The following is a 55,186-nucleotide window of genomic DNA, read 5'->3' as shown; positions in this document are numbered from 1 at the left end:
ACAGGGAACATGGTTTTCCTGTCATCAGCGCTGGCATTCTGGATGGCGGTCGCAACGGCGATCCTCGCAATCCTGTTCGCGCTCAAGCTGGCGCGGCAGCGCGACCGCGTCGTGCGCCAGGCCACCGAACTCGCCCATGACATCGAGACACTGAACGACCGGCTCTGGGCACTGGCCGATAGCGAGGAGCGCTATCGCAGCCTGATCGAGGCGCAGGGCGACCTGATCGTGCGCCGCGACGGCGAGCGGATCGTCTACGCCAATGCCGGCTATGCCTCCCTGCTCGGCTTGAGCGAGGCCGAGGTCATCGGCAGCCAGGCGCAGCCGCAGCGCATCGCCTGCCGGCCGGCGCTGGCGCTGGGCGACGGCGCCCGTGTCTTCGATGAGAGCCTGGCGACGCTCGAAGGCGAGCGCTGGATCTCCTGGGTCGAGACCGTCGTGCCGGTCGCGCTCGGCAAGACCGTGCTGCAGCGCGTCGGCCGCGACATCACCGCCCGCATCGCCGGAGAGCAGGAACTGGTCGAGGCCCGCGCCCGGGCCGAGAGCGCCAGCGAGGCGAAATCGCGCTTCCTCGCCACCGTCAGCCACGAATTCCGCACGCCGCTCAACGGCATTCTCGGCATGGCCGATCTGCTCGGCGACACGCGCCTCGACCCTGAGCAGTCCACCTATGTCGGTGCGTTGCGGACCTCGGGCGAGGCGCTGCTCTCGCTCGTCGACGACATCCTCGACGTCGCCAAGGTCGAGGCCGGCAAGCTCGAATTATCCGTGGCGCCCTTCGATCTCGGCCCGCTGGTCGAGACCGTCGGCGAATTGATGGCGCCGCGCGCCCAGGCGAAAGGCCTCGACATCGCGACCTATCTCGCACCCGATCTGCCCAGCTGCCTGGTCGGCGACCGCGATCGGCTGCGCCAGATCCTGCTCAACCTCGTCGGCAACGCAATCAAGTTCACCGAATGCGGCGGCGTCGGCATCCGCCTCGAGCGCGCCGGGGAGATGATCGAGATCACCGTCTCCGACACCGGGCCGGGTATTCCGGAAGACCGGCTGCAGGCGATTTTCGACGAGTTCGAGCAGGCGGACAACACCTCCACGCGCAGCCATGAAGGCACGGGGCTGGGTCTTGCGATCGTGCGCCGTCTGGTCGCTTTGATGGGCGGCGAGGTCGGCGTCGAGAGCCGGCCTGGCCAAGGCGCGCTCTTCCGCGTCCGCCTGCCGCTCGGGATAGCCGAGGCCGGCACGATCATGGCCCCGCCGGACTGGCAAGGACGGCGCGTGCTCGTCGTTTCGGCCGCCCCCTTCGCCGGGCGCTTCCTGGCGGACACGATCGCGACCACGGGCGCCACGGCCATGCTGGCAACCGGGCCAGACGGAGCGCTCGCCCTGCTGCGGCAAGACCTGGCTTACGACGCCATTCTTATCGATCAGTCGATCGGTCCGGACGCAGCGCGCGCATTGGCGGAAGCAGCGCGCGAGGCCGGGCCGGGCGAACGGCTGATCATGCTCTCCCCGACCGAGCGGCGGCAATTCGGCGTGCCGCGCGAGCAGGGGTTCACCGGTTTCCTGATGAAGCCTGTGCGGGCGCGCTCGCTCTATGAACGCCTCTCGCCGCGGCCGGAAGCCACCCTGCCCCTGCCCGATTCGCGTCAGGACGCGCCTGCTCCCATGCTCCCGGCCGCGCCGCGGCTTACCGTGCTCGTCGCCGAGGACAACGAGATCAACGCCTTGCTGGCGACACGGACGCTGGAGCGGCTCGGCTGCGCCGCGATCTGGGCCCGCAACGGGCGCGAGGCCGTCGGCCATGTCGCGGCCAGCCTGAAGGGCGAGGCGGCAGCGCTCGACCTCGTCCTGCTGGATATCCGTATGCCGGAGCTCGACGGGCTCTCGGCCGCGCGCATCATCCGCACCATGGAGGCGGAGGCAAAAACCGATGCAAGACTGCCGCTGATCGCCGTCTCCGCCAATGTCTCCGCCGCAGATCGCAGCGCAGCGCTAGCCGCCGGGATGGATGATTGCCTGGCTAAGCCTCTTGACCGCGCCGCACTCAAACGCTGGCTCGACCATGTCGAAGGCCGCCCGATGTTGACTTTGAGCGCTTGAGACGGCGTCATAACGCTGACGCAGTTCTGTCGCGATCCTGTTAAATCGCCAGCGCTAGCGTTCCCATCGCCAGCATCGGCGGCGCAGGGGCAAGACAAGCCATGGCATTTGAGGTCTTTCGCGGCCACGTTCAGCCGGCAAATCAATTGCCGGCCGGACATCCGTTCCTGGCCCGGCTGCGCAAGCTCAGCGGCCGCCCCGGCGAGTTCGACCCGCTTTCAGGCACGCTCGGCCGCTCCGGCTCGCTCGAGGTCAGGCTGGCGCGAGGCCCGCGCGAGATCTGGCTGGCACAACGGCTGCGCTACCGCGTGTTCTATCAGGAAATGTCGGCCAAGCCCGATGTCGTATCACGGATGTTCCGCCGCGACGCCGACCGTTTCGATGGAGCTTGCGACCATCTCCTGGTCATCGACCATGCCGCGCGCGGGCGCTTCGGTGGCACCAAGCCCAAGGTCGTCGGTACCTATCGCTTGATGCGGCAAGGCACGGCGACGCGCTTCGGCGGCTTCTACACGCAAGGGGAGTTCGACCTGCAGCCGCTGCTTGCGCGCCACCCATCCGCGCGCTTCCTCGAACTCGGCCGCTCCTGTGTGCTCAAGCCCTATCGCACCAAGAAGACGGTCGAACTGCTCTGGCACGGCATCTGGGCCTATGTCCGCCACCACCGGATCGATGCGATGTTCGGTTGCGCCAGCTTCGACAGCACCGATCCCGACGCATTGGCGCTGCCGCTGAGCTTCTTGCACCACCATGCCCGCTCCGAAGGCGAATGGGGCGCCGCTGCCCGGCCCGACCGCAGCGTGGCGATGAACCGGCTCCCGCTAGAGGTACTCGACGCCAAGCAGGCGCTGAAACAGATGCCGCCACTGATCAAGGCCTATCTCCGGCTGGGCGCCCGTTTCGGCACGGGCGCGGTGGTCGACCGGCAATTCGGCACCACCGACGTGCTGGTGATCCTGCCCGTGGCCGCGATCGACCAGCGCTATCTCGATTATTACGGCGACGAGGGCCAGCGCTACGCGGCTTGAGGGCTTCAGGATCGCGAATTAACCGCTGCGTCATTCCGGGCCGGCCACGGGCCCTGGAATGACGGCGGAGGTTTGCGGGGTTATTCCCCTGCCTCCGCCAGCGCCCGCAGGGCCTCGCGATAGGTGGGATAGCGCAGCGCGTAGCCGAGCTCCCGCTTCATCAATGCGTTCGAGACGCGCTTGTTCTCGCCATAGAAGCTCGCCGCCATGGGCGTCAGCCGCGCCGGATCGAACGGGGTCTCGGGCGGCGGCTCGATGCCGATCAGCTCGGCGGCGAAGCTCACCACAACCTGCGGCGGGGCGGGCTCGTCATCGGTGACGTTGTAGACTGCCCCGTTGCGCGGTTTTTCGAGCGAGGCCAGCAGCACGCCGGCGATATCCTGCACATGGATGCGGTTGAAGACCTGGCCGGGCTTGACCAGGCGCCGCGCCGTGCCCGCGCGCAGATTGACGATGCCGTTGCGGCCGGGGCCGTAAATGCCGGCGAGGCGGAAAATCTGCACGGGCTTTCCGGTCTTCTCCCCGAAGGCGAGCCAGGCCTCGTCGATCGTCAGCCGCAGCGTCGAGCGCGCATTGGTCGGCCGGCATTCGGCTGCTTCGTCGATCCAGGCGCCGTCATGATTGCCGTAGACGCCGATGGTCGAGAGATAGCCGATCCAGCGCAGATCGGGCGCGGCCGCAAGCTGGCTGGAGAGGCAGGCGAGCGCCGGATCGCCATCCTCGCCGGGCTGCGCCGAGACCAGCACGGCATCGGCCTCCACCACGGCTTTGGCCAGCCGCGACGACACTGCGAAACCGTCGAAGACCAGGGTCGGAATGCCGGCGCGGCTGAGCGCTCCCGCCTTGTCGGCCGAGCGCACCGTGCCGGTGACCTCGAAGCCTTTGGCCAGAGCAGCGCGCGCGAAAAAACCGGCGGTATAGCCGAGGCCGATGATGACGAGCTTCATGCGATGCATTCCGGCTGGGATGGGAGGGCGAGCCATTCCTTGCGGACATCCGCATCGGCTTCGCCTGCGAGGGCCTGAGCGGCGAGGTGGCCGGCCCGCACTGGCGCGAGCCTGATCAGCGCCCAGGCGGCCATGGCGCGCACCAAAGGCGAGGCATCCGCGACCAGGGCCTCGGCGCTGGCGGCAAGCTCGGGCCGGTTGCTGTTGCCGATCGCGATCAGAACGTTGCGGATGAAGCGGTCGCGGCCGGTGCGCTTCACAGGCGTGCCGGCGAAGAGCGCGCGGAAGGCGGCATCGTCCAACGCCGCGAGATCGGCCAAGGACGGCGCGTCGAGGCCATCCTTGAGCGCGAGCCGGGTTTCCTGCGCGGCGGCGGCGAATTTGTTCCAGGGGCAGACGGCCAGGCAATCATCGCAGCCGAAGACGCGGTTGCCGATGCCGGGGCGCAGCGCCGCATCGATATGGCCTTGATGCTCAATGGTGAGATAGGCGATGCAGCGGCGCGCATCGAGCTGATAAGGCGCGGGAAAGGCGTCGGTCGGGCAGATGTCGAGGCAGCGCCGGCAGGAGCCGCAATGGTCGCTCTCGGGCGCGTCCACCGGCAATTCGGCCGTGGTGTAGATCGCCCCGAGAAAGAGCCAGGAGCCGTGCTCGCGCGAGACCAGCACGGTGTGCTTGCCCTGCCAGCCGAGGCCGGCGGCCTCGGCAAGCGGCTTTTCCATCACAGGGGCGGTGTCGACGAAGACCTTGACGTCCGCCCCGCCCTTCGCCGCGAGCAGGCTGGCGACGCTTTTCAGCTTGCCCTTGATGACGTCGTGATAGTCGCGCCGCCGCGCATAGAGCGAGATTGCCGCCTTGTCGGGTTGGCCGAGGATGGCGAGCGGGTCGCTATCGGGCGCGTAGCTCATGCCGAGCATGACGACGCGACGCGCCTCGCTCCAGAGCTTTCGCGGTGCGGCGCGCTCAGCCACTCGCTCCGCCATCCAGCTCATCTCGCCATGATGGCCGGCATCGAGCCAGGCCTGGAGGCGCGCGGGAACCTGCGGGACGGCCTCCGTCGAGGCGATGCGGATGACGGCGAAGCCCTCGGCCCGGGCGCGCTCGACGACCGCACGCTTCAGGCGCTCGCCCTTCAAAAATCCAGATTGTCGTAATGCGCGCTCGGAGCCATGCCCGGAATCCGGTCGGCCAGCAGCGGCCGGAAGCTCGGGCGGGACTTGATCCTCGCATACCATGCGCGCGCGGCCTCATCCTCGTCCCAGGGCACGTCGCCGAGATAGTCGACGCAGGAGAGATGCGCCGCCGCGGCAAGATCGGCATAGCTCAGTTCGGCCCCGGCAAGCCAGTTCCGCTTGGCGGTGAGCCAGGCGATGTAGCGCAGATGATAGCGCACATTGGCGCGTGCCGCGCGGATCGCGCTCATCTCGGGCGGCCCGCCGCCCTCATCGCGGCTCATGAAACGCTTCATCACCTTTTCCAGCACGAGCGGGGCGGTGATCTCGGCATCGAACTTCAGATTGAACCAGTCGAGCAGCCGGCGCACCTCCACACGCCCGCCCGGCCCTTCCGGCAAGAGGCGGCGTTCGGCCAGCGCCAAACCGCGCGTCTCGTCGAGATATTCGGCAATGACGCCGGCGCCGGGAACGGCAAGCCCGTTCTCCTCGCGGAAGACCGGGGTGGTGCCGGCGGTGTTCAGTTCAAGGAATTCGCGCCGCCGCTCCCAGACGCGCTCCTCGACCAGGTCGGCTTCCATGCCGAACTCGCCGAGAACCAGCCGGATGAAGCGCGAATGCGGGCACAGCGGATAATGAAAAAGGGTCGCCATGGCACTCATGAAACAGCGAGATGCGGCCGAAGCAGGGCCAGCGGAAAGGCGGGACGCAGCCATGCGCCAGGCGCTTGCTATAGTCCCAGGCCACGAAGGTCACAACCCGGGGGCTGCGCAGTGCCTCGATTTGCGGCGGCCGCATTGGCGAATTGGTAACCGAATTGCAAAGAGCTTGGCCCATGGAAGGGTGCGGTTTACCAAGCGCCGCGGCGCGCGATTCGCTTCAAAGGACAGCCTCTCATGCAAAACCTGATCGAAGCGGTCGTGCTCGGCATCGTCGAGGGCCTGACCGAGTTCCTGCCGGTCTCGTCAACAGGCCACCTCCTGCTGCTCGGGCATTTCCTCGGCTTCGAATCCAACGGCAAGAGTTTCGAGGTGCTGGTCCAGCTCGGCGCGATCCTGGCGATCACGCTGGTCTATTTCCGGCGCCTGCTCGATATCGCGCTGCGCCTGGGCAGCGACCCCGCCGCCCGGCGCTTCGTCATCGGCGTGCTCATTGCCTTCCTGCCGGCAGCCCTGATCGGGGCCGTGCTGCACGGCTTCATCAAGAGCGTGCTGTTCAACCCGTTCCTGGTCTGCTGCGCGCTCATCGCAGGCGGGCTCGTGCTGCTGGTCGTCGACGAGCTCGAACTCGAGGTGAAGCACACCGACGCCACCACCTTCCCCCTGCCGATGTATCTCAAGATCGGCTTCATCCAGTGCCTGGCGATGATCCCCGGCGTCTCGCGCTCGGGCTCGACCATCGTCGGCGCGATGTTGCTGGGCGCCAGCAAGCGCGCGGCCGCCGAATTCTCCTTCTTCCTGGCCATGCCGACCATGGCGGGCGCCTTCGCCTACGACCTGCTCAAGAGCTACAAAACCCTGACCTTCGACGATTCCCTGCTGATCGTCATCGGCTTCGTGGCAGCCTTCTTCTCGGCCCTGATCGTGGTGCGCAGCTTACTCGACTACGTCTCCAAGCGCGGTTTCGCGATCTTCGCCTGGTGGCGGATCATCGTCGGGCTGTTCGGCCTGGCGGGCTTGTGGATCGTCGGCTGAGCCCGATCGCTCGCGAGAGCGTTTTCAAGCGAAGTGGACACCGGTTCGCGTGAAGAAAACGCGTTAAAACAAGGAACTAGAGCATTTCCGCGATTCGGAGAAACGCGGAAATGCTCTAAGAGCGCGGATCGCTCAGCGACTCCGTGATCATCTGAGCCTGCACCGCCGCCACGCGCGGCAGCGAGCCGGTCTGGCGCTCGATCATGCGGTGGACGACTGGCGGGTTCTCGCCCTTGTGCAAGGCGCGGACGCGATCGCCGATCTCGGCATCGGCCTGGGTGACGCGCTGGTTCTGGCGGATGTATTCGACCCAGGTCGGGCTGTCATAGCGCTCGACCCAGAGTTCCGCATTGGTCAGGTCGCGCAGCAAGGTCCAGTGGCGCGCACCGTCGCGGCGGCGAATGCGGCGGCGCTCGGCCATCGCGTTGAGGAAGACGACGACGTCCTCCTCGCGGATCAGGTATTCGATGGTGACGATGACCGGCCCGCTGCGCGGCTCGATATCGACTGCGACCTTGGGTTCGCGCCAGCGGCTCAGCGGATCGAGGTTGAGCGCCTCCAGCGGTGGCAGGGCGTAGCGCAGGCCGAGCGCCGCGCCGGCCAGGAGGATGACGGCCGCCATCAGCAACGCCTGCTCGGTGCCGTAATGCAGGACCGCCCGGCCCCAGGCCCAGCTGCCAATCGCCATGCCGCCGAAGGCGCCCATCTGATAGAGCGCCAATGACCGGCCGACGACCCAGCGCGGCGCCGAGAGCTGCACCGTGGCGTTGAAGGTCGAGAGCGTCAAAACCCAGCAGGCGCCGCCGACGCTGAGCGCCGGCATGGTCAGCCACAGGCTCGTGCTGACGGCGATCAGCGCAACGGAGACGGCAAAGGCGACGAAAGTCGCCCGCACCAGCGCCTCCGTGGTGAGCAACCGGCGCAGCCTTGCGCTCATGAAGGCGCCGCCGACCGCACCGACCCCGAAGGCCCCGAGCAGCACGCCGAAGATCAGCGGGCCGCCCTGGATGAGATCGCGCGCGATCAACGGCAACAGGGCGAGCGCGACGATGCCGCCGAAGCCGAAGGCGAAGGCGCGCAGGATGACGCTGCGGATGTTGGGCGACATCGCGACATAGCGCAGCCCCGCCCCCATTGCGATCCAGAGCGTCTCGCGCGGCAGCAGGCGCTCGACCTTGGGCGGCTGCCAACGCGCCAGCACCGTGATCAAAGCGATATAGCTCAGCGCATTGATGGCGAAGGCAGCGAAGGCTCCCGCCGCAGCGACGATGGCGCCGCCGATCGCGGGCCCGACGCTGCGGGCGATGTTGAAGGCGACGCTGTTCAGCGTCACCGCGGCGGGCACGTCCCGGCGCGGCACCATATCGCCGACCGAAGACTGCCAGGCCGGGTTGTTCAAGGCCGTGCCGCAGCCGATCAGGAAGGTGAAGGTCAGCAGCCACCACGGCGTGATCAGCCCGGACCAGGAGAAGACCGCGAGCGCGATCGAGACCACGAACATGAAGCCCTGCGCGGTCAACATGATCTTGCGGCGGTCGTAATTGTCGGAGATTGCCCCCGCGGCCAGCGAGAACAGCATCACCGGCAGCGTCGTCGAGGCCTGCACCAGCGCGACCATGTCGGGCGATGCCGCGATCGAGGTCATCATCCAGGAGGCGCCGACAGCCTGGATCAGCCCGCCGAAATTCGAGGCGAGGCTGGCGAACCAGACCTTGCGGAAGATCGGCTGCTGCAGCGGCACGAAGGGCGAGGTGCGCTGGGAGGACAGCTCGATGCCCTCCGAGGCGAGATCGGCGGCGGCGACATCTTCGACAGGCTGGGCGTGCGGATCGACAGGCATGCCACAGGGTTAGAGCCTGCGGCGCGGGCTGCCAACCATGAAAGCTCGGCTCCGCCTTCAAGCACCCGTCTGAGCCGGAACACCATCGCTGCGGCGCGCCCGGCGCGGCTTGGCCACTGGAGCCCGCCAGGCATGAACGGCCGCAACGGCAAGCCCGACCAGCGCCACCCAATGCCCCGGCCGCAGGAAGCCGAGATCCTGATAGACCACCACATCGGCATTGGCCTGGAAGACGTCCCAAGCCGAGACACCGCTCGTCAAGGCATACCAGGCCGTCTCGCAGAGCGCCGTGGCGAGCCCGGTCAGAAGCGCTGCCGCGATCAAGACCGGGGTGGTCATCGCGATCTTCAATCGATTCAGCCCGCGATAGAGCAAGAGCAGGGCGAAGAGCCCGTTCAGCAGCGCCGGCTGGGTGACGTCGATCTTCGACTGCAGGGCGAAATGCAGCAGCCCGAGGCCGGTGATCAGGTAGACGAGGTTGTGCAGGCGCTGCCAGTTCTTCGCCCCCATCCGGCGAATCATGCCGTCGGTCGAGGTGACGCCTAGCGCGGTCAGGCCCAGCAGCGCGGTGAAGCCGATCGTCAGATAGAAGCGCTTGACGATCTCGGAGACGATCAGGCCCCAGTCGAAGGCGAGGTCGATGCAATAGAGCGTCAGATGCCCTGCCGCGTAGGCCAGCACGGAGAGGCCGAGCATCCGGCGGATGCCGATCAGCTTGCCCCAGTCGAGAATCTTCCGGAGCGGCGAGACTGCGAGCGTGACCAGGAGCAATCGGATCGCCCAGGTGCCGGTATCGTGCACCGCCCGCGTCCAGGGTTTCGAGCCGAGCTGGCCGGTCCAGGCCTCATAGGCCAGGATCAAGGCCGGCACGAGCACCAGCGCGAAAGCAAGCGCACGCAAGGCCGAGAACCGCCCCTGCCGATCCAGCCATGGCAGCCATCCGTCCACGCCATTCTCCCGCTTGCCGTTCGCCCCTTGCAGATACGCGACTGCCCTTGCCTCTGTCTTGCACGTCTGCACACAAGGGCGTGAACGCTTCGCCCATTCCGCAATACCTGTCGATGGACCGAACCATGCCCGCCGAGAATCCGCCTGCCAAGAATCCGCCTGCCAAGAATCCCACCGTCGTCTTCGATGTCGGCAACGTCCTGCTCCGCTGGGATCCGCGGCTGCTCTATCGCGAGTTGATTCCCGATCCCGCCAAGCTCGACTGGTTCATGCAGAATGTCTGCACTGCCGCCTGGAACATCGAGCAGGATCGCGGCCGCTCCTGGGAAGAGGCCGTGGCGCTCCTGATCGCGGCCCATCCCGAATGGACGCGCGAGATCAAGGCCTTCGACGAACGCTGGCACGAGACCGTGCCCGGCGTGATCGAGGACAATGTCGCGTTGCTCGCCGAACTCAAGGCAAAGGGCGAAAAGGTCTACGCCATCACCAATTTCTCGCGCGAGAAATGGGCGGAATGCCTGATCCGCTTCCCCTTCCTGCAAAGCTTCGACGGCGCCATCGTCTCGGCGCATGAAGGCCTGATCAAGCCGGATATCGCGATCTACCGCACGCTGCTGGAACGCTATGCCCTGAGCGCGCCCGACTGCATCTTCATCGACGACAGCCGCAAGAATATCGAAGCGGCGCGTGCCGTCGGCATGAAGGCCGTGCACTTCGTCGAGCCGATGGACCTGCGCGCCGAGCTGCGGGGTTTGGGCGCCATACTCTAGATGCTCTTTGCCTCAACGCGTTTTCTTTACGCGAAAGTGCCCACTTCGCTCAAAAGGCTTCAGCAACGAAGTCGGTGAAGCCGAACTCGCCGCTTGACCGCGTGCGAGCTGCTCGCGATGTTAGATTTCCGTAACGGAACCGTCGGAATGAGGCCGTCATGCTGAGAAGCCGACTGTTCTCCGGCAATGCGCGGCTGAATGCATGCTCGACGAGCAACTCAAGCCATGTCACGGCAGGCCAGAAGGGCGAATTCGTCGCCCTGCTCCAATACGCGCTGCTCGTGCTGGAAAAGGCAGCAATCGCACAGGCCGAGATCGATGCCGAGGCCTACGGCAAAACAACCGCCGCGGCGGTGTTGAACTACAAGACGAAACGGCAGGTCATCAATCGCAGCTACCAGACAAAACCCGATGACATCGTCGGGATCATGACCATCACGGTGCTCGACGCCGAAATCTTCGCGTTGGAACGGGCCAATGGCATCGTGCCGTTCAGCCGCGCCAGCGCGGGCCGGCTGAAGCATTGGGCAGTTTGACGGTCACCTCTCTCGCCACACCCGCGGAAGATCCAGCCATGGTCGCTAGCAGTGTCGAGCTTTCCACGCTGAAGCACAACTTCACCACTAACCTTGCCAAACCAGCACTGGACTTCACGCCGAACTTCGCGGTGCTGCATCTCACGCAAGGCTGCAAACGGTCTGAACTTGCCGGGTTGGAGGCTGGGAGGAAAATCGAGGACATCATCACGGGCGCCGCCTGGAGTGGGGCAAGTAGTTTCAAGCTCAAGGCCGGCGCCAAGGCCGACGATTTCGAATACGGCTACTCGCAAACCGCGCTCTTCGGGACCTTTTTCGCGACCTATGCCGGTGAGAAGCCGGCGCTGGGTTCAATCAGCGTCGAGCTTGGCCTCGACGCCACCACCTTGCCAGACGGCAGCACGACCCATCGTCCCTGGAGCGCGCCCGATGCCTTGGCCCGGGAAAAACGCGCGGCGGATGGCACGATCACCTGTCCGCAGCAGGACCATCCCAACCTCGTCTTCCCACTGACGATGATCAACAAGAACCCCGACTTCAAGGGCAGCAACGCGATCAAGAACTACCTGCACTCGGTCAAATACGTGCTCTCGTTCCACGCGCTGCTTTGCGAGAGGAAGAAGACGGGGCACGACCTCGAACCGATCGCCGGCTTGCGCTGGGCGACGACCTGGAACTTCAGCCTCAAATACCGTCAGGGAAAACCAACGATCGTTCAGAATGCATCGAGCCGGTCCTTCGATACGATCGTGTCCGGACCAAGCCTCAATACGGACGAGGCGCTAGCGCTACCGAAGATTTCGGGCCCGCTCTTCAACCCGGAGGTCAATGCCCGCCTTAAGCAGGCGTTTCGCGACGACACATCGACGCTCAAGCGCTATGACAGCACTTGGTTCCTCAGCATCCCCAAGGACTTCTTCACTTGAGGGCAGATTGTCCCAGAGGCCGCATACGGTTGCCGTAGCGCCTCAGCTGTCCATCTTCAGCGCGGCGATGAAGGCTTCCTGCGGGATTTCGACCTTGCCGAATTGCCGCATCTTCTTCTTGCCTTCCTTCTGCTTCTCCAGAAGCTTGCGCTTGCGGGTGGCGTCGCCGCCATAGCATTTGGCGGTGACGTCCTTGCGCAGGGCGCGGATGGTCTCGCGGGCGATGATCTTGCCGCCGATCGCCGCCTGCACCGGGATCTGGAACATGTGCGGCGGGATCAGCTCCTTGAGCTTCTCGCACATGGCGCGGCCGCGCGCGTCGGCGCGCGAGCGATGCACCAGCATCGAGAGCGCATCGACCGGCTCGGCATTGACCAGGATCGACATGCGCACGAGGTCGCCCTCGCGATAGTCGGTGATGGCGTAGTCGAAGGAGGCGTAGCCCTTCGAGATCGACTTCAGCCGGTCGTAGAAATCGAACACGACCTCGTTCAGCGGCAGATCGTAGACCACCTTGGCGCGCGAGCCGACATAGCTGAGATCGGTCTGGACGCCGCGACGGTCCTGGCAGAGCTTCAAGACCGAGCCGAGATATTCGTCCGGCGTGAAGATCGTCGCCTTGATCCAGGGTTCCTCGATCGTCTCGATCTTCATCACATCGGGCATATCGGCCGGATTGTGCAGTTCCAGCACCGAGCCGTCGCGCAGATTGAGATGGTAGACCACAGACGGCGCGGTCGAGATCAGGTTGAGGTTGAACTCGCGCTCCAGCCGCTCCTGGATGATTTCCAGATGCAACAACCCCAGGAAGCCGCAGCGGAAGCCGAAGCCGAGCGCCGCCGAGGTCTCCATCTCATAGGAGAAGCTGGCATCGTTCAGGCGCAGCCGGCTCATGGCAGCGCGCAGCACCTCGAAATCGGCCGCATCGACGGGGAAGATGCCGCAGAACACCACCGGCTGCACCGGCTTGAAGCCGGGCAACGGGTTCGGCGTCTGGCGCTTGTCGTCGGTGATGGTGTCGCCGACCGCGGTGTCGGCGACCTCCTTGATCGAGGCGGTGAAGAAGCCGACCTCGCCGGGGCCGAGTTCCTTGACCTCCTGCATCTTGGGCTTGAACACGCCGACGCGGTCGACGCCATAGGCGGCATTGGCCCGGATCATGCGGATCGTCATGTTCTTCTTCAGCACGCCGTCGATGACGCGCACCAGCACGACGACGCCGAGATAGGCGTCGTACCATGAATCGACCAGCAGGCATTTCAGCGGCGCATCGATGTCACCCTTGGGCGCCGGCAGCCTGGTGACGATCGCCTCCAGAACACCCTCGATATTGATGCCGGTCTTGGCCGAGATCGGCACGGCCTCGGAGGCGTCGAGCCCGATCACGTCCTCGATCTGCTGCTTGATGCGCTCGGGCTCGGCGGCAGGCAGGTCGATCTTGTTCAAGACCGTGACGATCTCATGGCCCGCATCGAGCGCCTGATAGACATTGGCGAGCGTCTGCGCCTCGACGCCCTGCGAGGCGTCGACGACCAGGAGCGAACCTTCGCAGGCCGCCAGCGAGCGCGAGACCTCATAGGCGAAGTCGACATGGCCGGGCGTGTCCATCAGGTTCAGGATGTAATCCTTGCCATCCTGGGCGCGGTAGTCGAGCCGCACCGTCTGGGCCTTGATGGTGATGCCGCGCTCTTTCTCGATATCCATCGAGTCGAGCATCTGCTCGCTCATGTCGCGCGCCGCCACCGTGCCGGTGGTCTGGATCAGCCGGTCGGCCAGCGTCGATTTGCCGTGGTCGATATGCGCCACGATCGAGAAATTGCGGATGTTGTCGAAACTGCGGGTGCTCATGGGCGCGCAATAGCAGCGATGCCGCATTGCGCCAAGGGTTTGCCGCCAAGGGTTTGCGGCGTTTGCGACTATTCCGCCGCGGCAAGTTGCTGCTGGGCCGGGCAGGGCTCCCGCGCCCAGGTCAGGGCGCGATAGTCGAAGCCACTCTCCAGCGTCGGCTTCACGACTGCAAAATAGGGCGAGATGTCGAAATCGCGCGGCATGTAGAGCGAATGGTGCCGGATATGCAGGATCTCCTCGAAATCCTCCTCGTCCATCGCCTGCGCATATTCGACGGTCGGCAGCACGGGATAACGCGCCGCCTCAAAAGCCTGTGCGATCAGGGTGGAACAGATCGCCCGCGTCGGATCGCCCGAGCCCAGCGCGATCATGCGCCGGCGCCATGATGGCGGGGCCCAGGGGATCGGGATCAGCCAGCGCATCAGATCGAGGATGTTCTTGAGGTCGTACTGGGTGCCGAGCCGCTCCAGCACATAATCGACGACAATGGCGCGGCCCTCGCGGTCAAGCGCCTGGGGACGGCAGATGCGGGTGCCGAAAGCGCCATATTTCGACAGCGGCGAGAGCACGCAGCCGACATCCATCTCGACCTCGGCCAGCACCAGCGGCTCGCCCTGCTCGCTGAACTGCCCGGTCTCCCCGACGTAAAGAGCCGCATGCGACCAGGTCGATTGCGTCAGATACTTGATCGCGGCCGAGACCTTCATGCTGCCTTCGACCAACAGGACATCGCCCGGCCGCAACGCCGATTGCAACCGGGCCAGCGCCTTGGCGTCGACCGGGCGGGCTTCCGGCTTGCCGCGGGTGATGAACCCGACGACGGAACGCCCGAGAAGTTCAAGACCGCGATTCATGGCCGCTTCCCCCGTGTCGCTTCTTTCGCGACCCGCGCCCTTCAAGAGCGTCGTTTGAGGCTCATCAAAGCGCGGATTCCTGAATCTTTCCGAAAACGCGGCCTGTCGCGGCGACCAGACTTGGAAATGTGGTGAAAGCCGAGTTCACGCTGCGTCAGAAGCAAGCGACGACGAAGGCCCGTGTTTGGGCTTGACGTTCTCATATAGTAGAATAATTCTCCGTATCATGGAAATGATGGATGACCTCGAACTCGATCAGCGGCTCGGCGCGCGCATCAAGGCGCTGCGCCAGAGCCGCAGCCTGACGCTCGACATGCTGGCCGAACGCTCGGGCGTCAGCCGCGCGATGATCTCGCGGGTGGAGCGGGGCGAATCGAGCCCGACGGCCGCGCTGCTGGACCGGATCTGCGCCGGCCTCGGCATTGTTCTCTCGGTCCTGTTTCGCGACGAGGGCCATGCCGGCCCGCTCGCGCGGCGCGCCGATCAGCCGGTCTGGACCGATCCGGCCAGCGGCTATGTCCGGCGCAACGTCTCTCCCGCAGGAACAGGCTCGGGGATCGAGATCGTCGATGTCGAGATGCCGGCGGGCGGGCGCGTCCTGCTCGACGCACCGCGCAGCGCCCATCGGCTCGACCAGCAGGTCTGGGTTCTGGCCGGCGAGATGGTGGTCACGCTTGGTGGCGTCGAGCACCGGCTGGCGGCGGGAGATTGCCTGCAGATGCTGCTCGACGGGCCGATCGCCTACCACAACCCCGGCAGCGCGCCCGCCCGCTATGCCGTCGTGCTGACCACCTCCGGCTGAACGCCGCCCAAAGGATGAAACTGATGCCGGTTGATGCCATCGTGATCGAAACGCTCGCCCCGGAGGCCGCCAGCAACGCCATCCCGGCGCTGGTCGAGATCCTGCGCGACAGCGTCGCGAACGGGGCCTCTGTCGGCTTCATGGTGTGGAATACGCCGGAGGATTACCGCGGCTTCTGGACCGGGGTCATCGACGAGGTCGGCGCTGGCCGCACGGTGCTGCTGATCGCAAGGTTGGCCGGGGAGATCGTCGGCACGGCGCAGCTTCAGCTGATCGGCAAGCCCAACCAGCCGCACCGCGCCGAGATCGCCAAGGTGCTGGTGCATTCCTGCGCGCGGCGTCAGGGCCTGGGCGAGAAGCTGATGCTTGCGGCCGAGGAGGCCGCGCGGCAGGCGGGACGCACGCTTCTGGTGCTCGACACCGACGAGGCCGGCGCTGCCCGGCGGCTCTATGGCCGCCTCGGCTGGACCGAACTCGGCACGATTCCCCGCTTCGCCCTGATGCCGGACGGCCGCGATTGCGGCTCGACCTTCTTCTACAAGACGATCGGCTGAGCTTCTCAGGCCTCGGGCGCGGCCTGGCGGAAATAGGGCTCGACCTCGCCCTTGAGCTTCACCGTCATCGGATTGCCGAAGCGGTCCTTGGCGTTGCCGGCGGTGAGGCGCACCCAGCCCTCGCTGACGCAATACTCCTCGACATTGGTCTTATCGACGCCCTTGAAGCGCACGCCGATATCGCGGGCGAGCAGCTCCTCATTGTAATGCGGGCTGTTGGGGTTCGAGGAGAGACGGTCGGGGAGCGTGTCGGTCATCTGATAAAGCCTTGACGTGCAGATTTCGGGCGGCAGGAAGGCCGCGTTGGCGGCAGAGGTAGCGCGAACCGGCGACGATGCCAAATCGAGCGGGTTCAGCCGCCGCCGGCCTGCTCGATAAGCGCCGCCACGGCGCGCTGGCCCCTCTGGCGGGCATGGGCGAGCGGCGACACGCCATCCTTGTCGGCGAGGCTGGGATTGGCGCCGGCATCGAGCACGAGCTTTGCCACCTGCTGATGGCGCGGGCCGCCATCACCGAGGATCACGATTTCCAGCAGGCAGGTCCAGCCGAGATCATTGACGTGATCGAGGTCGATGCCGCTGGTCAGCAGCAGCTTCACGGCCTCGACATGAGCGCGCTCGCAGGCTGGAATCAAGGCGTTGCCGCCATAGCGGTTGCGGATGGTCAGGTCGGGCTTGCGCAGCAGCATCACTGCTATGATCTCGGCACGCCCCAACGCTCCGGCCAGGAGCCAGGGCGTGTCGCGATTTGCGGCCGGCGTATTCGGGCTCGCACCGGCATCAAGCAGGGCCTTGGCGGTCGCGACATGGTTTCCGGCGACGGCCAGCAGAAGGGCGGAACGGCCCTGCGAATCCTGTGCGTCGAGCGGAGCCCCGTCCGCGACGAGCCTGGCCACCTCGTCGGCGCGTCCTGCGGCTGCGGCATCGATCAATGCAGGCCCTGCAGCGGCAGCGCTCGTCATCAGCATCAAACCCAAAAGCGCTGCACGCAGGCAGCCGGCACGCATCACCGCCCGCCGTCGAGCAGCCGCCCGACCACCTTGGCGGTGTAGTCGACCATCGGCACGATGCGGGCGTAGTTCAGCCTTGTCGGGCCGATGATGCCGACGACGCCGACGATGCGCTGCTCAGCGTCGCGGAAGGGCGCGGCCACCATCGAAGAGCCCGACATCGAGAACAACTTGTTCTCGGAGCCGATGAAGATGCGCACGCCGTCGCCGGCCTCGGCCCGGGAGAGCAGATCGATGACATCGGTCTGCGTCTCGAGATCGCCGAAGAGCAGGCGGATGCGCTCGAGATCCTCCTGCGCCTTCAGATCCTCCAGCAGATTGGCCTGGCCGCGCACGATCAGATGGCGGTCGGTCGAGGGGCCCGACGAGGTCGCGATCCCGCTCTCGACGAGCTTGGCGGTCAGCGCATCGAGCTCGCCTTCCATCTCTGCGCGGTGCTCGGCGATCTCGCGGCGCAGATCGCCCAGCGTCTTGCCCATGATGCGGGCGTTGAGGAAATTCGCGGCCTCCGTCAGCGCCGAGGCCGGCAGGCCGGGCGGCAAGGCGAGCAGCCGATTCTCGACCGTGCCGTCATCGGCCACCAGCACGACGAGCGCACGAGCAGGATCGAGCCGGACGAATTCGATATGCTTGAGGCGGGCATTGGCCTTGGTGGTGACGACGACGCCGGCACCGCGCGAGAGGCCCGAGAGCAGGGCCGAGGCCTCTGTCAGCGTCGCATCCAGCGTACGGTTCGTGGCGGCGGCCCTCATCTGCGCCTCGATGCGGGTGCGCTCGTCGGAGGTGAGATTGCCGACCTCCATCATCGCATCGACGAAGAAGCGCAGGCCTCGTTCCGTCGGCAGGCGCCCCGCGGAGGTGTGCGGCGCGTAGATCAACCCGGCCAGTTCGAGATCGGTCATGACGTTACGCACGGTCGCGGGCGAAAGCGTCATCGGCAGCAGGCGGGCGATGTTGCGCGAGCCGACCGGCTCCCCGGTGGTGAGGTAGCCGTCGATGATCTGGCGGAAAATCTCGCGCGAGCGCTGATCGGTCTCGATCAGGCCGCCGGGGGATTCAGGGCGCGGCGTATGGGACGTCATGGAGGCAGCATACCTCTTTTTTGCTCAAGACGAGATTTCTCGATGAGACGCGCAGGATCAAGAGCACGCAGCGGGGGCAATGACGGAGCGGACAGCCCTACAAGTCCAAGGCGCAAGCGCTCTTGCCTTGCCGCCCCCGGCTCAACCGCTTACAAGCCGCCAACTTCGAACAATCAGGATGCTCCCATGCGACCCTCCAAACGCGCGGCCGACGAAATGCGCAAGGTCACGCTCGAACGCGGCGTGGTGCGCTATGCCGAGGGCTCCTGCATGGTCACCTTCGGCGAGACGCGGGTGCTCTGCGCCGCGACGGTGGAAGAAAAGGGTCCGCCCTGGCTGCGCGGCACCGGCAAGGGCTGGGTCACAGCCGAATATGCGATGCTGCCGCGCGCGACGCATGAGCGCAATCGCCGTGAGGTCACCTCCGGCAAGCCCTCCGGCCGCACACAGGAAATCCAGCGGCTGGTTGGGCGCTCACTTCGCGCCGTGGTCGACCTGACCGCGATCGGCGAGCGCCAGATCGTGGTCGATTGCGACGTGCTCCAGGCCGATGGCGGCACCCGCACGGCCTCGATCACCGGGGCGTGGGTCGCGCTGCATGACGCGCTGAAATGGATGGAAGGGCGCGGGATGCTGAAGGGCTCCAACCCGCTCAAGGACCATGTCGCGGCGATCTCCTGCGGCATCGTCGCCGGCAATCCGGTGCTCGATCTCGACTATATCGAGGATTCCGGCGCGCAGACCGACGCGAACTTCGTCATCACCGGCGGCGGTGGCCTTGTCGAAGTGCAGGGAACGGCCGAAGGCGCGCCCTTCTCGGAGGAGGAACTCCTGGCCCTGCTCAAGCTCGCCAAGGGCGGCGTGAGCAAGCTCGTGGCGTTGCAGAAGGCGGCGGTGGCTTAAGGGCAGGAGGCGACGATGGATTGGCTGACGACGCTTTCAGGAGTTGTGGTCGGCCTTGTCATCGTCGGAGCTGTCATTGTTCTGGCCTTTCGAGCTGAGATCAAACCACGCCGAAAGCCGTCCCGATTGGCTGCCCCATCCGGCACTACAGACCACGCCGCGAGTGTCGGAACACCACCGGACAGCGGCAGTCCCTAGAGATGAAGAGGCAAAGACCGTGACCAGCCACCGCCTCCTCACCGGCAAGGTCGTGATCGCGACCCATAACCAGGGCAAGCTGCGCGAGATGCGCGATTTGCTCGGGCCCTACGGCATCGAACTGGTCTCGGCCGGCGAGCTCGGCCTGCCCGAGCCGGTCGAGGACGGCATGATGTTTTCCGAGAACGCCGCGATCAAGGCCGTCGCCGCGACCAAGGCGTCGGGCCTGCCGGCGCTCTCCGACGATTCCGGCATCTGCATCGACGCGCTCGACGGCGCCCCAGGCCTGTTCTCGGCCAATTGGGCCGGTCCGGGCAAGGACTTCGCCCCGGCGCTCGCCCGCGTACAAGTCGAGCTGTCCAAGCGCGGCGCGACCACGCCCGACAAGCGCCGGGCGCATTTCGTCTCGGCGCTGGTGATCGCCTGGCCCGACGGGCATCAGGAACTGTTCGAGGGCCGGGTTTTCGGCGAGATCGTCGATGCACCGCGCGGGCTCGGCGGCTTCGGCTATGACCCGATCTTCCGACCGGACGGCCACGCCAAAACCTTCGGCGAGATGGCCACGCACGAAAAGCACGGCATTCCCGAGGATGGTTCGGCCGGGCTCTCGCATCGCGCGCGCGCCTTCCACGAGCTCGCCGCCGCCTGCCTGAGGAAGCCCTCATGACCAACGCGGCCGCCTTCACCGAGCGGCCAGGCGCGATCCTGCACCCCACCGCGGATGCCGGTTTCGCGGTCTATGTGCATTGGCCGTTCTGCCTGGCCAAATGCCCCTATTGCGACTTCAACTCCCATGTCCGGCATGCGCCGCCCGACCAGGCGCGCTATTTCGCGGCCTTCCGGCGCGAGATCGCCCATCGTGCAGAGCTCACGCCCGGCCGCACAGTCTCCTCGATCTTCTTTGGCGGCGGCACGCCGTCCCTGATGGAGGGCCGTACGGTCGGTGCGATCCTCGATGCGATCGGCGAGCATTGGGCCATCGATCCCCATTGCGAGGTCTCGCTGGAGGCAAACCCGACCAGCGTCGAGGCGGGGCGCTTCCAGGATTTCCGCGCAGCCGGCGTCAACCGCGTTTCGCTCGGCGTGCAGGCGCTGAACGACGCCGACCTCAAGGCGCTCGGCCGGATGCATTCGACGCAGGAAGCGTTGGATGCTGTCGCGATCGCGCGCAAATATTTCGAGCGCTATTCCTTCGACCTGATCTATGCCCGTTCGGTCGGGCAGACACCGGCCTTGTGGCGCGCCGAGCTCGAACTCGCGATCAGCCATGCAGCCGAGCATCTCTCGCTCTACCAGCTCACCATCGAGCCCGACACGGCGTTCGAACGGCTATTCAAGGCCGGCAAGCTCGCGATCCCCGATCACGAGGCGGGAGCAGCGCTCTACGAAGTCACGCAGGAGATCACGGCCAAGCACGGCATGCCGGTCTACGAAATCTCGAACCACGCCAAGCCCGGCGCCGAATGCCGGCACAATCTGGTCTATTGGCGCTATGGCGAATATGCCGGCATCGGGCCCGGCGCGCATGGCCGGCTGGTGACGGCGCAGGGCCGCATGGCGCATTCGACCGAAAAGAGCCCGGAGGCCTGGCTGACCCGCGTCGAGGCGGAAGGGCATGCGCTGGTCGAGGACGAGCTGCTGAACGCCGAGGCCCAGGGCGACGAGTACCTGCTGATGGGGCTGAGGCTGGTCGAGGGCATCGATCCGGCCGTGTTCAAGGCCCTGTCCGGGCGGAGTTTGCGCGAACCCCGCGTCACGAGCCTGATCCTGGATGGGCTGCTGACCCGAAAGCCCGGCGGCAAGCTTGCGTCGACACCCGACGGCGCATTGCTGCTCAACGCGCTGGTGGCTGATCTGGCGGCGTGAAGCGCCGTCATTCTCGGGCTTGACCCGAGAATCTCTGTCACGAGATGCTCGGGTCAAGCCCGAGCATGACGCGAAGGCTTACTGCGTCCTCGGCCCGAGATCGCGCGGGGCGGCGTTGACCGTGACGATCTGGCCATTGCGCAGCTCCAGCACCGCCAACCCGCGCTCGTTCTGGCCATCAGGGCGGAAGCGGAAGACGCCGTCGGCGCCCGCAAAGCCCGAGGCGTTGGTCAGCACGGCTTCCGAGAAGCGCTGTGACCCTTGCGTACGGGCAAGCGCAGCGGCCAATGAGACGGCGTCATAGGCCAGGGTCGCGGTGCGGGTCGGGGCGCTGTTGAAGCGCTGCTGGTAGCGCCCGGCGAAGGCGTTGAAGCCGGCCGTGTCGGGCGAGGCGAACCAGCCACCCTGGATCGCCGCAACGCGCGCAACGGCACCGTCGTTCCAGACGCCAGTGCCCAGCGGCTTGACCTTGGCCGGGTCGAACCCGCCCTGCTGCAAGGCGAGGCCGAGCGCCGGCATGGTGTCGGCGGCGGCCGGCACGAACAGCGCGTCGGCCTGCGGCAGCGACGGAGCAAGCCTGCCGACCGCGGCGCGCATGCTGTTGGCGTCGCCACTGAAGCGCTCGATCGCCACGGTGCGGGCGCCGCGATCGGCGACGGCCTGCTGGAAGGCGGCCTCGACGACCTTGCCATAGGCGGTGTCCGGCACCAGCGCGGCGAAGGATTTCTTACCTTGCGCCGAGGCGTAAGCGATGACGCGGTTGACGTCGTTCTCGGGCGGGAAGGAGAGCAGGTAGACGCCGCGCGTCGCGACATTGCTGTCGCTGGAGAAGGCCATGACCGGGCGATTGGCGGAGCGCGCAACCTGCGCCGCAGCCTGGACGGAAGGCGCGAAGAGCGGGCCGATGATCAGCTCCGCGCCCTCGCGCAGAGCCTCCTGGGTTCCCGCCTGCGCGCCCTCCGGCGTACCGCGATCATCCTTGACCAGCAAGGTCAGGTCGGCGCCGGGGAATTCGGCGAGCGCCATCTCGGCCGCGTTGCGCAGCGAATTGCCGACCACGGCGCCCTGCCCTTCCGCCGTCAGCGGCAGGATGAGGCCGACCTTGACCTTGCCATTGCCGATCGTCTGGCCGGAGCTCGCCGGCTGGCCCTGGGCTGCTCCCGGGGAGCCCGTGTCGAAGCCCGGCATGCCCGAGGGACCACCGCTGCAGGCGGCGAGCGCAAGCGAGGCGAAGACCGCCAGCGCCGGGGTGCGCAGAGACAAGATCGGAGCGAGGTGCCAGGGGCGCAACACGGGGCGATCTCCAGTCATGAGCCGAACTCTGGACCTAAAACTTATGAACCGGTGCGGCGAGAAGCCACCCGATGACGCAGTCCCCCGACCGTCGGGCTTTCCTGCCAGTCCGCCATGGTATTTTCAAGTTGTTAACTCTGAGTTGCGCCTCCCCGATCAGCTCTTCCGCGGGCTGCGGCCGTGGCGAAAGCCGAGCGCTTGTGGCAGCGTGCAACCCATGTCGACCCAACCCTCCACACCCCGCTCTCCCCGCTACACAGCTTTCGGGCTCAAGGCCGAGGCCGAGCCGCTCGCGCCCGGGCTGCACATCGTCGCGACGCCGATCGGCAATCTGCGCGACATCTCCTTCCGCGCCCTGGCGACATTGGCGGCCGCCGATGCGGTGCTCGCCGAGGACACCCGGACTTCAAAGACGCTGCTGGCGCATTACGGCATCTCGACGCCGCTCCTGCCCTATCACGAGCACAACGCCGCGCTGATGCGCCCGAAAGTGCTGGCGAAACTGCGCGAGGGCGGCCGGCTCGCCTTGATCTCGGATGCCGGCACGCCGCTGGTCTCCGACCCCGGCTACAAGCTCGTCGCCGATGTCGTGGCGGAGGGCCTGCCGGTGACCGGTATCCCCGGCCCCTCCGCCGTACTGGCGGCGCTGGTGCTGGCGGGGCTGCCGACCGACCGCTTCTTCTTCGAGGGCTTCCTGCCGCCCAAGGCCGCGGCGCGGCGCGGGCGCCTGACCGAGCTCGCCGCGATTCCCGGCACGCTGGTCTTCTTCGAATCGCCACGCCGCCTCGCCGAGATGCTGGGCGACGCCGCTGCCGTGCTCGGCGCGAGGCCCGCCGCCGTGGCGCGCGAACTGACCAAATATTACGAGAATGTCCGGCGCGGCCCGCTCGCCGAACTCGCCAGCCATTATGACAGCGAGGAGGAGGCGCGCGGCGAGATCGTCGTCATCATCGGCCCGCCCGGGGCTGAGGAGCTGACGCCGGCCGGCGACGTCATCGACGAAAGGCTGCGCGCCGCGCTGGCCGATGTCTCGCTGAAGGAGGCGGTGGCGCAGGTCGCGGCGCAGACCGGTCAGCCGCGCCGCAAGATCTACGCCCGCGCGCTCGAGTTGACCCGCGAGGAGCCTTGAGAGACGCAGCCCGCAGCGCTCGCCGCAGCACTCGCGCAAAGCGCTCGGGCGCGACCGGCAGACGCTCGGAATGGCTGGCGATCCTCTGGCTCTCCATGAAGGGCTACCGGCTGCTGGCGCGGCGCTTCGGCGGCAAGGGCGGCGAGATCGACCTCATCGTCAAGCGCGGCCGCACCATCGCCTTCGTCGAGGTCAAGGCGCGCGGCGCGCTGGAGGATGCGCTCGGTGCCATCACGCCGCAGAAGCGCCGGCTCGTCGAGGCGCGAATCCGGCAATGGCTCGCACAAAACCCCTGGGCGATGGAGCATCATTTGCGGGCCGACGCGGTCTTTCTCGCGCCCCGGCGCTGGCCGCGCCATGTGCCAGCCGTCTTCGAGCTTGTCTTGTAACGCAAGGCATCCCACTTGCCGATGCGGTGCGCGCCGGTCGATAAGGGCGCGCTACACAATCGGAGCGCTCTTCCATGACCCTGAACGTCGCCATCCAGATGGACCCGATCGAGCGCGTCCGCATCGCCGGCGATACCGGCTTCGCGCTGATGCTGGAGGCTCAAGGCCGCGGGCATACGCTCTACACCTACACACCGGATAAGCTCTCGCTGCGCGATGGCAAGGTCACGGCCCGGATCAGGCCGGTCACTGTGCGCGATGTCGAGGGCGACCATTTCACGGCGGGCACCGAGGAGCGCATCGATCTCTCGACGCTCGACGTCGTGCTGCTGCGCCAGGATCCGCCCTTCGACATGGCCTATGTCACGACGACGCATCTGCTCGAGCGCATCCACCCCAAGACGCTTGTGGTCAACAACCCGACCGAGGTGCGCAACGCACCCGAAAAGATCCTGGTCACGCATTTTCCCGAATTGATGCCGCAGACGCTGATCACCCGCGACAAGGCCGAGATCGAGGCGTTCCGCGACGAATTCGGCGAGATCGTGATGAAGCCGCTTTACGGCCATGGCGGCGCGACCGTGTTCAAGACCGGCAAGGACGACCCGAATTTCGGTTCGCTCTACGACCTTTTCGCCGGCATCTTCCGCGAGCCCTGGGTCGTGCAGCGCTTCATGAAGGAGGTCTCGGAGGGCGACAAGCGCATCATCCTGATCGACGGCAAGGCGGCGGGCGCGGTCAACCGGGTGCCCGCGGTGGGTGATCTGCGCGCCAATATGGTGCGCGGCGGCGCGGCCAGGCCGACCGATCTGTCGAAGCGCGAACTCGAGATCTGCGAGGCCATCGGCCCGACGCTGCGCGAGCGCGGCCTGCTGCTCGTCGGCATCGACGTGATCGGCGGCAACCTGACCGAGATCAATGTGACGGCGCCGACCGGTGTGCGCGCGATCAAGAAGCTCGGCGGACCGGATCTGGCGGCGCAGCTGTGGGATGTGATCGAGGCGAAGCGGTAAAACCAGCGCCTGCGCGGATGGCATTCAACCGCCATCCCTCAGGCTTGCGTCAAAGCCTCGGTGAGTTCGGCGAGCGGAGCGGCTTCCGGCCAGCTCGGCACAGTGTCGGGTATCGATATCCAGCGCTGTTTCCGCTTCACCCAGATATGGGCCACGACATCCAGCGCGTCGCTCTCATCGAGCGTGCCCGCCCGTATAATCGCGAGACCCGGCCGGGCACTGTTGGTGTTGTAGATTCGGGTATGGCAAGTTCCGCAGGCGCGCTGGCGTGAGACGCGGCCGCTCGGCGAGGTCAGCTCATAGAGGTCGACGGGCCCAGCCAGGCTCAGCAGATCGTCCGCCACGACGACCTGCTGGCTGAACGCACTGCCCGTCCATGTCTGGCAATCGCGGCAATGGCAGGCATAGCTGGACGGCAGACGCTCGACGGCGAGGCGATAGCGCACCGCGCCGCAGCGGCATCCTCCGTTCAAGCCACCCGCCATCCGCTTGCTCCTGTCCTCCCGCTGGCCCCAACGCTACCGCGTTGTGCCATTCAGCGGATTCCCCGCATCCCAGCCATAGCGCATCGTCTCGAAGCGCATCGTCAGCGCGTCGACGAGCAGGAGCTTGCCGACCAGCGATTCGCCGAAGCCGGTGACGGCGCGCACCACCTCCAGCGCCATCAGCGAGCCCATCACGCCTGCGAGCGCGCCCAGCACGCCGGCCTCGGCGCAGGGCGCGACCGTGCCGGGCGGCGGTTCCTGCGGAAAGAGGCAGCGATAGGTCGGGTTGGGCTTGCCGTCGGGGCCGGCCTCATGCGCCCGGATCGTCGTCAGCGAACCGTCGAAACGGCCAAGCGCGGCGGTAACCAGCGGTCGCCGCTCATGGAAGCAGGCATCCGAGACGGCATAGCGCGTGGCGAAATTGTCCGAGCCTTCGGCGATGATGTCGTAGAAGGCGATCAGCGCGCGGGCATTGTGCGGATCGATGCGGACGACATGCTCCTCGACCACAACGTTGGGATTGAGCCCGCGGATGAACTCGGCCGCGACAACGGCCTTGTGCTCGCCGATGTCGGCGGTGCTGAAAATGGTCTGGCGTTGCAGATTGGAGAGCGAGACGATGTCGTCGTCGACGATGCCGATCTTGCCGATGCCCGCCGCCGCCAGATATTGCAGCAACGGCGCACCCAGGCCGCCCGCACCAATGACCAGGACCCGGGCATTCTTCAGCCGATTCTGGCCCGGCCCGCCGATCTCCGGCAGCACCAGATGGCGGGCATAGCGCTCGATCTCAGCATCGTTCAGGCTCATCCCCTAGGGTTAAGCCGATCCTGCTGCTCCTGCAATCGCCGCGAAGGACGGCCGCAGGATCATGGCGCGGTCCCGGCTTGGCCGCGTCGCCAAGCCATGCCATCGTGAGCCCAGACAGGGTGGGAAAACCGCCCCAATGATCGAACAGGGGAATGATCCATGCGGTTGAAATCTCTCGCGCTCGCGCTTGCCGGCGTCGCCCTTTCGGCCGTGGCCGCGATGGCTCAGCAAGCGATCAAGCCGGCGGTCGTCTATGACAAGGGCGGCAAGTTCGACAAATCCTTCAACGAGGCCGCCTATATCGGTGCGGAGAAGTTCAAGGCCGAGACCGGCGTCGAGTTCCGCGATTTCGAGCCGACCAACGAGGCCCAGATCGAGCAGGCGCTGCGCCGCTTCGCCCGCGACGGCAATTCGCCGATCATCGCCGTCGGCTTCTCGCAGGCAACCGCCCTGCAGAAGGTCGCGTCCGAATTCCCGGACCTGAAATTCACCATCATCGACATGGTCGTCGAACTGCCGAATGTGCAGTCGGTCGTGTTCAAGGAGCATGAGGGCTCCTATCTCGTCGGGCTCCTGGCCGGCATGGCCTCGAAGACCAACAAGGTCGGCTTCGTCGGCGGCATGGATATTCCGCTGATCCGCAAATTCGCCTGCGGCTATGTCCAGGGCGTCAAGGCGGCCAAGAAGGACGCCGAGATCTTCCAAAACATGACCGGCTCGACGCCCTCGGCCTGGAACGACCCGGTCAAGGGCGGCGAACTCGCCAAGTCGCAGATCGACCGCGGCGCCGACGTGATCTACCACGCGGCGGGCGGCACCGGCATCGGCGTGCTGCGCGCCGCCGCCGACGCCGGCAAGCTCGGCATCGGCGTCGATTCCAACCAGAACGGCCTGCAGCCCGGCAAGGTGCTGACCTCGATGCTGAAGCGTGTCGATGTGGCGGCCTATGCCTCCTTCAAAGCGGCGCGCGACGGCACCTGGAAGCCCGGCATCTCGGTGCTGGGGCTGAAGGAGGACGGCGTCGGCTGGGCGCTCGACGACGCCAACAAGGCGCTGATCACGCCCGAGATGAAGGCCGCGGCCGACAAGGCCAAGGCCGACATCATCAGCGGGGCCGTGAAGGTGCACGACTACATGTCGGATTCGAAGTGCACGATGTGATCTTCGCGACAGCGAAGGTCATCCCGGACGCGACGCGGGAATCGCGGCGCGATCCGGGATCGCGTACCGAAGCATACATCCCATGAACATCACCATCCTCGGCTCGGGCGACGCCTTCGGCTCCGGCGGGCGCTTCAACAGCTGCCTGCATGTCGAGGCGGGCGGAGAGCGCATGCTGCTCGATTGCGGCGCGTCCAGCCTGGTCGCGCTGAACAAGGCCGGCATCGAGCGCAACGGTATTTCGACGCTGCTGTTCACGCATTTCCATGGCGACCATTTCGGCGGCCTGCCGGCCTTCCTGCTCGACGCGCAATTCGTCTCGCGCCGCAAGGAGCCGCTGGTGATCGCGGGGCCGCTCGGTGTCGAGCACCGGGCGTTGCATGCGCTCGACGCTGATTTCCCGGGCGCCGCGACCAATGCCTGGCGCTTCCCGATCCGTTACGTCGAAATCACGCCCGAGAGCCCCGCACCGCTCGCCGGGATCGACGTCACCGCCTTCCCGATGGTGCATGACGAGCGCGCCGGCCCCTGCCAGGGCTACCGGCTGGCCCATGGCGGCAAGGTCTTCGCCTTTTCCGGCGACACGGCCTGGACCGAGGCGCTGATCCCGCTCGCAGCCGGGGCCGATATGCTGCTGGTCGAGTGCTACACATGGGACATCAAGCTCGCCAACCATCTCGACTACGAAACGCTGACCTCACACCGCGCAGAGCTCAAGACGGCACGAATCGTGCTGACGCATATGGGCGTCTCGATGCTCGCGCATCGCGAGCCCTTGCCCGAGGAGCGGGCGTATGACGGCTTGGTGATCGCGCTGTGACGGAGCCCCCGCCTTCTGCCGTGAAACCGGCCGCCGCCATCGAGCTGATCGGCATCTCGAAGCGCTTCGGATCGGTCCAGGCCAATAAGGACGTATCGCTCAAGGTCACTGCGGGCTCGATCCACGGCATCGTCGGGGAGAACGGGGCCGGCAAATCGACCTTGATGTCGATCCTCTACGGCTTCTACGAGGCCGATTCCGGCGAAATCAGGGTTTCGGGCGCACCGCGCAAGATCCGCTCCCCGGGTGAGGCGATCGCGGCCGGCATCGGCATGGTCCACCAGCATTTCATGCTGGTCGAGACGCTCTCCGTCATCGAGAACATCGTGCTCGGAGCCGAGGGCGGCGCCTGGCTGAAAGGCGGGCTCGCCAAGGCGCGGGCCGAGCTCGCGCGGCTCTCGCAGGAATACGGCCTCGTCATCGACCCGGACGCCATCGTCGGCGATCTCTCCGTCGGCCTGCAGCAACGCGTCGAGATCCTGAAGGCGCTCTATCGCGGTGCCGATATCCTGATCCTCGACGAACCCACCGCCGTGCTGACGCCGCCGGAAGCCGACCAGCTCTTTTCCCTGCTCAAGGCGTTGAAGACCCAGGGCAAGACCGTGATCCTGATCACGCACAAGCTGCGCGAGATCATGGACGTGACCGACAGGGTCTCGGTGATGCGGCGCGGTGAGATGGTCGCGCATGTCGCAACGGCCGAGACTTCGCCGGCCGCCCTGGCCGAGGCGATGGTCGGCCGGCGCGTGCTGCTGCGGGTCGAGAAGCAGCCGCGCCAGCCTGGCCCGGCCGTGCTGGAGATCGCCGGGCTGTCCTATGTCGATGAGCGCAACTGCGAGACACTCAAGGACGCAAGCCTGACGCTGCATGCCGGCGAGATCGTCGGCATCGCCGGTGTCGCCGGCAACGGCCAGAGCGAATTGCTCGAGGTACTGGCCGGGCTGATCCAGCCCTCGCGCGGCGTGATCCGGTTGAACGGGCAGATCCTCAACGCGACCGAGCGCAGCCCCGCCCGCCTGCGCAAGCTCGGAGTGATGCATATCCCCGAGGACCGGCAGAGGGCCGGGCTCGTCACCGCCTTCTCGGCCGCCGAGAACGCGATCCTCGGCTATCATGACGAGCCCGCCTTCGGACCCGGCCCCTTCCTGTCGCCCGCGGCAATCGAAGCCCATGCGCGCGCGGCCTTTGCGGCCTATGACGTGCGCCCGCCCGACCCAGCGTTGAAGACGGCGAAGTTCTCCGGCGGCAACCAGCAAAAGATCGTGCTCGCCCGCGAGATCGAGCACGCGCCAAAGGTGTTGCTCGTCGGCCAGCCGACGCGCGGCGTCGATATCGGCGCCATCGAGTTCATCCATCGCCGATTGATCGCGCTGCGCGATGCCGGCGTCGCGATCCTGCTGGTCTCGGTGGAGCTGGAGGAGGTGATGGCGCTGTCCGACCGGATCCTCGCCATGTGCGGTGGACGGATCACGGGCGAACGGGCGGCGGAGACAGCCGACGAGCGCGATCTCGGGCTGCTGATGGCCGGCGTGAGCGAGGCAGCATGAGCGCCACCCCCATCGACCTCCCGCGCTGGGCCGACGCCGGCCTGGTTCCGCTCGTTTCCGTCGCGGCAGCCCTCGTCGTTGCAGGCCTCGTCGTGATCGGCATCGGCGAGAGCCCGCTGGAGGCGACGACATTGCTGCTGCGCGGCGCGCTGGGCAGCGCCGAGGGCGTCAGCTTCACGCTCTACTACACCACGAACTTCATCTTCACCGGGCTTGCCGTCGCGGTCGCCTTCCATGCCGGGCTGTTCAATATCGGCGGCGAGGGACAGGCGACGATCGCCGGTATTTTCGTCGCGCTCGCCTGCCTCTGGCTTGCGCCCCTGCCCGGCATCCTGCTCGTGCCGCTGGCGATCCTCGCGGCGGCGGCGGGCGGCGCGCTCTATGGCTTCATTCCCGGCTGGCTCCAGGCAACGCGCGGCAGCCATGTCGTCATCACCACGATCATGTTCAATTTCATCGCCGCGACGCTCAGCGTCTACCTGCTGGTCGAGGTCATCGGAAAGCCCGGCTCGATGCAAGCCGAGACACCGGAGTTCGCCCGCCACGCTATCCTGACGCCGATGCATGAACTGCTCGCGCCGCTCGGCCTCAAGCTGCCGGCGACGCCGCTGAACAGCGCCTTCCTGCTGGCGCTGGCCGCGCTCGTCGCGGTCTGGGCGCTGATCTATCGCTCGCGGCTAGGTTACGCGATCCGCACGGTCGGGGCCAATCCGCGCGCGGCCGCCTATGCCGGCATTTCGCCGGCGCGGATCATCATGGTCGCGATGGCGATCTCGGGTGCGCTCGCCGGCGGCCTTGCCGTCAACGAGGTCATGGGCGTGCAGCACCGACTGCTGCTCGATTTCACCGCCGGCTATGGCTTCGTCGGCATCGCGGTCGCGCTGATGGGGCGCGGCCATCCGGTCGGCGTCGGGCTCGCGGCGCTGCTGTTCGGCGTGCTCTATCAGGGCGGAGCGGAGCTTTCCTTCGACAAGCCGAGCATCACCCGCGACATGGTCGTGGTCATCGGCGGCGTCATCATCCTGTTCGCCGGAGCGCTGGACGGGCTGTTCCGACGCATCGTCGCGAGCGGGCTCAGATTTGGAAGCGTGCGCTGACCATGGAATGGGTCCAGACCATCGCCGTCGTGCTCGACTCGGCTGTGCGGCTGTCGGTCCCGCTGCTCTGCGCCGCCTTGGCGGGGCTGTGGTCGGAGCGGGCCGGCATCGTCGATATCGGGCTCGAGGGCAAGATGCTGATCGCCGCCTTCGCCTCGGCCGTCGCCGCCTTCGCGACAGGCTCGGCCTGGGCGGGGCTTGGCGCCGGCATCCTCGCCTCCATCATGCTCGCGCTGGTGCATGGCTTCGCCGCGATCACCTGGCGCGGCAACCAGATCGTCTCCGGCGTCGCCATCAACATGCTGGCGGCGGGGCTGACCGTGATCCTCGGCAATGCCTGGTACGGCCAGGGCGGGCGCACCCCCTCGCTCGAAGGGCCGGCACGCTTCCCCGACCTGACGCTGCCCCTGGGCGCCTGGGCGCGCGAGCATGTGCCGGTCGTGGGGACGTTCTATGATGAGGTCGTCTCCGGCCATGCCGCGCCGGTCTACCTCGCCTTTGGCTGCCTGCTTCTGACCGCCCTTGTGCTGAAGCGGACGCGGTTCGGCTTGCGGCTGCGGGCCGTCGGCGAAAATCCGGCGGCAGTCGACACCGCCGGTATCTCGGTGGCGGGGCTGCGCTATGGCGCGGTGATCATCTGCGGCGCGCTCTGCGGGCTGGGCGGAACCTATCTCGCCGTCTCGCAATCGGCGGGCTTCCTGCCGCATATGACCGCAGGCAAGGGCTTCATCGCGCTCGCTGCCGTGATCTTCGCCAATTGGCGCCCCTGGCCGGCGCTGGGCGCCTGCCTGCTCTTCGGCCTGCTCGACGCGGTTGCGATCAGGCTGCAAGGCGTCGTATTGCCCGGCATCGGCCAGGTGCCGGTGCAGGCGATCCAGGCCCTGCCCTATCTGATGACGGTGATCCTGCTTGCCGGCTTCATCGGCAAATCGACGCCGCCAAAGGCCTCGGGCCTGCCCTATGTCAAGGAACGCTGAGCCGAGATGACCGACGAACCCGATTTCGACGCCCTTTTCGCGATAGCCCAGCCTGTCCAGGCCAGGGCCTACGCCCCCTATTCCCACTTCAAGGTCGGCGCGGCGCTGCTCGCCGATGACGGCGCGGTCTATTTTGGCTGCAATGTCGAGAATGCATCCTATCCGGTCGGGGTCTGCGCCGAGGCCGGCGCGATCTCGGCGATGATCGCCGGCGGCGGGCGCACCATCCGCGCTTTGCTCGTGCTCGGCGACGGAGATGCGCTGGTCACGCCCTGCGGCGGCTGCCGCCAGCGCATCCGCGAATTCGCCGCGCCCGAGACCCAAATCGCGATCGCCGGCCCAAACGGCGTTCGCGCCCGCTTTTCGCTGGCCGAGCTGTTGCCAGCCTCCTTCGGACCAGACAATTTGCGCTAGTGGAACGAATTTGACATTTGCGCCCGCCCGATATCGGCCGCGAGGCAAATGTCAAATTCATAAGTTCCGCTAGAAAATCAAAGAGGTTCTAGTGGTTTTGATGCTTCCGACATTTGCTCCGAGCCCGATATAGAATGGGGAGCAAATGTCGGAATCAAACCACTCGTGATTTGCACCGTCGGCGAGCATTCGTCCGCATGCGGGAATCCGAAGGCCGGGGGGCGGACGAATGGCTGTTGATGCAATCTTCGACGAGGCGGCGGGAACGCTGATCGACCGCGGAGTCGATGGCCCCATCGATTGCGCCCTCGTGCTCGGAACCGGGCTCGGCCGCATCGCCGACGACATGACCGACATGGTCACGATTCCGTTCTCGGCGATCCCCGGCTTTCCCCTGGGCGAGGTCTCGGGCCATGCCCGGCAGCTCTGCTACGGCACGTTGTTCGGCAAGAAGGTGCTGATCTTCCAGGGCCGGGCGCATTATTACGAGACCGGAGACCCGGCAGCGATGCGCGTGCCGCTCGGCATGCTGACCGCCTTCGGCTCGCCGCCCCTGATCCTCACCAATGCGGCGGGCTCGCTGAAGCCCGATCTCCGGCCCGGCGGCCTCGCGCTGATCACCGACCACATCAACCTCAACGGCCCCAATCCGCTGGTCGGGGATGTCGGCGATGGCCGGTTCGTGCCGATGGTCGATGCCTATGACCCGCATCTGCGCCTGCGCCTGAAGAAGGCCGCGGCGAGCTCCGGCGCCAATCTCGGCGAAGGCGTCTATATGTGGTTCACCGGCCCGAGCTTCGAGACACCTGCCGAGATCAGGATGGCGAAGACACTCGGCGCCGATCTCGTCGGCATGTCGACCGTGCCCGAGGTGATCCTCGCCCGGCGCTTCGGCATCCGCGTCGCCGCCATCTCGGTCATCACCAATATGGGGGCAGGCCTGCTCGGCGGCGCACCACAGCATAGCGAGACGCGCGATGTCGCGACTGCCGCCTCGACCGGGTTGCGACGCGTCTTCCGCGGTTTCCTGTCGGAGCTTTGACCCGATGTCCGACGCATCTGTCGCGGCGCGCGCGCTTGCCCTGCTCGATCTGACGGACCTTGCCGAGGATGCGGGCGAGGCCAGCCTGCGCAGCCTGTGCGCACGCGCCGTCGCCGTGCCCGGCCCGGTCGCGGCCATCTGCATCTGGCCGCGCTTCGTCCGCCAGGCGCGCGCCTTGCTGGGCGACGGGCCCGTGCGCATCGCAACCGTGGTGAATTTCCCCGGAGGCGGTACGGCCATCGCCCCCGCCCTGCGCGAGACCGAACAAGCGCTCACCGAGGGCGCCGACGAGATCGATCTCGTCCTGCCCTGGCAGGCCTTCCTCGCCGGCTTTCTCGACAGCCCGCGCGCCATGGTCAGGCTGGTGAAATCGCGCTGCGGCGACAAGCGGCTCAAAGTCATCCTGGAGACGGGGGAGTATCCCGATCTCGCCCAGGTCCAGGCGGCCGCCGAGCTCGCCATCGCGGAAGGGGCCGACTTCATCAAGACCTCGACCGGCAAGACGGCGCATTCAGCCAGCATTCCCGCCGCGCGGACGATGCTGCAGGTCATCGGGGCGACCAAGCGCCCCGTGGGGTTGAAACCCTCCGGCGGCATCAGGAGTTTGTCCGACGCGGCGAGCTATCTTGCACTTGCCGACGCGATCATGGGGCCGGACTGGGCGACGCCGGAAACCTTTCGCTTCGGCGCGAGCGGGTTGCATCAGGTGCTCGTCGACGTGATCGCGGGCGGCACGGCGGGGCAGGCAAACGGACCTTATTGAGATGAAGCTGACCCAGGAGATCATCGCTGCCAAACGCGACGGCGCTGAATTGCCGGATGCCGACATCCGGCAATTCGTCGCGGGCATCACCGACGGCTCGGTCAGCGAGGGCCAGGCCGCCGCCTTCGCGATGGCGATCTTCTTCCGCGACATGACGGCGAAGGAGCGCGTCGCGCTGACGCTCGCCATGCGCGATTCCGGCACGGTGCTGAACTGGGACGACCTGCCCGGCCCAGCCCTCGACAAGCATTCGACCGGCGGCGTCGGCGACACTGTGAGCCTGCCATTGGCGGCGGCGGTCGCGGCCTGCGGCGGCTTCGTGCCGATGATCTCGGGGCGCGGGCTTGGCCATACCGGCGGCACGCTCGACAAGCTCGACGCCGTGCCGGGCTATGTCACGCAACCCGACATCGCGCTGTTCCGCAAGGTGGTGCGCAAGCAGGGCTGCGCCATCATCGGCCAGACCGCCGATCTCGCCCCTGCCGACAAGCGGCTCTACGCGATCCGCGACGTGACGGCGACGGTGGAGACCATCCCGCTTCTGACCTCCTCGATCCTGTCGAAGAAGCTCGCGGCCGGGCTGCATGGCCTGGCCATGGACGTGAAGTTCGGCTCGGGCGCCTTCCTGACCGATTACGGCCAGGCGCGTGCGCTCGCCAACGCGCTGGTCGGCGTCGCCAATGGCGCGGGCCTGCCGACGACGGCCTTGATGACCGACATGGACGAGCCCCTGGCGAGCGCAGCCGGCAACGCGCTCGAAGTCGCCTATGCCCTCGATCATCTGACGGGCAGGCGACGCGAGCCGCGCTTCCATGAAGCGACGGTGGCGCTGGCGGCCGAGATGTTGCTGCTGGGCCGGCTCGCGAGTGATCTCGCCGAGGCCCGCGCCAAGATCGAGACCGCTTTCGCCTCGGGCGCGGCGGCAGAGCGCTTCGCGCAGATGGTCGCGGCGCTGGGCGGGCCGACGGACCTGCTGGAACGGCCAGAGACATATCTCGCGCCGGCGCCGGTCGTGAAGCCCGTCTTTCCCGTTGCACCGGGCACGGTCCAGGCCATCGACACGCGCGGCGTCGGCTTCGCCATCGTCGCGCTCGGGGGCGGGCGCAGCCGCGCCGAAGACCGGATCGACCACAGCGTCGGCATCGTCGATCTCGCCGGCATCGGCGACATCGCGGGGCCGGACCGTCCTCTCGGCATCGTTCATGCACGTAGCGAAGCCGGCTTCGCTGCCGCCGAGACCCGCTTGCGGCAGGCCTATCGCATCGGCGAGGGTAAGGCCGGCCACGGCCCGCTCGTCACGGAACGCATCACGGAGAGTTCGCACGCATGAGTCTGCTTTTGGCGATGACCGGTTGGCATGTCGAGGATTGGCGCGCCCGCTTCCAGGCGCTGCTGCCCGACATCCCCGTGGTGATCCTCGGCGAGCCCTTCGATCGGCGCGCAGTGCATTACGTCGCGAGCTGGAAACACCCTGAGGGGAGTCTTGCCGGACTGCCGAACCTCGCCGCGATCTTCTCGCTCGGCGCCGGCGTCGATTTCCTCTTCGCCGACCAGCGCCTGCCCGAGGCGCCGATCGCGCGTGTCGTCGACCCCGACCTGACGACGCGGATGAGCGAATACATCGTGCTGCACTGCCTGATGATCCTGCGCCAGCAGCGCCGCTATGACCGCCAGCAGCCCGCCAAGAGCTGGGACGACGACCGCCACCAGCCGGCGGCGCGCTCGGTGCGCGTCGGCATCATGGGGCTCGGCGAGCTCGGACTCGATGCGGCGCGCAAGCTCCAGGTCATGGGTTTCGATGTGGCAGGCTGGAGCCGCAGTCCCAAGAGCGTCGAGGGCCTCACCACCTTCGCCGGCGAGGACGGCATGGCCGCATTCCTGGCGCGCACCGACATCCTCGTCAGCCTGCTGCCGCTGACGCCGGAGACGAAGGGCACGATCAACGCCGGCCTGCTCGCCGGCCTCGCAAGGGATGGCCGGCTCGGCGGGCCGTTCCTGATCAATGCCGGGCGCGGCGGCTTGCAGGTCGAGGCCGATATCATCGCGGCTCTGGAGGCCGGCACACTCAAGGGCGCGACGCTCGATGTGTTCGAGACCGAGCCGCTGCCGGCAGACTCCCCGCTCTGGAGCCATCCGGCGGTGACGGTGACGCCGCACAACGCCGCGATGTCCGAGCCCGAGGCGGTGGCAAACCTGATCTCGGCGCAGATCCGGCGCCTGGAAGCCGGCCAGCCGCTGGAGCATGTCGTCGATCCGAAGCGGGGATATTGATCCCTCGTCATTCCGGGGCGCTGCGGAGCAGCGAACCCGGAATGACAAAGGTGGGCCGTCATCGCTCCGTCATCCCATCGTCGCGGCGCTGAAACGCGGTCCCGCCAAGTCCTCCGGGTCATTCCCCCAGCCCGGAGCGTTCCATGCGCCTGTCCCTCGTCGCAGTCTTGCTGCTGTCATCGACCATCCTCGCCGGCGCCCAGGATGCGCAGAAGGAATTCCCCGCCAGGCTCGCCGGCCATGCCCTGCTGCCGGCCAACACGATCATCGCGGCCCCGGCCGATGCGCCGGCCGACCTCAAGGTCTCCGGCAAGTTCGTTACGGCGGGCAAGCGCGTCGAGGCTGTCGGCACGGTGATGGGCACTTCGGGCGGGCGCCCGACCGGCCTGTCGACGCCGTTTGCCGGCCAGCCGGTGCAGGGCTTCTCCGGCATCCGCTCGCTGGGCAATGGCGAGTTCCTGGTGCTGACCGATAATGGCTTCGGCGCCAAGGCGAACTCGCCGGACGCGATGCTGTTCTTCCACCGCCTCAAGGCCGATTTCGCCAGCGGCAAGATCGAGCGGACCGCGACCACCTTCCTGCACGACCCCGACAAGAAGATCCCTTTCCGCATCGTCCATGAGGGCACGGAGAAGCGCTATCTGACCGGCGCGGATTTCGATCCGGAATCGATCCAGCCGATCGGCGGCAAATTCTGGATCGGTGAGGAGTTCGGCCCCTATCTCATCCGCGTCGACGCCGACGGCAAGGTCGAGGCCGTGTTCGAGACGCTCGTCGACGGCAAGCCCGCTCGCTCGCCCGACCACTACGCCGTGACCACGCCCAACGCGCCCAACCTGCCGGTCGAGTTCAATGTCCGCCGCTCCAAGGGCTTTGAGGGCATGGCGCAGTCGCCCGACGGCCGCTTCCTCTATCCGCTGCTGGAAGGCCCGCTCTGGAACGCCGAGACCAAGGGCAATGAGGAGGTCGACGGCAAGGAGGTGCTGCGCATCCTCGAATTCGACGTGGCTGCCGAGAAATGGACCGGCCGCTCCTGGCTCTTCCCGCTGGAAGCCAAGGGCAACGCCATCGGCGACTTCAACATGATCGACGCCACGACGGCGCTCATCATCGAAAGAGATAACGGCGAAGGCACCGCCGACAAGGCCTGCGCCGCTGGCCAGAAGGGCCCCGACTGCTTCCACGACCTGGCCAAGTTCAAGCGCATCGTGAAGATCGAAATGACCGACGCCAATGTCGGCAAGCCGGTGCGCAAGGTCGGCTTCATCGACCTCTTGAAGATTGCCGACCCGGACAAGAAGGCCAGGCAAGGCGCCATAGACGGCGTGCTGCCCTTCCCCTTCTTCACCATCGAGAACGTCGATGTGGTCGACCGCGCCAACGGCATCATCGTCGTCGGCAACGACAACAACCTGCCCTTCTCCTCCTCGCGCGATCCGAAGAGGGCCGACGACAACGAACTCGTGCTGCTCTCGGTGAAGGAACTGCTCGACGCGAAGTGAAGCAAGGAACCTCGACGCAGAACCCGCTCCAATCCAAGTCGGACGTTTCCGACTTGGATCACGATGGATGCCAATCTCGGGCAAGCCCGAGATTGGTGGGAGAGGGCAGGGTGAGGGGTCGGCCGTTTGACGCTTTGGCCGTGACCTCACCGCTGCCTCGCTGTGAGGTTTTCACGTAGCTGGTCCAGGGGCCTACACCTCACCCCTGCCCCTCTCCTTACAGGAGAGGGGTTCCCCGCGCCTGGTAGTTCACGCCACGCGCTTATCCGCGGAATCGCAGAGATCGACGAGCAGGCAGCGGCCGCATTCGGGCCTGAGCGCCTTGCAGGTGTAGCGGCCATGCAGGATCAGCCAGTGATGCGCATGCCGGCCAAACTCCCGCGGCACGGCCTTCTCCAGCCCCAACTCGACCTGCAGCACGTTCTTGCCCGGAGCGATGCGCAAGCGATTGGCGACGCGGAAGACATGGGTATCGACGGCGTGGGTGATCTCGCCGAAGGCCATGTTGAGCACGACATTGGCCGTCTTGCGGCCGACGCCAGGCAGCGTCTCCAGCGCCTCGCGATTGGCCGGCACCTGGCTGCCGAACTCGGCGATCAGCTTTTCGCTCAGCGCGATCACGTTTTTCGCCTTGGTGCGGAAGAGGCCGATCGTCTTGACCAGCTCGCGCACTTGGCTCTCGCCCAGCGCCAGCATCTTTTCCGGCGTATCGGCAAGCTCGAAGAGCTTACGCGTCGCCTTGTTGACGCCGGCATCGGTCGCCTGCGCCGAGAGCACCACGGCGACCAGAAGAGTGAAGGCGTTGATGTGTTCGAGCTCGCCCTTGGGCTCAGGCTCGGCGGCGCGGAAACGCTCGAAGATCTCGCGGATCCCGGCGGCGCTGCGGGCGCGCGGCTTCGTGATCCCGGCAGCGGCGGGTGCGCGGCGTTTGGGCCTGTTCTCTTGCATCATCGGGGCGTTATAGTTGGACCATGAACCCCGGCAAGCCCGATTCAGCCGCGACCGGCGACGCCTCGGCCATGGCGGCCGAGCGCCCCGTCTTCGACGCGACGATCACGCCGCATCGCTCGCTGGGGCAGAACGGCTTCCGCACCGTGATGACGCTGGTCTGCCTCTCCAGCGTGGTCTCCTCGATCCCCTTCGTCGTGCTCGGCGCCTGGCCGGTGGCGGGCTTCTTCGGCCTCGACGTCGCGGCCTTGTTCATCGCCTTCCATGTCAATTTCCGCCATGCGCGCGCCTTCGAGCGGGTGATCGTGACGCCGCTCGAAGTGCTGCTGCGCAAGGTCTCGCATCATGGCCGCGAGGCGGTGTGGCGCTTCAATCCGGCCTGGACCAAGCTCGAGCGCCAGCAGGACGAGGATTATGGTTTGCTGCGGCTGAGCCTGGTCTCGCGCGGGCAGAGCGTCGCGGTTGCCGCCGCACTCTCGCCGCATGAGCGCGAAGGCTTTGCCGACGCACTCGGCGCGGCGCTGGCGAGCGCAAGGCGCGGCCCGGATTTCGGAGCGGCCTGACAGGCCCGCGCCAGGCCTGTCAAATGTCAGCTCTTCGGGTGTGAACCTTGGCCGCCCTCGTCATTCCGCTGATTTCGGCGGCGATCATCGTCGGATTGATCGCAACTTTGCTCATCAGGAAGCCGGGAGCGCGGATGCCGAACGCCGACGAGGATGCGCCAGGGGGCGGCGAGGAGCGGGTGCGCGCCTACGGGCTCGTGCTGCGCGACCAGCTCGACCGGACGCCGTTCGGGCCGGAACTGCCGCGCATGGTCTGGCGCAAGCTCATGGCATGCCCGCCCGGCGAAGGGCTGGTACGCGAGTTCCACCGCGATTTCTGCGGGCAGGGCCTGATCCGCACCCAAGACGGCGTCAAGCTCTGCGATATCTTCGACGGCGGCCATCATACCGGCGATGCGATCTCGTCCTGGCCAAGCGAGGAGGCGTTCGTCGGCTTCTTCGCCGCGCAGTCGGACCATAGCTGCAGCGGCTGGGACGAGAGCTCGGCCGTCTTCGCGACGCAGGATGAATGGTATCGCAACAACCAGCGCCTGACGCGGGAGGGGTTGCGGGTTTTCGTCGCCGAGCTAAAGCCGCGCTGAGCGGCTCGCCCGACTTTTTGCGAAAGCAATGCTCTCGACTCCTGGAATCGATGCGGCTCTGAACCAGCTCCGTCAGGGCTTGCTCCGTCAGGGCTTGGCGTCGAGGAACGTCCGGACCAATTTGGTGGTCGCAGCCGGGTTCTCCTCCATGATCCAGTGTCCGGAATCGGGGACGATTGCGCCTTGAACATCGCTGGCAGCGAATTTCATCACCTCGGCCATGGTCAGCCCGAAGGATTTTTCGCCGCCCAGCGCCAATACGGGCATGGTCAGCTTGCCCGCTGCCAGGAAAGCCTTGTTGTCGATCGCATCCTGATCGAAGGCGGCGAACTGCGCGAAACCGGCATGCATCGCGCCCGGCCTGGCGTAAAGCGCGGCGTAGTGCCGGCGCGAGGCTTCGGTGAAGCGGCTCGGCGTGGCGGAGAACTCGTTCCAGAACCGGTCGAGATAGATGCGCTCGCGACCAGCGACGAGCCGCTCCATATCGGGCCCACCGAAGCGGAAATGCCAGAGCAGCGGGTTCTTGAGGATCTCTTCCCAGGGACCGACACCCGGCAAGGGTGCGTCGATCAAGACGAACTTCGTCACGCGGTCGCGGTGCAGGGCCGCGAAGGCGTAGCCGACCATATTGCCGATGTCGTGGGTGACCAGATCCGTCTTCCCGATCTTGAGCGCGTCGAGGACACCGGCAACGTCGCCGCCCTGTGTCTTCTTGTCGAAACCGCCCTTGGGCTTGGATGAGAGGCCCATGCCACGCAGGTCGGGAACGATGACGGTGTGGTCGCGGACGAGATCGGCCGCCAAGGGCGCCCACATATCGCCGGTCTCGCCATAGCCGTGCAACAGGACCACCGCCGGGCCCTTGCCGCCGATGCGGACATGAATCGTCGTGCCGTTGCTCGCGATCTCCTGGGTGCGGAAAGCCGGGGGGAAGGGAGCGACCTGCGCCGTTGCGGGCATTGCCAGCAAAACGATGCCCGCCATCGCGGCCAGAATGCGAAACATGTCGGTTCCTTCCAATGGCTGCGCCCCGAACGAACGCTCAAAACAGCTCACTGGGATAATGGCCCTGCCGCATCGTCAGGTATAGACGCCGAATAAGCGAAACCGGCTTTCGGAATGGGCGCAGAGCGGTAGCCGAAGCGGGTCCGACACGACCTCAGCCGTCACCTGCTTCGGGATCACCAGCGACGAGCTGCTGGAAGATCGGCGCCAGAATCTTCACCAGATCCGCCGGGTCGGCCTCGGCCAGGGCCGAGAGCCCGACCATCTGCCGCATGACCTGAAATCCGGCGACCAGGGAAAGCACCAGAGCGGCGCGCTGGGGCGCCAGCGCGCCGCGAAGGGCCGCCGCCAGCACTTTCTGATGGCCATTCTCGATCTGCTCGCGGCCGATTTCCGCCGCGCGCTGGCTCGAGGCCGAATGCAGCATGATCAGGAAACCCTCAAGCGGGGTGTCGCCCGATTTGGTGATGTCGACCAGGATCGCGGCGATGGTCTCGCCGAGCTTGGGAGATTTCAGGTTCTCCGCGGTCAGGATGGTCGGCGCCGCCATGGTCGCGGCGATGACCTCGGCGAAGAGCTGCTCCTTCGAGCCGAAATAGCGATTGACCAGCATCGCGGTCACGCCGGCTCCAGCCGCAATCTCCCTGACGCCCGCACCGTCATACCCGGCACGCGCAAAGGCTTGCCGTGCCGAGGCGAGGATCGCCTCGCGGGTCGCGGCGGCATTGCGGCGGCGCGCGGGGGTGGCCGCTTTCAGCTCGTTTCGAGTCATTTATCTACGCCTGTAGACTTTTGTTTCAAAGATAAGTATACACATGCAGACATCGTGACAATGCGGCCGAGCAAACCCACGCGCCGCAATTCCAGCCAGGGATCGAGCCGTGACGGCCGCATGCGCATATTCCGACTACCTTCAGTTCTTCCGATCATGGGCGTCCGACCCGTTGCGCGTTGCCTCGGTCGCGCCGTCGAGCCCCTCGCTCTCGCGCCTGATGACGGGCGAGATCAACCCAGGCGAAGGCCCCGTTCTTGAACTGGGGCCCGGCACCGGCGCGTTCACGCGAGCCTTGCTCCAGCGCGGCGTGCCCGAGAGCGACCTCACTCTCGTCGAGTATGGATCCGATTTCGCGCGCATCCTGCAGCATCGCTTCCCGCGAGCCAGGGTCTTGTGGATGGATGCCTCGCAGCTCGCGCAATACACGCTGTTCCCGCATGCCAATGTCGCTGCCGTCGTCAGCGGCTTGCCTTTGCTTTCAATGTCACCCCGCAAGGTGATGGCGATCCTCTCTGGAGCGTTCAGCTATCTTCGCCCCACCGGCTCCTTCTACCAGTTCACCTACGGCCCGCGCTGCCCGGTGCCACGCCCCATCCTGGATCGGCTGGGTCTCAAGGCCAGACGCGTCGGCGGAACCGTGCGCAACTTTCCGCCCGCCGCCGTATACAGCTTCAAACGACGCCAGCCGCTCGCAACGCTGCGCCGCTCACCGGGCGTCGCCATGCCTGATCAGGAGCTGCCATGACCGGGACGGTGCTCGTGACCGGCGGAACCGGCTTCGTCGCCGGCTGGTGCATCGCCGAACTCCTGCGCGGCGGTCATGCCGTGCGCACCACCTTGCGCAACGCCAACAAGGAAACCGCGCTGCGGATGGCAATCACCCCGGCTGGCGTCTGCGACCATGCATTGAGCGTCTTCATTGCCGACCTGACCAGGGATGAGGGCTGGGATGCCGCCATGGCAGGCTGCGACTACGTGCTCCATGTCGCTTCTCCTCTCGGCGGAGGCGATCCGACGAATCCAGACGCACTGATCACACCGGCCCGCGAGGGCACATTGCGGGTGCTGCGCGCCGCGACGAAGGCTGGCGTCAAACGCGTCGTGATGACGTCGGCGGCCGCTACGGCGAGGCCGCCGCTGAACGCGAACCGCACCAGCGACGAGACCATCTGGGCCGATCCGGCTGATCCGCAATTCGACGCCTATCGCCGCTCCAAGATATTGGCCGAGCGCGCCGCCTGGGATTTCATGGCGCAGACAGCCGGCCCGACCGAACTGACCACGATCCTGCCGGGTGCGGTGTTCGGTCCCGTTCTGGCGCGGGAGAATGCGGGCTCCGTCCAGATCATCCAGGGCCTGCTCGCGGGCCGCCCGTCGGCGCTTCCCAAGCTCGGCTTCTGGATCGTCGATGTCCGCGATCTGGCCGATCTCCATATCCGCGCCATGACCGCGCCCGAGGCCCGGGGCCAGCGCTTCATCGCGGCCAGCGACTTCATGTGGATGGAGGACATGGCCAAGACATTGCGCGCGGAGTTGGGCGACCGAGCCATCAAGGTGCCACACCGGGTGCTGCCGAATGTCGTCGTCAGATTGCTGCTGCCGTTCATGGCGCAATTGAGAAGCCTCGCTCCCCTGCTCGGACGCCGCTTCCCGCTGACCGCCGAGAAGGCGCGGCGGATGCTGGGCTTTTCTCCGCGTCCTGCGGCAGTGACCGTCATCGATTGCGCCATGAGCCTGCTCGATAACATGAGCTTGCTCGACGAGCGGCCGGTCTCGGCAGCCTGAAGAGTGCGGCCCGCTCCATCTTGCCAGCTTTCGGGTGGAGTCCGTCCCCTTGCATCCCTAGTTTCGCATCATGACATTCGATGCGAGGTTGATCCCATGACCGCTCATATCCAGAAGCTCGGTGCGATGACCCCGACACGCTTCACCAACGCCGTGCTGGCGCGCGCCACCGAGGCGATGCCGGCCGAGGCCGATTTTCCCTCGACTGCGCCAGGTTCCGATTACGACACGGTGCGCCGGATCCTGGCCTTCATCACCGAGAAATGGCGCGAGCAGCCGACGATCGAGGCGATCGCCGAGGCCGCCGGCGCGACGCCGACCGATGTCCACCATCTCTTCCGGCGCTGGTGCGGGCTCACCCCCAAGGCCTTTCTGCAGGCGATCACGCTCGACCATGCCAAGGGCCTGCTCGGCGCCTCCGCCAGCATCCTCGACACGGCCTACGAGGTCGGACTGTCCGGGCCGGGGCGGCTGCATGATCTCTTCGTCACCCATGAGGCGATGTCGCCGGGCGAATGGAAGGCCGGCGGCGGCGGCCTGCGATTGTCCTATGGCTTCCACGCCTCGCCGTTCGGCGAAGCGCTGATCGTCGCGACCGATCGCGGCTTGGCCGGGCTCGGCTGGGTCTCGACGTCAGTCGATGGCGGCAAGGTCGTCGGCGGGCGCGCCGAGGCGCTGGCGGACATGATGCGGCGCTGGCCCCATGCCGACTACCACTACGATCCGATGGCGACGAAGCCCTATGCGGGGCGCATCTTCGACCCCGCCGCCTGGTCGGCCGAGACGCCGCTGCGCGTCGTGCTGATCGGCACGGATTTCGAAGTCCGGGTCTGGGAGACCTTGCTCAGGATCCCGGTCGGCTGCGCCACCACCTATGGCGATGTCGCAAGCCATATCGGCAAGCCGAGCGCCGCGCGCGCCGTCGGCATGGCGGTCGGCAAGAACCCGATCTCCTTCGTCGTACCCTGCCATCGCGTGATCGGGAAATCCGGCGCGTTGACTGGCTATCACTGGGGCCTGACGCGCAAGCGCGCCATACTGGGCTGGGAAGCCGGGCAGACGGCGGGCGTCGCGGGCTGAGCCGCTACGGCTTCAGATACATGTCCCAGCAGGGCGCGAGCGCCACAAGCTTGCGCCCTTCCAGCGCCGCAGCGAAATGCGTCGCGATCGCCACACGCGCCGGCGTAGGCGGGCATTTCGGTGCGAGGATCGCATCCGTCGCCCGCAAGGCCTCCAGTGCCTCAGGCGTCACCCCCGGGTTGGTGCGGGTGGGATCGTTGCCGATCGGAACATGCCGCGGGGCGGTGCGGCCGAGCAGGTGATTGACCGGGTCGACGAAATCGAGCGTGAAGATGCCTTGGAGCCGGCGGCTATTGCTGGCCTCCCAGGCGCGAATGGCCGCGACGGCCTGCTGGATCTCCATCAGCCAGGTCGCCTGGTAGTCGATCTCCGAAAAGAGAATCGAGGTGGGCAAGACGCCCCGAAGCGTCAGGTCGCGATAGGTCTGCTGATGCGCCGCATAATGCTCCAGCATGTCGGTGCCGCGCTCGAGATATTCGGGCTTCAGGCTGACGCGGCCGAGCGGCCCGAGATCGGGCAAGGCAAGCTCGACATAGCTGGGCGCCCCCAGCAGCGCACGGGCGGCGCGCTCGACCACGATCACCACGCTAGGCAGCGTGACCGCGAGCGCCAGGAGCAGCACGATCGGCCTGAGCGCATCGCCCTGGCGCGCCCGCCATTGCACCAGCACCAGCAGCAGCACCGGCCAGAGCCCGATGAATTCGAGCGAGCCGGTATTCTGCGTTTCGAAGAAGGCCAGCGCCGCGAAGACGGCGATGAACCAGCCGAGCGGCGAGGTGACGACCGCGCATGCTCCGGCGAGGCTCGGCCGCGTCCCGTCACGCCAGGCCGCGACGAAAAGCGCACAGATCAGCGCCAGGCAGGGCCCGACGACATTGAACTTCACCGAGGCGACGGTGAGGAAACGCGGCAGCAAAGTGCCGGTGTTGAGCGAAATCAGGATCAGGATGTCGTGCAGATAGGCCCGCACGACCCCCGTCGCGAGATCGAGCAGGCCAAGCGCGACCAAGACCGCCGCAGCGGCGAGCAGAGCCTCGCGCAGGCGCAGGCGGCCGGCGATAAGCGCGTAGCCGACCAGCAGCGCGCCTGCGACCGCACCGGTGATCTTGACCAGGAACAGCGTCAGCATCAGCACTGCGACGAGGCCGGTCAGGAGCCTGCGATTCCCGACAAAAAGCAGCGTCGCCACCAGCAGATAGAGCAGCAAGGCGATATGGCGGTTGTAATGGCCGAAGCCGTCGAAGCCCGGCGCCGGATAGAGGCTGTGCAGATTGATCGGCAGCAGCGCGAAGAGCAGGAAGGGCAGGACCAGCGCCAGCGCCTGGTTCCGCGAGCGCCGCTGGACATCGACGACGAGGGCGGCAAGCACAGGCAACGCAACCGGCAGCAGCGCCCAGTTGACCAGCAGCATCGGCTGCGCCTGGGGAAACAGGGCGGCAAGCCCGGCCGCGAGATAATAGCCGAGCGGGCCAACCGGCGCGAAGAAGTCGTTGCTCGGCACCTGTCCGAGGCGGATGCGATGGATCGCGTCGAGATAGACGTCGGTGTCCCAGTAATTCGGGCCGAGCGGCAGGCGCAGCGGCAAGGCGAGACCGCACAGAACAAGCAGGAGGAAGACTGCAAGCCAGAAAATCGGCGCACCAAGCAGACGCGGCAGGGCTTTCTGTCTGTCTTCCGCCGTCACCGCGCCCGATGTCATCGCCCTCTCCCGCTGCAAAGCTGCGGGAGACTGCCAGAGAAATCTTACCCGAAGGCTTCCTTCCACCGAAGCGAGACGAAATACCGCGCCCTTTAATCGCCCTGCGCCAGAGCAACCTCCGATCCGTCCGGATCGTTCGATTGCTCTGGTTTTTGTCCTGACGCGTTTTCTTCACGCGAACCGGCACCCACGTCGCTCGAAAGCGCTCTAAATTTCTCCGAAGCGCGCCGGGAGCTCGAAACCCCAGCCGAGCGGGTCGTCGGCCTCGATGGTGAAGACCCCCTCGCCGGCGAAATAGCCGGTGCCGCCGACCGCGACCGTCACGGCGCCCGGCGCCGGATAATCGGCATGGCCGAGGACGCGCCCTGAGAACGTGCCGCCGGTGATGCTGCGGAAAAGCCGGGTCCGGCCAGTGCCAATCAGGCCCTTGGCATGGTCCAGCGCCATCCGGGCGGTAACGCCCGAGCCCGTCGGCGAGCGGTCGATCTGGCGCTCCGCGAAGACGCAGAGATTGAAGCTCGTCTCGTCCGACCCCGCCTCGTCGGTGACGATCGTGCCGTAGAGAAAGCCGAGATCGGGCTCGGTCGGATGCGCGATCGCCGGCCCCGCGCGGACAGCGTCGGTGAGCGCGGCGGCCGCCTCGACAATCCCCGCGACGGGTGTCTCGAACAGGTCGAGCCCAAGCCGAGAGGCCGGCAGGATGCAGTAGAAGGCGCCGCCATAGGCAATGTCGGTGGTGACCGGACCCAGACCCGGCACATCGACAACCCGGTCCCGAAGCTGGGCGAAGGCCGGCACGCTCTCGAAGGTCACGGTGCCGACCTTCCCGCTCCTGACTTCGCAGGCAAGCCTGACCAGCCCGCAGGGAGCCTCGATGGCGAAGCGCGTCACCGGCTCGACCGCCGGCACCAGCCCATGCTCGATCGCATAGCGGCCGAGCGCGATGGTCGCGTGACCGCACATGGTCGAATAGCCTTCATGATGCGTGAACAGCACGCCGAAGGCGGCATCTGGATGCGACGCCTTGACCGGGATGACGCCATACATGCCGGCATGGCCGCGCGGCTCCAGCATCATTGCGCGCCGCAGGTTGTCATGTTGCTCGCGGGCTTGCCTGCGCTTGTCGAGGATGGTGGCGCCCGTCAGCTCGGGATAGCCAGCAGTGACGATGCGGACCGGCTCACCGCAGGTGTGGTAGTCGAGATAGCTCAGGCGCATCGGGATATGTTTCCTTCGATCGATCTCACGCTAGGTTGAAGCGCATCGATTTGGCATAAGAACGCGCCGTCATCCCGGACAAGCCGCGAAGCGGCGCCTACCCGGGATCCATGCCTGAACCGCATCAGGAACGGTTCCGGCATGGATCCCGGGTCTCCCTGCGGTCGCTCGGAATGACGGCGCGTTTCGTTGAAAGACAATTTGGCCTACGTCGCCTTGCGGCGAGGCGGATCGCATCCAGGTCTCGTACAGCTGTCGGCGGCAACATCGCAGGCGAAAGCCAGAGCGGCCTGGAGATCGCCGCGTGTCGCCGACGCAAGATTTTGCCCGAGCAGACCGCGTGTTGCCAAGACGGCCAGGACGCCGCCGATGAAGGTGTCACCGGCTCCGACCGTATCGACCACGTCAACGGATGGCGCGGCGCTCTCGATCAGGCCCTCGGCACTGTGGCAGGACGCGCCCTGCCCGCCGCGTGTCACCAGCACGCATGCCGCACCAAGTCCACTCGCGCCAAGTCCACGCCAATGCGCCACGACCTTCTCGGCCGACCAGTCGGGGTGCAGCCAGGCGAGATCGTCCAGACTCACCTTGACGATGTCTGCGAGCGCGATGCGCTGTTCAATCAACGCCGTCGCAACCGCCCGCTCGGGCAGCACCGCGGCGCGGATGTTGACGTCGTAGCTGATGCTCGCGCCCTGCGCCTTCGCGCTCTCGATCAACGCCAACGTCGCCGCGCCGGACGGGCCGACGGTCGCGCCAAAGGAGGTGGCGTGGAGGTGGATGACGCCGGGAGGACAGGAGCGTGGCGTCCCTTCCGGCTCCGCATGAGCCGTGCCGTCGAGATAAAGCCCGAATTCAGGAACGCCTCCGGGTCCGAGCGGAGCAACGACAGCGATGGCGCTTGGACGCGCGCTGTCATGAACCAGGCCGGCATCAATGCCCTCGGTGGCAAGGGCCGTGCGAAAGCGCCGGCCAAGCGCATCGGTCGAGAGCGCTCCGGCATAGGCAACGCTCGCACCGAAGCGGGCGAGCGCCAGCGCGGCGTTGAAGCCGGAGCCGCCGAGCACCGCCTCGTAATGCCGGCCCTCGCCGTCACGCGGGATGAAGTCGCCGATCGCCTCGCCGGTGACGAGGATCGTCGCTTGCGTCACAGCAGCCCGCGCTTGGCCAGGCTGCGCATCAGATGCGAGGCGCCGAAGGTCCAGGGTTCGCACTCATCGGTACGGCGCATGCGGTTGACCAGCGCGCCTAGCTCGGGCGCGGCGATGGTGACGATGTCGCCGTATTTATGGGTGAAGCCGCCGCCCACCGTGTCGCGATCCTTGATCGGCGCGAACATGGTGCCGAGATAGAGCGCAGCCCCGTCCGGATATTGATGGTGCGGCCCGAGCATCTGCTTGGCGAGGTCGGCCGGATCGCGGCTGATTTTCGCGATCGAGGACGAGCCTTCCAGCGTGAAGCCGTCCTCGCCCTTGACCGTCAGCGAGACGGTGGTCTTGCGGACATGATCGAGCGAGAAACCGGCGTCGAAGAGGCGGATGAAAGGGCCCACCGCCGCTGCCGCATTGTTGTCCTTGGCCTTGCCGAGCAGCAGCGCCGAGCGGCCCTCGACATCGCGCAGATTGACGTCGTTGCCGAGCGTCGCGCCGACGATCGCGCCGGTCGAGGCGACGATCAGCACGATCTCCGGCTCGGGGTTGTTCCAGGTCGAGGCGGGGTGGAGGCCGGCGTCGAAGCCGGTGCCGACCGAGGACATCGGCGGCGCCTTGGTGAAGATCTCGGCGTCCGGCCCGATGCCGACCTCGAGATACTGGCTCCAGGCGCCCTGCTTGATCAGCACCTCCTTGAGATGCATCGCTTCGGGTGAGCCGGGCTTGAGCTTGGAGAGATCGTCGCCGATGAGCTTGCCGATCTCCTCGCGGATAGCCACCGCAGCGGCCGGGTTGCCGCGCGCCTTCTCCTCGATCACACGCTCCAGCATCGAGACCGCGAAGGTGACGCCGGCCGCCTTCACGGCCTGAAGGTCGAGCGGCGAGAGCAGCCAGGGCTTTGACGGGTTACGCCCGTCGATCGGCGTGTTCGCCAGGATCTCGGCAAGCGAGCCGACCGCCTCCCCCTTCGCGGCCTTCAATGCAGCGGCGGGTTCGGGCGCCTCGCAGAGATCGCGCATGGTCGGGAAGGCGCGCGTGACATCGACGAGCTCTCCCTCCCGCAGGACCACGACCGCAGGCCCGGCGACAGCCGGCAGCCAGGCGCGACCGACGAGCGCGGCGGTTGCGGCATCGGCCGGCAGCGTATTCTCGGGGGTCAAAGCGAGTGTCATCGTGATGTTCCATCGGCACGGTAGAGTGGGGTGCGGAGAACAGCCGCTTCCGGCCATTTGCGCAAGCCCTACCCTGCGCATGGGCCCTCATCCCAGGGATGCGCGCCAGCAAGATTGCGAGCGGTCAAGACTGGGGAAACCGCCGAGCAGCCCCTTGGCGAGCGTCATCCTTTTGTCGTTGAAACGTCACCTGCGCTTCATGCTAGCTTGCGCACCAACGACAAGAGCCGCCATGCCGCGCGCAAGGGTGGATAAGGGAGACGACATCTATGACAGTGAAATCGACGATCCTGATCTCGGCCGCCGCTTTCGTGCTTGCGGGCGCAGCTCCTGCCCTGGCGCAGACCGAGATCCAGTGGTGGCATGCACTGACCGGCGCCAATAACGACGTGGTGGTGAAGCTCGCCGAGGATTTCAACGCCTCGCAGAAGGACTACAAGGTCGTCCCCGCCTATAAGGGCTCCTATCCCGACACGCTGAATGCCGGCATCGCCGCCTTCCGCGCCGGCACCGCGCCGCATATCCTGCAGGTCTTCGAGGTCGGCACCGGCACGATGATGTCGGCCAAGGGCGCGATCAAGCCCGTCTTCGAATTGATGAAGGAAGCCGGCGAAACATTCGATCCGAAGGCCTATCTGCCTGCGATCACCGGCTATTACTCGACGGCCAAGGGCGACATGCTCTCGATGCCGTTCAACTCGTCCTCGATGGTGATGTGGTACAACAAGGACGCCTTCAAGAAGGCGGGCCTGAACCCCGACGCGCCGCCCAAGACCTGGCCCGAGGTGTTCGAGGCCGGCAAGAAACTGAAGGCCGCCGGCTGGGATAAATGCGGCTTCACCAATGCCTGGGCGACCTGGGCCAACATCGAGCAGTTCGGCGCCTGGCACAACATCCCGATCGCCACCAAGGCCAATGGGCTCGACGGCTTCGACTCCGTGCTGAACTTCAACAGCCCGCTTTTCGTCAAGCACCTGACCAATCTGGTCGAGCTGCAGAAGGACAAGACCTACGATTATTCCGGCCGCACCAATAATGGCGAAGGCCGCTTCACCTCGGGCGAATGCCCGATCATGCTGACCTCCTCGGGCTTCTTCGGCAACGTCAAGGCGAACGCCAAGTTCGACTGGGCCAATGCGCCGATGCCCTATTACCCCGAAGCCACGGGCGCGCCGCAGAACTCGATCATCGGCGGCGCTTCGCTATGGGTGATGGGCGGCAAGAAGGCCGACGAATACAAGGGCGTCGCCAAGTTCTTCACCTTCCTGTCGGATGTCGACCGCCAGGTGAAGCTGCACACCGAGTCCGGCTATCTGCCGATCACCAAGGCGGCCTATGAGAAGGTCAAGGCGTCCGGCTTCTACAAGGACAAGCCCTATCTCGAGACGCCGATCCTGGAGCTGACCAACAAGGAGCCGACCGAGAATTCGCGCGGCCTGCGCTTCGGCAGCCTGGTCCAGATCCGCGACATCTGGTCGGAGGAGATCGAAGCGGCGCTGAACGGGCAGAAGACGCCGAAGGCGGCGCTGGACGCAGCCGTCGAGCGCGGCAACCAGATGCTGCGCCAGTTCGAGCGCACCGCGGCGCGTTGAGTCGTGTTCTAACAACCTCGCCGTCATCCTGGGCGACCGCAGGTCGTCCCGGGATCCATCGCAAAGCTCAGTGCACTACGATGGATCCCGGCGCTCCGCTTCGCTACGGCCAGGATGACGGCGCGGATATACGATCAGTTTGATCTCGTTTCTGACGACATTCTCGAGACAGCGACGCAATGCAGAAGAACGCCTATTTCAGCGGCCTGACGATCCCGGTCCTGCTGCTCGCGCCGCAGCTGGTGATCACCGTGCTGTTCTTCTACTGGCCGGCGAGCCAGGCGGTCTGGCAGAGCTTCCTGCTTCAGGACGCCTTCGGCACCTCGACCGAATTCGTCTGGTTCGAGAACTATCGCGATCTGTTCGCCGATCCCGGCTACTACAAGGCGCTGATCAACACCGCGATCTTCTCCTCCTTCGTCTGCGTGCTCTCGCTGTCGATCGCATTGCTCTTCGCCGTGATGGCCGACCGGCAGATCAGGGGCGCCGAGATCTACAAGACGTTGCTGATCTGGCCCTATGCGGTCGCGCCGGCTGTCGCCGGCGTACTCTGGATCTTCATGTTCGATCCCTCGCTGGGCATGCTGGCGCGGGGCCTCAACAGTCTCGGCATAGCCTGGAACCCGCGCCTCAACGGCAATGATGCGATGACGCTGGTGATCCTGGCCGCGACCTGGAAGCAGATCAGCTACAATTTCCTGTTCTTCCTCGCCGGGCTGCAATCGATCCCCAAAAGCGTGATCGAGGCCGCCGTGATCGACGGGGCCAAGCCGATGCGCCGCTTCTGGACGATCATCTTCCCGCTGCTCTCGCCGACGACCTTCTTCCTGCTCACCGTCAACATCGTCTACGTCTTCTTCGACACCTTCGGCATCATCGACACGATCTCCGGCGGCGGGCCTTCCGGGGCGACGGAGACGCTGGTCTACAAGGTCTATTCCGACGGCAAGGGCGGTTCGAATCTGGGCGGCTCGGCGGCGCAATCGGTCGTCCTGCTGATCATGGTGATCGGCATGACGGCGATCCAGTTCCGCTTCATCGAGCGCAAGGTGAGCTATTGATGCGCCGGCGCCTCGCATGGCTTTTGTCCGTCGGGCTTGTGTCGGCAGCGACAGCCCTGATCGCGGCTGCTCATGCGCAGGCCCTTCAAACTGCGCCTGCATCGCCTGCCCGCATGATCGACACCTGGCCTGGCATCGTCCTGTTCTGCATGCCCTCGCGCCAGGAATGGGGTGCGACAGCATGCGGCGTCGCCTCCCGAGAGGCCGAACGGCAAGCCGCAGCAGCCTCGATCAAGCTCATCGCTGTGAGCGCGGCGGAGGCCGGTCTTTCCGAGGGGCCCAACAGCGCAACACCCTCCTTCGTCTGGCCGCAGGCGCTGCGGCTCTTCCTGCAGTTTCACCCCGTCGGAGACGGTTCGAAACGATGGCGGCTGTCGACGAAGGCCTATGAACTCACGGCGCCCGCGCCGGGGCAGGCCGGGCAGACACCGAAATGGCATTATGTCTACGACCATTTCTCGGTCCTGGACGAGGGCAAGGAGATCCGCGCGACGGAGGAGGCCGCGCCTCCGTTGCTCGAACGGTTCTTTTCCACCGTGACGAAACCACGGAGCTGAGCGCGTGATCGGATCCATCGAAAAAGGCGAAGCCATGGCGAACGCCTGCGTCGAAGCCTTGGCGCAATGGCTTCGCAAGACAGAGGTATGGGCCTGATGGTCGAAGACCGCCGCCTGGGCGATGCTATCGCCTATATCATCCTGACGATTGGGGTTCTGATCGTCGCCTTCCCGGTCTGGCTGACCTTCGTCGCCTCGACCTGGGACGCCTCGACCATCATCAACGGCAAGCTGCCGCTCTGGCCGGGGCCGCATTTCCTGGAGAACTACCACCGCATCCTGTTCGTCGGCACCTCGGGCACGACGCGCGAGCCGGTCGCCGGGATGATGCTGAACTCCTTCATCATGGCGATGGCGATCGCGCTCGGGAAGATCTTCATCTCGGTGCTCTCGGCCTATGCCATCGTCTATTACCGCTTCCCGTTCCGGATGGCGGCGTTCTGGATCATCTTCATCACGCTGATGCTGCCGGTCGAGGTGCGCATCTTCCCGACCTTCAAGGTCGTCTCCGACCTCAACATGCTCGACAGCTATCAGGGCCTCGCCATACCGCTGATCGCCTCGGCCACCGGCACGCTGCTATTCCGCCAGTTCTTCATGACGATCCCCGACGAATTGCTCGAAGCCTCCCGGATCGACAATGCCGGGCCGTTCCGCTTCTTCAAGGACACGGTGATCCCGCTCTCGATGACGACGATCGCGGCCTTGTTCGTGATCCAGTTCATCTATGGCTGGAACCAGTATCTCTGGCCGCTCCTGGTGACGACGAAGGACTCGATGCAAACCATCGTCATCGGCATCAAGAAAATGATCGTCACCTCCGACGCGCTCACCGAATGGCAGCTCGCCATGGCCACCGCCATGCTGGCGATGCTGCCGCCAGTGCTCGTCGTCATCCTGATGCAGAGGCTCTTCGTGAAGGGCCTGGTCGAAACCGAGAAGTAGCCCAAGAATGGCCCAGGTCACCCTTACCAACGTCAAAAAAGTCTATTTCGGCGGCGTCGAAGCCGTGAAGGGCGTGTCCTTCGACATTCCCGATGGCGGCTTCTGCGTGCTCGTCGGCCCGTCCGGCTGCGGCAAGTCCACATTGCTGCGCATGGTCGCGGGGCTGGAGACGATCTCGTCGGGCGAGGTCACCATCGGCAATCGCGTCGTCAACCAGATCGGCCCGGCCGAGCGCGACATCGCCATGGTGTTCCAGAACTACGCGCTCTATCCGCATATGAGCGTCTACGACAACATGGCCTATGGCCTGCGCAATCTCGGCACGCCCAAGGATGAGATCGACGCCCGCGTGAAGGAGGCCGCGCGCATCCTCGCGATCGAGGCGCTGCTCGAGCGGCGTCCCAAGCAGCTCTCGGGCGGCCAGCGCCAGCGCGTCGCCATGGGCCGCGCCATCGTGCGCAAGCCGCAGGTCTTCCTGTTCGACGAGCCGCTCTCCAACCTCGACGCCAAATTGCGCGTGCAGATGCGCGTCGAGATCAAGAAGCTGCAGCGCGCGCTCGGCGTCACCGCGATCTACGTCACCCATGACCAGGTCGAGGCGATGACGCTCTCGGACAAGCTCGTGGTGATGAATGGCGGCCAGGTCGAGCAGATCGGCCTGCCAGCCGAGGTCTACAAGAAGCCCGCCAGCAAATTCGTCGCGACCTTCATCGGCTCGCCGCCGATGAACATCCTGCCTGGAACGATCGACGGGCCCGGCATCGTGGCGCTCGGCGAGGCGATTTTGGAGGCGCGCGACCTGCGCGAGGATCTGGCGGCCGGTTCTCCCGTCGAGGTCGGCCTGCGGCCCGAGGATGTCGAGATCGCAGGGGAAGGCGAAGCCGGCTCATTGCCCTTCGATGTCGAGTTCATCGAGGAGTTGGGGGCGACACAGCTCTTCCACGGCAAGCTCGCCGGCCTGCCCTTCGTGATGCAGGCGGCAACCGATGTGGTTTCGGCACAATCCGGCCGGCTCTGGATCACGGTCAATCCGGACAGGGTGCATGTCTTCGACGTGAAGACGGGTGGCCGGCTGGGGCGGTAGGCGCTGAGTCCCTCCTTGCTCCCGGACGTTTCGGAAAGAGGCTCCGAAAACCCTTCTCCCCTCGCGGGAGAAGGTGGCTCGGCGCAGCCGAGACGGATGAGCGGCTGTGTTGTTGGTCAAGGGTTTTGTGTTCGCCAGGGGGTGTTGTCTCTGACGATTGCGTTGAGGGTTGTGAGCAGC

General features: G+C 66.3%; 55 protein-coding genes. 35 read left to right on the top strand and 20 right to left on the bottom strand.

The window, feature by feature from the left end; genetic code table 11:
- Positions 1–9: 9 nt before the first annotated feature.
- Both J2Y55_RS27455 and olsB read left to right on the top strand, forming a co-directional pair.
- Positions 10–2,100: an ATP-binding protein gene (locus J2Y55_RS27455; protein ID WP_310159737.1), complete on the top strand. Its 2,091-nt coding sequence runs from the start codon at positions 10–12 to the stop codon at positions 2,098–2,100.
- A gap of 101 nt (positions 2,101–2,201) precedes the next feature.
- Positions 2,202–3,128 carry a l-ornithine N(alpha)-acyltransferase gene (gene olsB / locus J2Y55_RS27450; RefSeq protein ID WP_310159736.1) on the top strand — a complete coding sequence of 309 codons (927 nt, stop codon included), beginning with the start codon at positions 2,202–2,204 and terminating at the stop codon, positions 3,126–3,128.
- 80 nt (positions 3,129–3,208) lie between these two features.
- Here the strand turns inward: olsB and J2Y55_RS27445 are convergent, their stop codons facing one another.
- Genes J2Y55_RS27445 through J2Y55_RS27435 form a run of 3 tightly spaced genes read right to left on the bottom strand, consistent with a single transcriptional unit; the run spans position 3,209 to position 5,900 of the window.
- Entirely contained in the window at positions 3,209–4,075 is an 867-nt protein-coding gene (locus J2Y55_RS27445) for an SDR family oxidoreductase (RefSeq protein ID WP_310159735.1), read from the bottom strand.
- Complete coding sequence (gene queG / locus J2Y55_RS27440; protein ID WP_404979051.1) at positions 4,072–5,310, bottom strand: tRNA epoxyqueuosine(34) reductase QueG; 1,239 nt, start codon at positions 5,308–5,310, stop codon at positions 4,072–4,074. Before queG ends, J2Y55_RS27445 begins: the two co-directional genes overlap by 4 nt.
- A complete protein-coding gene (locus J2Y55_RS27435) occupies positions 5,208–5,900 on the bottom strand; it encodes a glutathione S-transferase family protein (protein ID WP_310159733.1) in 693 nt (230 codons plus the stop codon). Before J2Y55_RS27435 ends, queG begins: the two co-directional genes overlap by 103 nt.
- A 243-nt stretch (positions 5,901–6,143) precedes the next feature.
- Between J2Y55_RS27435 and J2Y55_RS27430 the strand changes: the two genes are divergently transcribed.
- Positions 6,144–6,941 (top strand): undecaprenyl-diphosphate phosphatase, encoded by a 798-nt coding sequence (locus J2Y55_RS27430; RefSeq protein WP_310159732.1) that lies wholly within the window; start codon positions 6,144–6,146, stop codon positions 6,939–6,941.
- Positions 6,942–7,056: 115 nt separating this feature from the next.
- Here the strand turns inward: J2Y55_RS27430 and J2Y55_RS27425 are convergent, their stop codons facing one another.
- Together J2Y55_RS27425 and J2Y55_RS27420 are read right to left on the bottom strand one after the other, a co-directional pair.
- Positions 7,057–8,781: an MFS transporter gene (locus tag J2Y55_RS27425; protein ID WP_310159730.1), complete on the bottom strand. Its 1,725-nt coding sequence runs from the start codon at positions 8,779–8,781 to the stop codon at positions 7,057–7,059.
- A 57-nt stretch (positions 8,782–8,838) separates the two neighbouring features.
- Positions 8,839–9,729 carry a protein-methionine-sulfoxide reductase heme-binding subunit MsrQ gene (locus J2Y55_RS27420; protein WP_310159729.1) on the bottom strand — a complete coding sequence of 297 codons (891 nt, stop codon included), beginning with the start codon at positions 9,727–9,729 and terminating at the stop codon, positions 8,839–8,841.
- Between the two features lie 125 nt (positions 9,730–9,854).
- On the opposite strand from J2Y55_RS27420, the gene J2Y55_RS27415 reads away from it, so the two are divergent.
- The 3 genes from J2Y55_RS27415 (at position 9,855) to J2Y55_RS27405 (ending at position 11,961) form a co-directional block, all read left to right on the top strand.
- Positions 9,855–10,499 carry an HAD family hydrolase gene (locus J2Y55_RS27415; RefSeq protein ID WP_310159727.1) on the top strand — a complete coding sequence of 215 codons (645 nt, stop codon included), beginning with the start codon at positions 9,855–9,857 and terminating at the stop codon, positions 10,497–10,499.
- A 158-nt stretch (positions 10,500–10,657) separates the two neighbouring features.
- Positions 10,658–11,035, top strand: coding sequence for a hypothetical protein (locus tag J2Y55_RS27410; RefSeq protein ID WP_310159725.1), 378 nt, complete (start codon positions 10,658–10,660; stop codon positions 11,033–11,035).
- A 38-nt stretch (positions 11,036–11,073) separates the two neighbouring features.
- Positions 11,074–11,961, top strand: a complete 888-nt coding sequence (locus J2Y55_RS27405) for a hypothetical protein (protein WP_310159724.1) — start codon at positions 11,074–11,076, stop codon at positions 11,959–11,961.
- 42 nt (positions 11,962–12,003) lie between these two features.
- On the opposite strand, the gene lepA is transcribed toward J2Y55_RS27405, so the two are convergent.
- Positions 12,004–13,809 carry a translation elongation factor 4 gene (gene lepA, locus J2Y55_RS27400; protein WP_310159723.1) on the bottom strand — a complete coding sequence of 602 codons (1,806 nt, stop codon included), beginning with the start codon at positions 13,807–13,809 and terminating at the stop codon, positions 12,004–12,006.
- A gap of 68 nt (positions 13,810–13,877) precedes the next feature.
- Positions 13,878–14,663, bottom strand: coding sequence for a YiiX/YebB-like N1pC/P60 family cysteine hydrolase (locus tag J2Y55_RS27395; RefSeq protein ID WP_310159722.1), 786 nt, complete (start codon positions 14,661–14,663; stop codon positions 13,878–13,880).
- A gap of 235 nt (positions 14,664–14,898) precedes the next feature.
- Between J2Y55_RS27395 and J2Y55_RS27390 the strand changes: the two genes are divergently transcribed.
- Together J2Y55_RS27390 and J2Y55_RS27385 are read left to right on the top strand one after the other, a co-directional pair.
- Positions 14,899–15,465 (top strand): helix-turn-helix domain-containing protein, encoded by a 567-nt coding sequence (locus tag J2Y55_RS27390; RefSeq protein WP_310159721.1) that lies wholly within the window; start codon positions 14,899–14,901, stop codon positions 15,463–15,465.
- Between the two features lie 23 nt (positions 15,466–15,488).
- A complete protein-coding gene (locus tag J2Y55_RS27385; RefSeq protein WP_310159719.1) occupies positions 15,489–16,019 on the top strand; it encodes a GNAT family N-acetyltransferase in 531 nt (176 codons plus the stop codon).
- Between the two features lie 5 nt (positions 16,020–16,024).
- Here J2Y55_RS27385 and J2Y55_RS27380 read toward each other — a convergent pair whose 3' ends face one another.
- The 3 genes from J2Y55_RS27380 to hrcA all read right to left on the bottom strand — a co-directional run bounded on the left by J2Y55_RS27380 (position 16,025) and on the right by hrcA (position 18,110).
- The gene (locus tag J2Y55_RS27380; protein ID WP_092171487.1) at positions 16,025–16,276 is read right to left on the bottom strand and encodes a DUF3297 family protein; all 252 of its coding nucleotides are present in this window, start codon (positions 16,274–16,276) and stop codon (positions 16,025–16,027) included.
- 95 nt (positions 16,277–16,371) lie between these two features.
- Positions 16,372–16,980, bottom strand: coding sequence for an ankyrin repeat domain-containing protein (locus tag J2Y55_RS27375; protein WP_310159717.1), 609 nt, complete (start codon positions 16,978–16,980; stop codon positions 16,372–16,374).
- A 44-nt stretch (positions 16,981–17,024) separates the two neighbouring features.
- Positions 17,025–18,110, bottom strand: coding sequence for a heat-inducible transcriptional repressor HrcA (hrcA, locus tag J2Y55_RS27370; RefSeq protein WP_310159714.1), 1,086 nt, complete (start codon positions 18,108–18,110; stop codon positions 17,025–17,027).
- Positions 18,111–18,296: 186 nt separating this feature from the next.
- Here hrcA and rph point away from each other — a divergent pair, with 186 nt between their 5' ends.
- From rph to hemW, 3 genes are all read left to right on the top strand, one after another.
- Positions 18,297–19,013 (top strand): ribonuclease PH, encoded by a 717-nt coding sequence (gene rph, locus J2Y55_RS27365; RefSeq protein ID WP_310159713.1) that lies wholly within the window; start codon positions 18,297–18,299, stop codon positions 19,011–19,013.
- 217 nt (positions 19,014–19,230) lie between these two features.
- Positions 19,231–19,878, top strand: a complete 648-nt coding sequence (locus J2Y55_RS27360; RefSeq protein ID WP_310159711.1) for a non-canonical purine NTP pyrophosphatase — start codon at positions 19,231–19,233, stop codon at positions 19,876–19,878.
- Complete coding sequence (gene hemW, locus J2Y55_RS27355; RefSeq protein ID WP_310159709.1) at positions 19,875–21,077, top strand: radical SAM family heme chaperone HemW; 1,203 nt, start codon at positions 19,875–19,877, stop codon at positions 21,075–21,077. Before J2Y55_RS27360 ends, hemW begins: the two co-directional genes overlap by 4 nt.
- 78 nt (positions 21,078–21,155) lie before the next feature.
- Here hemW and J2Y55_RS27350 read toward each other — a convergent pair whose 3' ends face one another.
- Positions 21,156–22,388, bottom strand: a complete 1,233-nt coding sequence (locus J2Y55_RS27350) for a penicillin-binding protein activator (protein WP_310159708.1) — start codon at positions 22,386–22,388, stop codon at positions 21,156–21,158.
- A 199-nt stretch (positions 22,389–22,587) separates the two neighbouring features.
- Here J2Y55_RS27350 and rsmI point away from each other — a divergent pair, with 199 nt between their 5' ends.
- The 3 genes from rsmI to gshB all read left to right on the top strand — a co-directional run bounded on the left by rsmI (position 22,588) and on the right by gshB (position 24,901).
- A complete protein-coding gene (gene rsmI / locus J2Y55_RS27345; protein WP_310159705.1) occupies positions 22,588–23,499 on the top strand; it encodes a 16S rRNA (cytidine(1402)-2'-O)-methyltransferase in 912 nt (303 codons plus the stop codon).
- On the top strand, positions 23,496–23,888 hold the full coding sequence (locus J2Y55_RS27340) for a YraN family protein (protein WP_310159703.1): 393 nt from the start codon (positions 23,496–23,498) through the stop codon (positions 23,886–23,888). The genes rsmI and J2Y55_RS27340 overlap by 4 nt, the downstream gene beginning before the upstream one ends.
- A 74-nt stretch (positions 23,889–23,962) precedes the next feature.
- Positions 23,963–24,901 carry a glutathione synthase gene (gshB, locus tag J2Y55_RS27335; RefSeq protein WP_310159701.1) on the top strand — a complete coding sequence of 313 codons (939 nt, stop codon included), beginning with the start codon at positions 23,963–23,965 and terminating at the stop codon, positions 24,899–24,901.
- Between the two features lie 38 nt (positions 24,902–24,939).
- Here the strand turns inward: gshB and J2Y55_RS27330 are convergent, their stop codons facing one another.
- On the bottom strand, positions 24,940–25,386 hold the full coding sequence (locus J2Y55_RS27330; protein ID WP_310159698.1) for a GFA family protein: 447 nt from the start codon (positions 25,384–25,386) through the stop codon (positions 24,940–24,942).
- Between the two features lie 33 nt (positions 25,387–25,419).
- Positions 25,420–26,196, bottom strand: a complete 777-nt coding sequence (locus tag J2Y55_RS27325) for a HesA/MoeB/ThiF family protein (RefSeq protein ID WP_310159696.1) — start codon at positions 26,194–26,196, stop codon at positions 25,420–25,422.
- 165 nt (positions 26,197–26,361) lie between these two features.
- On the opposite strand from J2Y55_RS27325, the gene J2Y55_RS27320 reads away from it, so the two are divergent.
- From J2Y55_RS27320 to J2Y55_RS27270, 11 genes are all read left to right on the top strand, one after another.
- The gene (locus J2Y55_RS27320; RefSeq protein WP_404979053.1) at positions 26,362–27,357 is read left to right on the top strand and encodes a BMP family lipoprotein; all 996 of its coding nucleotides are present in this window, start codon (positions 26,362–26,364) and stop codon (positions 27,355–27,357) included.
- 82 nt (positions 27,358–27,439) lie between these two features.
- Entirely contained in the window at positions 27,440–28,177 is a 738-nt protein-coding gene (locus J2Y55_RS27315) for an MBL fold metallo-hydrolase (RefSeq protein ID WP_310159694.1), read from the top strand.
- 20 nt (positions 28,178–28,197) lie between these two features.
- Positions 28,198–29,724 (top strand): ABC transporter ATP-binding protein, encoded by a 1,527-nt coding sequence (locus J2Y55_RS27310; protein ID WP_310159692.1) that lies wholly within the window; start codon positions 28,198–28,200, stop codon positions 29,722–29,724.
- Entirely contained in the window at positions 29,721–30,821 is a 1,101-nt protein-coding gene (locus J2Y55_RS27305) for an ABC transporter permease (protein ID WP_310159690.1), read from the top strand. Before J2Y55_RS27310 ends, J2Y55_RS27305 begins: the two co-directional genes overlap by 4 nt.
- Before the next feature lie 2 nt (positions 30,822–30,823).
- Entirely contained in the window at positions 30,824–31,798 is a 975-nt protein-coding gene (locus tag J2Y55_RS27300) for an ABC transporter permease (RefSeq protein ID WP_310159689.1), read from the top strand.
- 6 nt (positions 31,799–31,804) lie between these two features.
- On the top strand, positions 31,805–32,212 hold the full coding sequence (locus tag J2Y55_RS27295) for a cytidine deaminase (protein ID WP_310159688.1): 408 nt from the start codon (positions 31,805–31,807) through the stop codon (positions 32,210–32,212).
- 229 nt (positions 32,213–32,441) lie between these two features.
- Positions 32,442–33,254 (top strand): purine-nucleoside phosphorylase, encoded by an 813-nt coding sequence (locus J2Y55_RS27290; RefSeq protein ID WP_310159686.1) that lies wholly within the window; start codon positions 32,442–32,444, stop codon positions 33,252–33,254.
- A gap of 4 nt (positions 33,255–33,258) precedes the next feature.
- Entirely contained in the window at positions 33,259–34,017 is a 759-nt protein-coding gene (gene deoC, locus J2Y55_RS27285) for a deoxyribose-phosphate aldolase (protein WP_310159685.1), read from the top strand.
- A 1-nt stretch (position 34,018) separates the two neighbouring features.
- Positions 34,019–35,347, top strand: coding sequence for a thymidine phosphorylase (gene deoA, locus J2Y55_RS27280; protein WP_310159683.1), 1,329 nt, complete (start codon positions 34,019–34,021; stop codon positions 35,345–35,347).
- The gene (locus J2Y55_RS27275; protein ID WP_310159682.1) at positions 35,344–36,288 is read left to right on the top strand and encodes a 2-hydroxyacid dehydrogenase; all 945 of its coding nucleotides are present in this window, start codon (positions 35,344–35,346) and stop codon (positions 36,286–36,288) included. Before deoA ends, J2Y55_RS27275 begins: the two co-directional genes overlap by 4 nt.
- A gap of 143 nt (positions 36,289–36,431) precedes the next feature.
- A complete protein-coding gene (locus tag J2Y55_RS27270) occupies positions 36,432–37,790 on the top strand; it encodes an esterase-like activity of phytase family protein (protein WP_310159680.1) in 1,359 nt (452 codons plus the stop codon).
- A 249-nt stretch (positions 37,791–38,039) separates the two neighbouring features.
- On the opposite strand, the gene nth is transcribed toward J2Y55_RS27270, so the two are convergent.
- The gene (gene nth / locus J2Y55_RS27265; protein ID WP_310159678.1) at positions 38,040–38,741 is read right to left on the bottom strand and encodes an endonuclease III; all 702 of its coding nucleotides are present in this window, start codon (positions 38,739–38,741) and stop codon (positions 38,040–38,042) included.
- Between the two features lie 20 nt (positions 38,742–38,761).
- On the opposite strand from nth, the gene J2Y55_RS27260 reads away from it, so the two are divergent.
- Positions 38,762–39,301, top strand: a complete 540-nt coding sequence (locus J2Y55_RS27260) for a DUF2244 domain-containing protein (RefSeq protein WP_310159676.1) — start codon at positions 38,762–38,764, stop codon at positions 39,299–39,301.
- Between the two features lie 134 nt (positions 39,302–39,435).
- Positions 39,436–39,882 carry a hypothetical protein gene (locus J2Y55_RS27255; RefSeq protein WP_310159674.1) on the top strand — a complete coding sequence of 149 codons (447 nt, stop codon included), beginning with the start codon at positions 39,436–39,438 and terminating at the stop codon, positions 39,880–39,882.
- Positions 39,883–39,969: 87 nt separating this feature from the next.
- On the opposite strand, the gene J2Y55_RS27250 is transcribed toward J2Y55_RS27255, so the two are convergent.
- Positions 39,970–40,887 (bottom strand): alpha/beta fold hydrolase, encoded by a 918-nt coding sequence (locus tag J2Y55_RS27250; RefSeq protein ID WP_310159673.1) that lies wholly within the window; start codon positions 40,885–40,887, stop codon positions 39,970–39,972.
- Positions 40,888–41,041: 154 nt separating this feature from the next.
- On the bottom strand, positions 41,042–41,659 hold the full coding sequence (locus tag J2Y55_RS27245) for a TetR/AcrR family transcriptional regulator (protein ID WP_310159670.1): 618 nt from the start codon (positions 41,657–41,659) through the stop codon (positions 41,042–41,044).
- Positions 41,660–41,768: 109 nt separating this feature from the next.
- On the opposite strand from J2Y55_RS27245, the gene J2Y55_RS27240 reads away from it, so the two are divergent.
- The 3 genes from J2Y55_RS27240 (at position 41,769) to J2Y55_RS27230 (ending at position 44,527) form a co-directional block, all read left to right on the top strand.
- Positions 41,769–42,407, top strand: a complete 639-nt coding sequence (locus J2Y55_RS27240; protein WP_310159668.1) for a class I SAM-dependent methyltransferase — start codon at positions 41,769–41,771, stop codon at positions 42,405–42,407.
- A complete protein-coding gene (locus J2Y55_RS27235) occupies positions 42,404–43,447 on the top strand; it encodes an SDR family oxidoreductase (protein WP_310159665.1) in 1,044 nt (347 codons plus the stop codon). The genes J2Y55_RS27240 and J2Y55_RS27235 overlap by 4 nt, the downstream gene beginning before the upstream one ends.
- Before the next feature lie 177 nt (positions 43,448–43,624).
- Positions 43,625–44,527, top strand: coding sequence for a methylated-DNA--[protein]-cysteine S-methyltransferase (locus J2Y55_RS27230; protein WP_310159848.1), 903 nt, complete (start codon positions 43,625–43,627; stop codon positions 44,525–44,527).
- Positions 44,528–44,531: 4 nt separating this feature from the next.
- Here the strand turns inward: J2Y55_RS27230 and J2Y55_RS27225 are convergent, their stop codons facing one another.
- The 4 genes from J2Y55_RS27225 to J2Y55_RS27210 all read right to left on the bottom strand — a co-directional run bounded on the left by J2Y55_RS27225 (position 44,532) and on the right by J2Y55_RS27210 (position 49,767).
- Positions 44,532–46,226: a hypothetical protein gene (locus J2Y55_RS27225; protein WP_310159663.1), complete on the bottom strand. Its 1,695-nt coding sequence runs from the start codon at positions 46,224–46,226 to the stop codon at positions 44,532–44,534.
- A 207-nt stretch (positions 46,227–46,433) separates the two neighbouring features.
- Positions 46,434–47,444, bottom strand: coding sequence for a proline racemase family protein (locus J2Y55_RS27220; RefSeq protein ID WP_310159662.1), 1,011 nt, complete (start codon positions 47,442–47,444; stop codon positions 46,434–46,436).
- Positions 47,445–47,650: 206 nt separating this feature from the next.
- On the bottom strand, positions 47,651–48,595 hold the full coding sequence (locus J2Y55_RS27215; protein WP_310159660.1) for a carbohydrate kinase family protein: 945 nt from the start codon (positions 48,593–48,595) through the stop codon (positions 47,651–47,653).
- The gene (locus J2Y55_RS27210; protein ID WP_310159659.1) at positions 48,592–49,767 is read right to left on the bottom strand and encodes a fumarylacetoacetate hydrolase family protein; all 1,176 of its coding nucleotides are present in this window, start codon (positions 49,765–49,767) and stop codon (positions 48,592–48,594) included. The genes J2Y55_RS27215 and J2Y55_RS27210 overlap by 4 nt, the downstream gene beginning before the upstream one ends.
- 269 nt (positions 49,768–50,036) lie before the next feature.
- Here J2Y55_RS27210 and ugpB point away from each other — a divergent pair, with 269 nt between their 5' ends.
- The 5 genes from ugpB (at position 50,037) to J2Y55_RS27185 (ending at position 55,006) form a co-directional block, all read left to right on the top strand.
- On the top strand, positions 50,037–51,359 hold the full coding sequence (ugpB, locus tag J2Y55_RS27205; protein WP_310159658.1) for a sn-glycerol-3-phosphate ABC transporter substrate-binding protein UgpB: 1,323 nt from the start codon (positions 50,037–50,039) through the stop codon (positions 51,357–51,359).
- 179 nt (positions 51,360–51,538) lie between these two features.
- Entirely contained in the window at positions 51,539–52,420 is an 882-nt protein-coding gene (gene ugpA / locus J2Y55_RS27200; protein WP_103717580.1) for a sn-glycerol-3-phosphate ABC transporter permease UgpA, read from the top strand.
- Positions 52,421–52,533: 113 nt separating this feature from the next.
- Entirely contained in the window at positions 52,534–52,977 is a 444-nt protein-coding gene (locus J2Y55_RS27195) for a hypothetical protein (protein ID WP_310159657.1), read from the top strand.
- Between the two features lie 96 nt (positions 52,978–53,073).
- Positions 53,074–53,922, top strand: coding sequence for a sn-glycerol-3-phosphate ABC transporter permease UgpE (gene ugpE, locus J2Y55_RS27190; protein ID WP_310159655.1), 849 nt, complete (start codon positions 53,074–53,076; stop codon positions 53,920–53,922).
- 7 nt (positions 53,923–53,929) lie between these two features.
- Positions 53,930–55,006 (top strand): sn-glycerol-3-phosphate import ATP-binding protein UgpC, encoded by a 1,077-nt coding sequence (locus tag J2Y55_RS27185; RefSeq protein ID WP_310159652.1) that lies wholly within the window; start codon positions 53,930–53,932, stop codon positions 55,004–55,006.
- Positions 55,007–55,186 lie beyond the last annotated feature (180 nt).

The sequence above is a fragment of the Allobosea sp. BE125 genome, assembly GCF_031456075.1.
Taxonomy (GTDB): domain Bacteria; phylum Pseudomonadota; class Alphaproteobacteria; order Rhizobiales; family Beijerinckiaceae; genus Allobosea.
Note: the sequence above shows the minus strand (reverse complement) of the source record. Positions and strands in the feature narration are given on the sequence as shown.

Excerpts from the sequence above, each read along its gene's own strand:
- J2Y55_RS27250 (WP_310159673.1), bottom strand. The coding sequence starts at position 40,887 with ATGTTTCGCATTCTGGCCGCGATGGCGGGCATCGTTTTGCTGGCAATG.
- ugpB (WP_310159658.1), top strand. The coding sequence starts at position 50,037 with ATGACAGTGAAATCGACGATCCTGATCTCGGCCGCCGCTTTCGTGCTT.
- gshB (WP_310159701.1), top strand. The coding sequence starts at position 23,963 with ATGACCCTGAACGTCGCCATCCAGATGGACCCGATCGAGCGCGTCCGC.
- J2Y55_RS27185 (WP_310159652.1), top strand. The coding sequence starts at position 53,930 with ATGGCCCAGGTCACCCTTACCAACGTCAAAAAAGTCTATTTCGGCGGC.
- J2Y55_RS27350 (WP_310159708.1), bottom strand. The coding sequence starts at position 22,388 with ATGACTGGAGATCGCCCCGTGTTGCGCCCCTGGCACCTCGCTCCGATC.
- J2Y55_RS27210 (WP_310159659.1), bottom strand. The coding sequence starts at position 49,767 with ATGACACTCGCTTTGACCCCCGAGAATACGCTGCCGGCCGATGCCGCA.
- J2Y55_RS27290 (WP_310159686.1), top strand. The coding sequence starts at position 32,442 with ATGGCTGTTGATGCAATCTTCGACGAGGCGGCGGGAACGCTGATCGAC.
- J2Y55_RS27260 (WP_310159676.1), top strand. The coding sequence starts at position 38,762 with ATGAACCCCGGCAAGCCCGATTCAGCCGCGACCGGCGACGCCTCGGCC.
- J2Y55_RS27380 (WP_092171487.1), bottom strand. The coding sequence starts at position 16,276 with ATGACCGACACGCTCCCCGACCGTCTCTCCTCGAACCCCAACAGCCCG.
- J2Y55_RS27220 (WP_310159662.1), bottom strand. The coding sequence starts at position 47,444 with ATGCGCCTGAGCTATCTCGACTACCACACCTGCGGTGAGCCGGTCCGC.
- deoA (WP_310159683.1), top strand. The coding sequence starts at position 34,019 with ATGAAGCTGACCCAGGAGATCATCGCTGCCAAACGCGACGGCGCTGAA.
- J2Y55_RS27300 (WP_310159689.1), top strand. The coding sequence starts at position 30,824 with ATGGAATGGGTCCAGACCATCGCCGTCGTGCTCGACTCGGCTGTGCGG.
- queG (WP_404979051.1), bottom strand. The coding sequence starts at position 5,310 with ATGGTATGCGAGGATCAAGTCCCGCCCGAGCTTCCGGCCGCTGCTGGC.
- hrcA (WP_310159714.1), bottom strand. The coding sequence starts at position 18,110 with ATGACGTCCCATACGCCGCGCCCTGAATCCCCCGGCGGCCTGATCGAG.
- J2Y55_RS27390 (WP_310159721.1), top strand. The coding sequence starts at position 14,899 with ATGGATGACCTCGAACTCGATCAGCGGCTCGGCGCGCGCATCAAGGCG.
- J2Y55_RS27195 (WP_310159657.1), top strand. The coding sequence starts at position 52,534 with ATGATCGACACCTGGCCTGGCATCGTCCTGTTCTGCATGCCCTCGCGC.
- J2Y55_RS27435 (WP_310159733.1), bottom strand. The coding sequence starts at position 5,900 with ATGGCGACCCTTTTTCATTATCCGCTGTGCCCGCATTCGCGCTTCATC.
- J2Y55_RS27225 (WP_310159663.1), bottom strand. The coding sequence starts at position 46,226 with ATGACATCGGGCGCGGTGACGGCGGAAGACAGACAGAAAGCCCTGCCG.
- J2Y55_RS27395 (WP_310159722.1), bottom strand. The coding sequence starts at position 14,663 with ATGAATCGCGGTCTTGAACTTCTCGGGCGTTCCGTCGTCGGGTTCATC.
- J2Y55_RS27295 (WP_310159688.1), top strand. The coding sequence starts at position 31,805 with ATGACCGACGAACCCGATTTCGACGCCCTTTTCGCGATAGCCCAGCCT.
- J2Y55_RS27305 (WP_310159690.1), top strand. The coding sequence starts at position 29,721 with ATGAGCGCCACCCCCATCGACCTCCCGCGCTGGGCCGACGCCGGCCTG.
- J2Y55_RS27255 (WP_310159674.1), top strand. The coding sequence starts at position 39,436 with ATGCCGAACGCCGACGAGGATGCGCCAGGGGGCGGCGAGGAGCGGGTG.
- deoC (WP_310159685.1), top strand. The coding sequence starts at position 33,259 with ATGTCCGACGCATCTGTCGCGGCGCGCGCGCTTGCCCTGCTCGATCTG.
- J2Y55_RS27385 (WP_310159719.1), top strand. The coding sequence starts at position 15,489 with ATGCCGGTTGATGCCATCGTGATCGAAACGCTCGCCCCGGAGGCCGCC.
- J2Y55_RS27270 (WP_310159680.1), top strand. The coding sequence starts at position 36,432 with ATGCGCCTGTCCCTCGTCGCAGTCTTGCTGCTGTCATCGACCATCCTC.
- J2Y55_RS27375 (WP_310159717.1), bottom strand. The coding sequence starts at position 16,980 with ATGACGAGCGCTGCCGCTGCAGGGCCTGCATTGATCGATGCCGCAGCC.
- hemW (WP_310159709.1), top strand. The coding sequence starts at position 19,875 with ATGACCAACGCGGCCGCCTTCACCGAGCGGCCAGGCGCGATCCTGCAC.
- J2Y55_RS27315 (WP_310159694.1), top strand. The coding sequence starts at position 27,440 with ATGAACATCACCATCCTCGGCTCGGGCGACGCCTTCGGCTCCGGCGGG.
- J2Y55_RS27405 (WP_310159724.1), top strand. The coding sequence starts at position 11,074 with ATGGTCGCTAGCAGTGTCGAGCTTTCCACGCTGAAGCACAACTTCACC.
- J2Y55_RS27230 (WP_310159848.1), top strand. The coding sequence starts at position 43,625 with ATGCCGGCCGAGGCCGATTTTCCCTCGACTGCGCCAGGTTCCGATTAC.
- J2Y55_RS27410 (WP_310159725.1), top strand. The coding sequence starts at position 10,658 with ATGCTGAGAAGCCGACTGTTCTCCGGCAATGCGCGGCTGAATGCATGC.
- J2Y55_RS27445 (WP_310159735.1), bottom strand. The coding sequence starts at position 4,075 with ATGAAGCTCGTCATCATCGGCCTCGGCTATACCGCCGGTTTTTTCGCG.
- ugpA (WP_103717580.1), top strand. The coding sequence starts at position 51,539 with ATGCAGAAGAACGCCTATTTCAGCGGCCTGACGATCCCGGTCCTGCTG.
- J2Y55_RS27325 (WP_310159696.1), bottom strand. The coding sequence starts at position 26,196 with ATGAGCCTGAACGATGCTGAGATCGAGCGCTATGCCCGCCATCTGGTG.
- rph (WP_310159713.1), top strand. The coding sequence starts at position 18,297 with ATGCGACCCTCCAAACGCGCGGCCGACGAAATGCGCAAGGTCACGCTC.
- J2Y55_RS27275 (WP_310159682.1), top strand. The coding sequence starts at position 35,344 with ATGAGTCTGCTTTTGGCGATGACCGGTTGGCATGTCGAGGATTGGCGC.
- nth (WP_310159678.1), bottom strand. The coding sequence starts at position 38,741 with ATGATGCAAGAGAACAGGCCCAAACGCCGCGCACCCGCCGCTGCCGGG.
- rsmI (WP_310159705.1), top strand. The coding sequence starts at position 22,588 with ATGTCGACCCAACCCTCCACACCCCGCTCTCCCCGCTACACAGCTTTC.
- lepA (WP_310159723.1), bottom strand. The coding sequence starts at position 13,809 with ATGAGCACCCGCAGTTTCGACAACATCCGCAATTTCTCGATCGTGGCG.
- olsB (WP_310159736.1), top strand. The coding sequence starts at position 2,202 with ATGGCATTTGAGGTCTTTCGCGGCCACGTTCAGCCGGCAAATCAATTG.
- J2Y55_RS27235 (WP_310159665.1), top strand. The coding sequence starts at position 42,404 with ATGACCGGGACGGTGCTCGTGACCGGCGGAACCGGCTTCGTCGCCGGC.
- J2Y55_RS27425 (WP_310159730.1), bottom strand. The coding sequence starts at position 8,781 with ATGCCTGTCGATCCGCACGCCCAGCCTGTCGAAGATGTCGCCGCCGCC.
- J2Y55_RS27415 (WP_310159727.1), top strand. The coding sequence starts at position 9,855 with ATGCCCGCCGAGAATCCGCCTGCCAAGAATCCGCCTGCCAAGAATCCC.
- J2Y55_RS27455 (WP_310159737.1), top strand. The coding sequence starts at position 10 with ATGGTTTTCCTGTCATCAGCGCTGGCATTCTGGATGGCGGTCGCAACG.
- J2Y55_RS27430 (WP_310159732.1), top strand. The coding sequence starts at position 6,144 with ATGCAAAACCTGATCGAAGCGGTCGTGCTCGGCATCGTCGAGGGCCTG.
- J2Y55_RS27330 (WP_310159698.1), bottom strand. The coding sequence starts at position 25,386 with ATGGCGGGTGGCTTGAACGGAGGATGCCGCTGCGGCGCGGTGCGCTAT.
- ugpE (WP_310159655.1), top strand. The coding sequence starts at position 53,074 with ATGGTCGAAGACCGCCGCCTGGGCGATGCTATCGCCTATATCATCCTG.
- J2Y55_RS27245 (WP_310159670.1), bottom strand. The coding sequence starts at position 41,659 with ATGACTCGAAACGAGCTGAAAGCGGCCACCCCCGCGCGCCGCCGCAAT.